49 protein-coding genes and 1 pseudogene (2 of these 50 only partly in view) are annotated in these 57,671 nt (G+C 65.5%); 19 read left to right on the top strand and 31 right to left on the bottom strand.

Annotation, left to right across the window (positions count from 1 at the left end; translation table 11 throughout):
• A protein-coding gene (locus ASC60_RS44050) for a hypothetical protein (protein WP_370592910.1) crosses the window boundary here: on the bottom strand, positions 1 to 579 show its 5' portion. 273 nt of this gene lie to the left of the window's left edge; only the first 579 of its 852 coding nucleotides appear in the window; the start codon lies at positions 577 to 579; its stop codon lies beyond the left edge, outside the window.
• Positions 471 to 950, bottom strand: a complete 480-nt coding sequence (locus ASC60_RS44045; RefSeq protein ID WP_370592917.1) for a hypothetical protein — start codon at positions 948 to 950, stop codon at positions 471 to 473. The genes ASC60_RS44050 and ASC60_RS44045 overlap by 109 nt, the downstream gene beginning before the upstream one ends.
• A gap of 322 nt (positions 951 to 1,272) precedes the next feature.
• Here ASC60_RS44045 and ASC60_RS13305 point away from each other — a divergent pair, with 322 nt between their 5' ends.
• The 6 genes from ASC60_RS13305 to ASC60_RS13280 all read left to right on the top strand — a co-directional run bounded on the left by ASC60_RS13305 (position 1,273) and on the right by ASC60_RS13280 (position 6,551).
• Positions 1,273 to 2,487: a helix-turn-helix domain-containing protein gene (locus ASC60_RS13305; protein ID WP_267892792.1), complete on the top strand. Its 1,215-nt coding sequence runs from the start codon at positions 1,273 to 1,275 to the stop codon at positions 2,485 to 2,487.
• A gap of 158 nt (positions 2,488 to 2,645) precedes the next feature.
• Positions 2,646 to 3,026, top strand: a complete 381-nt coding sequence (locus ASC60_RS13300; protein WP_234356931.1) for a hypothetical protein — start codon at positions 2,646 to 2,648, stop codon at positions 3,024 to 3,026.
• 151 nt (positions 3,027 to 3,177) lie between these two features.
• Complete coding sequence (locus ASC60_RS13295) at positions 3,178 to 3,537, top strand: hypothetical protein (protein WP_055550344.1); 360 nt, start codon at positions 3,178 to 3,180, stop codon at positions 3,535 to 3,537.
• A 5-nt stretch (positions 3,538 to 3,542) separates the two neighbouring features.
• A complete protein-coding gene (locus ASC60_RS13290) occupies positions 3,543 to 4,844 on the top strand; it encodes a radical SAM protein (RefSeq protein ID WP_055550342.1) in 1,302 nt (433 codons plus the stop codon).
• On the top strand, positions 4,841 to 5,746 hold the full coding sequence (locus ASC60_RS13285) for a radical SAM protein (protein WP_055550340.1): 906 nt from the start codon (positions 4,841 to 4,843) through the stop codon (positions 5,744 to 5,746). The genes ASC60_RS13290 and ASC60_RS13285 overlap by 4 nt, the downstream gene beginning before the upstream one ends.
• 34 nt (positions 5,747 to 5,780) lie before the next feature.
• Entirely contained in the window at positions 5,781 to 6,551 is a 771-nt protein-coding gene (locus ASC60_RS13280) for a hypothetical protein (RefSeq protein WP_055550338.1), read from the top strand.
• Between the two features lie 58 nt (positions 6,552 to 6,609).
• On the opposite strand, the gene aspS is transcribed toward ASC60_RS13280, so the two are convergent.
• Positions 6,610 to 7,920 carry an aspartate--tRNA(Asn) ligase gene (aspS, locus tag ASC60_RS13275; RefSeq protein WP_055550337.1) on the bottom strand — a complete coding sequence of 437 codons (1,311 nt, stop codon included), beginning with the start codon at positions 7,918 to 7,920 and terminating at the stop codon, positions 6,610 to 6,612.
• 341 nt (positions 7,921 to 8,261) lie between these two features.
• On the opposite strand from aspS, the gene ASC60_RS13270 reads away from it, so the two are divergent.
• From ASC60_RS13270 to ASC60_RS13260, 3 genes are read left to right on the top strand one after another with little or no spacing between them, the layout of a single operon-like run.
• A complete protein-coding gene (locus tag ASC60_RS13270) occupies positions 8,262 to 8,744 on the top strand; it encodes a GNAT family N-acetyltransferase (protein WP_199830951.1) in 483 nt (160 codons plus the stop codon).
• Positions 8,741 to 9,691 (top strand): hypothetical protein, encoded by a 951-nt coding sequence (locus tag ASC60_RS13265; RefSeq protein ID WP_234356930.1) that lies wholly within the window; start codon positions 8,741 to 8,743, stop codon positions 9,689 to 9,691. The genes ASC60_RS13270 and ASC60_RS13265 overlap by 4 nt, the downstream gene beginning before the upstream one ends.
• 38 nt (positions 9,692 to 9,729) lie before the next feature.
• Positions 9,730 to 11,256 (top strand): amino acid permease, encoded by a 1,527-nt coding sequence (locus ASC60_RS13260; RefSeq protein ID WP_055550334.1) that lies wholly within the window; start codon positions 9,730 to 9,732, stop codon positions 11,254 to 11,256.
• Positions 11,257 to 11,856: 600 nt separating this feature from the next.
• Here ASC60_RS13260 and ASC60_RS39080 read toward each other — a convergent pair.
• The 6 genes and pseudogenes from ASC60_RS39080 to queC all read right to left on the bottom strand — a co-directional run.
• Positions 11,857 to 12,051, bottom strand: a pseudogene (locus tag ASC60_RS39080) (GNAT family N-acetyltransferase); the annotation flags it as partial.
• 37 nt (positions 12,052 to 12,088) lie between these two features.
• Positions 12,089 to 12,904, bottom strand: a complete 816-nt coding sequence (locus ASC60_RS13255) for a hypothetical protein (protein ID WP_055551057.1) — start codon at positions 12,902 to 12,904, stop codon at positions 12,089 to 12,091.
• 83 nt (positions 12,905 to 12,987) lie between these two features.
• Entirely contained in the window at positions 12,988 to 13,755 is a 768-nt protein-coding gene (locus tag ASC60_RS13250) for a GTP cyclohydrolase I FolE2 (protein WP_055550332.1), read from the bottom strand.
• Positions 13,756 to 13,758: 3 nt separating this feature from the next.
• Complete coding sequence (queD, locus tag ASC60_RS13245; protein ID WP_030951629.1) at positions 13,759 to 14,115, bottom strand: 6-carboxytetrahydropterin synthase QueD; 357 nt, start codon at positions 14,113 to 14,115, stop codon at positions 13,759 to 13,761.
• Positions 14,115 to 14,750: a 7-carboxy-7-deazaguanine synthase gene (gene queE, locus ASC60_RS13240; RefSeq protein WP_031477140.1), complete on the bottom strand. Its 636-nt coding sequence runs from the start codon at positions 14,748 to 14,750 to the stop codon at positions 14,115 to 14,117. The genes queD and queE overlap by 1 nt, the downstream gene beginning before the upstream one ends.
• A gap of 2 nt (positions 14,751 to 14,752) precedes the next feature.
• Positions 14,753 to 15,463: a 7-cyano-7-deazaguanine synthase QueC gene (gene queC / locus ASC60_RS13235; protein WP_055550331.1), complete on the bottom strand. Its 711-nt coding sequence runs from the start codon at positions 15,461 to 15,463 to the stop codon at positions 14,753 to 14,755.
• Positions 15,464 to 16,031: 568 nt separating this feature from the next.
• On the opposite strand from queC, the gene ASC60_RS42830 reads away from it, so the two are divergent.
• From ASC60_RS42830 to dbpB (ASC60_RS13215), 4 genes are read left to right on the top strand one after another with little or no spacing between them, the layout of a single operon-like run.
• Positions 16,032 to 16,460, top strand: a complete 429-nt coding sequence (locus ASC60_RS42830) for a hypothetical protein (protein ID WP_234356929.1) — start codon at positions 16,032 to 16,034, stop codon at positions 16,458 to 16,460.
• Entirely contained in the window at positions 16,457 to 17,599 is a 1,143-nt protein-coding gene (gene dbpB, locus ASC60_RS13225) for a DGQHR domain-containing protein DpdB (RefSeq protein WP_030951621.1), read from the top strand. Before ASC60_RS42830 ends, dbpB (ASC60_RS13225) begins: the two co-directional genes overlap by 4 nt.
• Positions 17,596 to 18,849, top strand: a complete 1,254-nt coding sequence (dpdA, locus tag ASC60_RS13220; protein ID WP_055550327.1) for a tRNA-guanine transglycosylase DpdA — start codon at positions 17,596 to 17,598, stop codon at positions 18,847 to 18,849. The genes dbpB (ASC60_RS13225) and dpdA overlap by 4 nt, the downstream gene beginning before the upstream one ends.
• A gap of 47 nt (positions 18,850 to 18,896) precedes the next feature.
• A complete protein-coding gene (dbpB, locus tag ASC60_RS13215; protein WP_030951618.1) occupies positions 18,897 to 19,994 on the top strand; it encodes a DGQHR domain-containing protein DpdB in 1,098 nt (365 codons plus the stop codon).
• 71 nt (positions 19,995 to 20,065) lie between these two features.
• On the opposite strand, the gene dpdD is transcribed toward dbpB (ASC60_RS13215), so the two are convergent.
• The 8 genes from dpdD to dpdE are packed head-to-tail and all read right to left on the bottom strand — an operon-like array spanning position 20,066 to position 37,645.
• Positions 20,066 to 22,087, bottom strand: a complete 2,022-nt coding sequence (gene dpdD / locus ASC60_RS13210) for a protein DpdD (RefSeq protein ID WP_055550325.1) — start codon at positions 22,085 to 22,087, stop codon at positions 20,066 to 20,068.
• Complete coding sequence (dpdK, locus tag ASC60_RS13205; protein WP_234356928.1) at positions 22,084 to 22,605, bottom strand: phospholipase D-like domain-containing protein DpdK; 522 nt, start codon at positions 22,603 to 22,605, stop codon at positions 22,084 to 22,086. Before dpdK ends, dpdD begins: the two co-directional genes overlap by 4 nt.
• On the bottom strand, positions 22,602 to 27,107 hold the full coding sequence (gene dpdJ, locus ASC60_RS13200) for a protein DpdJ (RefSeq protein ID WP_234356927.1): 4,506 nt from the start codon (positions 27,105 to 27,107) through the stop codon (positions 22,602 to 22,604). Before dpdJ ends, dpdK begins: the two co-directional genes overlap by 4 nt.
• On the bottom strand, positions 27,104 to 27,784 hold the full coding sequence (locus tag ASC60_RS41625) for a hypothetical protein (protein WP_063787127.1): 681 nt from the start codon (positions 27,782 to 27,784) through the stop codon (positions 27,104 to 27,106). The genes dpdJ and ASC60_RS41625 overlap by 4 nt, the downstream gene beginning before the upstream one ends.
• A 5-nt stretch (positions 27,785 to 27,789) precedes the next feature.
• Positions 27,790 to 30,861, bottom strand: a complete 3,072-nt coding sequence (dpdH, locus tag ASC60_RS13190; RefSeq protein WP_055550321.1) for a protein DpdH — start codon at positions 30,859 to 30,861, stop codon at positions 27,790 to 27,792.
• A complete protein-coding gene (gene dpdG, locus ASC60_RS13185) occupies positions 30,854 to 31,765 on the bottom strand; it encodes a protein DpdG (protein WP_055550319.1) in 912 nt (303 codons plus the stop codon). Before dpdG ends, dpdH begins: the two co-directional genes overlap by 8 nt.
• Complete coding sequence (dpdF, locus tag ASC60_RS13180) at positions 31,765 to 34,368, bottom strand: protein DpdF (protein WP_055550317.1); 2,604 nt, start codon at positions 34,366 to 34,368, stop codon at positions 31,765 to 31,767. Before dpdF ends, dpdG begins: the two co-directional genes overlap by 1 nt.
• Positions 34,361 to 37,645, bottom strand: coding sequence for a protein DpdE (gene dpdE, locus ASC60_RS13175; RefSeq protein ID WP_199830950.1), 3,285 nt, complete (start codon positions 37,643 to 37,645; stop codon positions 34,361 to 34,363). Before dpdE ends, dpdF begins: the two co-directional genes overlap by 8 nt.
• A gap of 554 nt (positions 37,646 to 38,199) precedes the next feature.
• On the opposite strand from dpdE, the gene ASC60_RS13170 reads away from it, so the two are divergent.
• On the top strand, positions 38,200 to 38,721 hold the full coding sequence (locus ASC60_RS13170) for a VUT family protein (protein WP_055550315.1): 522 nt from the start codon (positions 38,200 to 38,202) through the stop codon (positions 38,719 to 38,721).
• A 673-nt stretch (positions 38,722 to 39,394) separates the two neighbouring features.
• On the opposite strand, the gene ASC60_RS13165 is transcribed toward ASC60_RS13170, so the two are convergent.
• From ASC60_RS13165 to ASC60_RS13145, 5 genes are all read right to left on the bottom strand, one after another.
• Positions 39,395 to 39,715 carry a hypothetical protein gene (locus ASC60_RS13165; protein WP_055550313.1) on the bottom strand — a complete coding sequence of 107 codons (321 nt, stop codon included), beginning with the start codon at positions 39,713 to 39,715 and terminating at the stop codon, positions 39,395 to 39,397.
• 68 nt (positions 39,716 to 39,783) lie between these two features.
• Positions 39,784 to 40,083, bottom strand: coding sequence for a hypothetical protein (locus ASC60_RS13160; protein WP_055550311.1), 300 nt, complete (start codon positions 40,081 to 40,083; stop codon positions 39,784 to 39,786).
• On the bottom strand, positions 40,083 to 41,132 hold the full coding sequence (locus tag ASC60_RS13155) for a major capsid protein (RefSeq protein ID WP_055550309.1): 1,050 nt from the start codon (positions 41,130 to 41,132) through the stop codon (positions 40,083 to 40,085). The genes ASC60_RS13160 and ASC60_RS13155 overlap by 1 nt, the downstream gene beginning before the upstream one ends.
• 14 nt (positions 41,133 to 41,146) lie before the next feature.
• On the bottom strand, positions 41,147 to 41,629 hold the full coding sequence (locus ASC60_RS13150) for a head decoration protein (RefSeq protein ID WP_234356926.1): 483 nt from the start codon (positions 41,627 to 41,629) through the stop codon (positions 41,147 to 41,149).
• Positions 41,630 to 41,670: 41 nt separating this feature from the next.
• Positions 41,671 to 42,378, bottom strand: a complete 708-nt coding sequence (locus tag ASC60_RS13145) for a hypothetical protein (protein WP_055550307.1) — start codon at positions 42,376 to 42,378, stop codon at positions 41,671 to 41,673.
• A gap of 119 nt (positions 42,379 to 42,497) precedes the next feature.
• Here ASC60_RS13145 and ASC60_RS13140 point away from each other — a divergent pair, with 119 nt between their 5' ends.
• Positions 42,498 to 43,550: a nitrilase-related carbon-nitrogen hydrolase gene (locus ASC60_RS13140; protein ID WP_055550305.1), complete on the top strand. Its 1,053-nt coding sequence runs from the start codon at positions 42,498 to 42,500 to the stop codon at positions 43,548 to 43,550.
• Between the two features lie 28 nt (positions 43,551 to 43,578).
• Here the strand turns inward: ASC60_RS13140 and ASC60_RS13135 are convergent, their stop codons facing one another.
• On the bottom strand, positions 43,579 to 45,330 hold the full coding sequence (locus tag ASC60_RS13135) for a hypothetical protein (RefSeq protein ID WP_055550303.1): 1,752 nt from the start codon (positions 45,328 to 45,330) through the stop codon (positions 43,579 to 43,581).
• A 155-nt stretch (positions 45,331 to 45,485) separates the two neighbouring features.
• Between ASC60_RS13135 and ASC60_RS41620 the strand changes: the two genes are divergently transcribed.
• Positions 45,486 to 46,238, top strand: coding sequence for a hypothetical protein (locus ASC60_RS41620; RefSeq protein WP_159043248.1), 753 nt, complete (start codon positions 45,486 to 45,488; stop codon positions 46,236 to 46,238).
• A 40-nt stretch (positions 46,239 to 46,278) separates the two neighbouring features.
• On the opposite strand, the gene ASC60_RS44040 is transcribed toward ASC60_RS41620, so the two are convergent.
• The 7 genes from ASC60_RS44040 to ASC60_RS13105 all read right to left on the bottom strand — a co-directional run bounded on the left by ASC60_RS44040 (position 46,279) and on the right by ASC60_RS13105 (position 52,933).
• On the bottom strand, positions 46,279 to 46,569 hold the full coding sequence (locus ASC60_RS44040; RefSeq protein WP_079038370.1) for a helix-turn-helix transcriptional regulator: 291 nt from the start codon (positions 46,567 to 46,569) through the stop codon (positions 46,279 to 46,281).
• A gap of 127 nt (positions 46,570 to 46,696) precedes the next feature.
• Positions 46,697 to 48,133 (bottom strand): terminase large subunit domain-containing protein, encoded by a 1,437-nt coding sequence (locus tag ASC60_RS13130; protein ID WP_159043247.1) that lies wholly within the window; start codon positions 48,131 to 48,133, stop codon positions 46,697 to 46,699.
• 53 nt (positions 48,134 to 48,186) lie between these two features.
• Complete coding sequence (locus tag ASC60_RS13125; protein WP_055550299.1) at positions 48,187 to 48,720, bottom strand: hypothetical protein; 534 nt, start codon at positions 48,718 to 48,720, stop codon at positions 48,187 to 48,189.
• Positions 48,721 to 48,744: 24 nt separating this feature from the next.
• On the bottom strand, positions 48,745 to 49,647 hold the full coding sequence (locus ASC60_RS43710) for a ParB N-terminal domain-containing protein (protein WP_055550297.1): 903 nt from the start codon (positions 49,645 to 49,647) through the stop codon (positions 48,745 to 48,747).
• 2 nt (positions 49,648 to 49,649) lie between these two features.
• On the bottom strand, positions 49,650 to 50,984 hold the full coding sequence (locus tag ASC60_RS13115) for a hypothetical protein (RefSeq protein ID WP_055550295.1): 1,335 nt from the start codon (positions 50,982 to 50,984) through the stop codon (positions 49,650 to 49,652).
• Positions 50,985 to 51,114: 130 nt separating this feature from the next.
• Positions 51,115 to 51,516 (bottom strand): DUF488 family protein, encoded by a 402-nt coding sequence (locus ASC60_RS13110; RefSeq protein WP_055550293.1) that lies wholly within the window; start codon positions 51,514 to 51,516, stop codon positions 51,115 to 51,117.
• A gap of 274 nt (positions 51,517 to 51,790) precedes the next feature.
• Entirely contained in the window at positions 51,791 to 52,933 is a 1,143-nt protein-coding gene (locus tag ASC60_RS13105; RefSeq protein WP_055550291.1) for a ParB/RepB/Spo0J family partition protein, read from the bottom strand.
• 844 nt (positions 52,934 to 53,777) lie between these two features.
• Here ASC60_RS13105 and ASC60_RS41615 point away from each other — a divergent pair.
• On the top strand, positions 53,778 to 54,320 hold the full coding sequence (locus tag ASC60_RS41615; protein ID WP_144383701.1) for a hypothetical protein: 543 nt from the start codon (positions 53,778 to 53,780) through the stop codon (positions 54,318 to 54,320).
• 5 nt (positions 54,321 to 54,325) lie between these two features.
• Positions 54,326 to 55,093 carry a hypothetical protein gene (locus ASC60_RS13095; RefSeq protein WP_159043246.1) on the top strand — a complete coding sequence of 256 codons (768 nt, stop codon included), beginning with the start codon at positions 54,326 to 54,328 and terminating at the stop codon, positions 55,091 to 55,093.
• Here the strand turns inward: ASC60_RS13095 and ASC60_RS13090 are convergent.
• Entirely contained in the window at positions 55,090 to 56,064 is a 975-nt protein-coding gene (locus tag ASC60_RS13090) for a recombinase family protein (protein WP_055550285.1), read from the bottom strand. The two genes, ASC60_RS13095 and ASC60_RS13090, sit on opposite strands and share 4 nt — an antisense overlap.
• Before the next feature lie 531 nt (positions 56,065 to 56,595).
• Between ASC60_RS13090 and ASC60_RS13080 the strand changes: the two genes are divergently transcribed.
• On the top strand, positions 56,596 to 57,671 hold the 5' portion of the coding sequence (locus ASC60_RS13080) for a site-specific integrase (RefSeq protein ID WP_055550283.1). Its footprint extends 814 nt past the window's final position; the window shows 1,076 of its 1,890 coding nt (coding positions 1-1,076); the start codon lies at positions 56,596 to 56,598; the stop codon falls past the right edge of the window.

The following is a 57,671-nucleotide window of genomic DNA, read 5'->3' as shown; positions in this document are numbered from 1 at the left end:
GACCACGGCCATGTACTGGAACCGCGGTCGGACGAGCCCTCGCTCGACTGCCGGAGCATCGGGTTCGAAGCGGCTCAAGGCGTTGTCCATGGTGCACGCGAGCCACAGCCACATCCACTCCCAGGACTCTCGGCTTCGGAACGTCACCCCAGACCATGCCTCATGTGCCGGCTGGTCAAGCACGCCGAGGAGAGCATCCGCGTCGGCTGCCTGCTCCTCGTTGATCTGGACGCGGACGGAGCCGTCGGCGGTCAGCGGAACCATGCACCGTGGATCATCAGCGATGCCCTGACGCAGTGGCACGAACGTGTTCAACTGGCTGCTGACACTGCGCCAGGCCCCTTCTTGTCGCTCGTACGCGATCGAGCGGCACACGCTGCCGCGCAGCCGCTGAGCTACGACCAGCCGCCCTCCAGGCGCGAGCTGGTCCATCCATGCATGGGGAATGCCGTGCGCGCCGACCGTGGCAATTATCCGGTCGTAGGGCGCGCCCTGGGAGTGTCCGAGTGCACCGTCGCCAAGCATGACGTCGACGTTCTCGACCCCGGCCGCCGAGAGGTGGGCACGGGCCCCGTCCACGAGATCTTGGTCGACGTCGATGGTGGTGACGTGGCCGGTCCGATGTGGCCCAGCAGTCCGGCGTTGTACCCGGTGCCGGCCCCCAGCTCCAGCACCGTGTGTCCGGGCTGCGCTTGGAGCTGGTCCAGCATGAGGGCGACGATGTCGGGCTGTGAGGCGCAGCTGATGGATGCCCCGTCGCTGTCGTACTTAATGTGGACTGTCGCGTTGGCGTAGGCGTCCTTGAGTGACGCTTCGGGCACGAACAGGTGGCGGGCCACGGCCCTCATCGCCGTCTCTACTGAAGGCGTGCAGGCGTACCCGGACTTGCGGACGCTGTCGACAAGGGCATGGCGAAGCCGCTCGGCTGCGGCATCGGGAGTAGCAATCATGTCGGTGCTCACCGCGCCGACGCTATCGCTCTCGACTGTGGCGTCGGCGGGTAACGCGGTGTGGTCACTCGGTCCCATGACTACCTCTCGTGCGATGTGGAAGATCATTGGTGAGCGATCACGGCTCGCAGGCCGTTGATCGAGATGTCACGGTGCCGTCCAGGGAACCGCGCGCAGCCGCACGGATGTCCTGACGCCGATCTACGGGTTCTCCGTTGGTCCGTTAACTCTTGGCGACGGGCCTTCTGGGCACCATTCGCAATACGTACTCTGGCCACAATGCTCCGATCAGCGAGGGGAAGCCGACGTGAATGAGAGCGTTATGCTGGGGGACCGACTCCGGGTGGCACGCAAGACGCGGGGACTGTCCGCCGCGCAACTTGCCCAGCGGGTCGCGGTCTCCCCCAGCCTGGTGCAGAAGCTGGAGTCCGGCGCGCGGAAGGCGACGCCGAGCCTGATTCTCGCGCTGTCGAGGGCCCTGCACTTCGGCCCCGAGGTGCTGACCGGTCAGCCGTACTACGGGGACCCCGAGGCGGAGGACGGCGTGCACGCCGTCATTCCGGAGCTGAGGCGCATCCTGCTGTGCTTCGACACCCCAGATGAGTTGGAGTCGCGCCCACGCGCTCTGCCGGTCCTGGCCTCCGAGGTGGACCAGATCGCCGCTCTCCGGCGTGATGCCCGGTACGTGCCGATGGGGCCGCTGCTCCCTCCGGTGATCACAGAACTGACCCACGTTGCTCTCAGCGCGCGTGGCGATGAACAGCAGAAGGCGTTCTGGCATCTTGCCCGCGCATACCGTGCGGTCAACAGCCTGGCCCACAAGATGGGGCACCACGACCTCGGCAATACGGCCTTGGAGAGGGTGCGGTGGGCAGCCGACCGCAGTGGCGATCCGCTCATGCAGTTCACGGCCGGGTTCCTGGTCGCGGGGTCGATGCTGCGGCAGGGAGCTACCGAGTCGGCTCGTCGCAAGCTCAAGGGTCTGCGGCACGAGTTGGAGCGAGCCCAGCCGGAGCACTCGTACACCGACGACGCGCTCGCGGTCGACGGGGCACTGCTGCTGAAGCTGGCGGTCGTGGAATCGCGGGACAACAACCCCGATGCAGCGGAAGAGTTCCTACGCGAAGCAGAGCAGGTCGCGCTGATGGCCGGCAACCGGGACAGCCTGGCCTACGAGATGAGCTTCGGCCCCACAAACATCAAGATCCACTCGGTGCATACGTTGATCGACACCGGCGACAGCGAGCAGGCCCTCGCCCGGCTCGCTGAATGGGGACAGGGCGGAGCGGCATGGGCGCCGCCTGCCTCCACGGTGGGTGAGCGATCCAGCCACCATCACATCGACGTCGCCTCCGCACGCCTGGCGGAAGGTGACCGCGGCGGAGCGTTCGCAGAGCTGAAGCGAGCCCGGAAGATCGCACCGAACCACACGCGATTCCACCCATCTGTGCGCGAAACGCTCGGCTCGCTGCTGCGCATGGACACGCACCCGTCAGCCGAGTTGTCCGCGTTCGGCACCTGGGCCGGAGTCGCGTAGCACAACTCCCTTTACCCTTGCGGCACTTGGCCTGAATTGGGTGCGGACAGTTTGTCCGCGCACACCCGCCTCCAGCGTGGAATGGTCCTCTCACACTCAGTTGTGAGGGGGCCTTTCCTATGTCGGACGCGATCCCGACCACTCGACTGCCGAGGTGGATGCCTCTCGGCAGCGAGCCGGAGTTGTGTCCCGCCGGCACGTGGTGGGACGCCATCCGTGCGCCCGAGCACGTGGGCCGCAGGGCCGTAGAGCTCATCGAGGAGCAGGGGCTGCCTGTCGGGTCCGTCGTCCTCGACGACGGCGGCCGTGAGCCGCGCATGTACTTCCTGACGCCGGTCGGCACCGCTGAACGGTGGGAGGAACAGGGCACTGTCGCGTTGGGACCGTCCTGCCACGTTCTCGTCCCCTCGGCGAAGCGGACGTCCGGCCCCGGACTCCACTGGCACCGGCTGCCCACCGGCCCCCGTGCCGTGATCTCACCTGACGGGCTTCACCGCGCCCTGATCAAGGCGCGCCTGGAGCGCGAAGGCCCCCATTAGGACTCGTTCTGCGGCCTGAACTCCTCCCCGTGGGAGCTGCCGCAGAGCGGCTAGACGCCGCCCCACCCACTCCCCGTGGGGCGGCCCCCGCCGGACCCCGGCGGATGCAAGTGATTGTTCCAGCACGTCCGACACACAGAGAGGATCAACTGTGCCTCAGCCCAGGCGAGAGAAGAAGGACCACCTGATCTACGCGGACGTCGTGGACTCCAAGTCCAAGGCGGGCGTCTGGATGGGCGAGCGGGCCTCCTTCCAGGAGAAGCAGGGCCGCATCATCGACGCGCTCAAGGAGCAGACCGACTGGGTCGAACTGAAGGACGCGATCATGGTCATCGGCACTGACCCGGCCGGCATCACGGTCATCGCCCCCAACCCGACCCTGCCCGGCGTGATCGTCCTCGCCGACGGTGGCTCGCCGGCCACCTCCGCGAAGCTCCAGGCCACCGCCGAGGACAAGGTCCGCGAGGTCATGGCCGAGCTCGGCATCGCCGAAGAGGAAACGGCGGCCTGACCAACATGGCCGTCCCCCGGATGCTGTGGGGGAAGTACTTCCAGTACGAGCGGGACGGGGAAGCAGTTCTCCTCGACCCGGTCGGGCTGGACAGTGTGTTCATCGACTCCGGCGAGGTCCACGACCTCGCCGGGGTCCCCCCGACCGCGACTCATGAAGCCCTCGCAGGGCTCGGCTTCACCTCCGACGGCCCCGTGGCCGACCGGCGAGAAGCACTCCGTAACCGTCTTCGACTCCTTGGGCTCGACGCCACACCTGACCGCATCAGTGGTCTGCGCGTAGTGCTCACCGACCGCTGCAACATGGCCTGCACTTACTGCTTCGTCGATACGAACACCGGCAAGCCGGACATGACGAAGGAGGAGCTGTCGGAGGGCCTGGAGTTCCTGTTCGAGCAGAACGCCGGCCAGGAAGAGGTGTCCATCCAGTGGTTCGGCGGCGAGCCGACGATCCGCTTCGACCTCATGCAGTACGGCGACCGGCTCGCAGATACCCTCGCCGACCGATACGACGTTGCAAGGGTCCGGCGCACGGTCGTCACCAACGGGGCCCGTCTGACCGACGAAGCCCTCGCCCACTTCGTCGCGTACGAGTACGGGGTCGGCATCTCCATCGACGGCCCCCCGGGCATCAATTCCGCCCACCGCCTTCTGCTCGGCGGACAGCCCGCAGACGACCGCATTCGCCGCAACGTCGCCCGATTCGTCGAGGCGGAGGGGCTGCACGTGGGCTGCAACCTCACCCCGACGGCCGCGAACATCGGGCGCTTGGCCGAGACTGTCCGGTGGATCATCGATGACCTCGGGCTGAAGTTCATCTACGTCAACACTCCCATCCCGACTGCTGGCCGCTGGCAGGTAAAGGGCGCCGACCTGGCTCAGGAGCTGTACGAGGCGCGCCTGGCCGCCCTGGGTCGCGGCGGAATGCTGTTCTCTGTCCTCGACCGCGCCTTCCAGGCCCTCGACACCCGTCGGCCGATGCTGTTCGACCACATGCAGGGGGACCGCAGTCTGAACGCCGCCCTGCTGCCCGGCAACCGGGTCAGCCTGTGCGACATCAACTTCACCGAGCCGTCATTCCTGCACACCCTGGACGAGTTGCGTGCCGATCCAGGACGACTGGCTGGTGTGGCGAAGAACGTCGCGCCCATCCCCGAGTGCGGGAACTGCCCGGCGCTCGCCATCTGCGGCGGCCCCTCCCGCAACGAGCAGGCCCTCGTCGGAGGCAGGAGCCCTGATCCCGAGATGTGCGCGTTCTACACGAGCACCGTGGAGATCGCCGTGTGGGACAACACGGGGGTGCAATGAGCGTCCACGTCCGTACGGCGCTGGTCTCCACGGCCGGGCACTGCAAGGTGGCCTGCGGCTTCTGCTTCCGCGCTGACCGTGCTCACGGCTTCCTCGACACCGCGACGTACACACGCACGCTGTCGCGGCTGCGGGAAGCCGGCGTGGAGGGCGTATGTCTGACGGGTGGCGAGCCCACCCATCATCCGCAGCTCAGGCAACTTGTACGGCTGGCGCACCAGTTCGGCATGTCGGTGTCGATGGTGACCTCGGCTCGCTCCGTGGCCGAGGTCATCGCCCTCTCCCACGTGACCCACCTACTGAGCAACGTGACCGTGTCCGCCGACTCACAAGGCGCGATGCTGCTGGGACGCACCACCCGCACAGCGGCCTCGGGCATCGCCACGCTACGCGCCATCAGCACCGAGACGAAGATCCTCCACGTCACCTGCTGGGGCCTGAGCGACGATGAGGGCCAGGAGCTGGCCGACCTCGTGTCCGAGGCAGGCGTGGAGGTCCAGTTCAGCCCCGTCGTCCTCGACGAACGCGCCTTGCGCCGGGACGGCAAGTCGGTCCAGGACTATCTGGTACAGCAGCATCTGGACGCCGACGTGCTGAGCCGCTACTTCAACCTGTCCGATCGGTACCGGGCCTACCTCGGCGAGCTCCGGGACCTCCAGCTGCCACCGACGGGGGGCGAGCGGTGGTCGTGCCGCTCAGCGACCGCGTACGTGTCCGCGGACGGTCACATACGGCGCTGTCCCTACGGCCAGGCATCAGTCAGCGTTCATGCACCTCGGGCCAGCATCAGACAGTTCCTGACCGATCCGGCGCAGGACCGCGTGACCCCGGACTGCGCTGCCATCTGCCGATCCTCCGCCGCATCCGACGACCGCGCGGCGTCGTGCGCCGCGCCGGCGTGAGCGGCGCTACGCACACGACTCCATGGACCGCTTTATGACGATCACGACACCGGACGACTTCACACATCGGTGGCGGCAACCGCCGAACTTCTCCTTGGAGGTCGCCTTCGACTACACGTTCCTGCCCGCCATCGACGTCCTCGACCACATCCGCCAGGACACGGAGGTGCGCTTCACGATCCTCGGGGACGACGACTGGCAGGTGCGTATGGATCGCACCGCCGCCTTCCGCACCGCCCCGCTCGAAGAGATCGTCACGTGGCCGTTCCGGCTGGTGCACTTCAACCTCAGCCGCTTCTACGACGACCTTCTGCACGGCTTCCAGGACGAGGTGATGATCCCCTGGCGCGCCCATCTGTCCACCCTGGGTTTCACCTGGCAGCGCCTGGCTCCGATCCTCTTCCTGTCCACCGAAGGGGCGTCCTCGACGTACCACAACGACAACTCGCACGGCCTGGTCTGGCAGGTGCATGGCGGCAAGACGTTCCACAGCTACCTCTTCCCCGACAAGCACCTCTCGGCCGATGCCGCGGTGATCGGCGAGACGACGGGTGAGGAGCCGCCCGAGCATGACGCGGCCGACCGCCAGTCGGTCGTCATGCAGCCCGGCGACCTGTTGTGGAGCCATGCCCTGACCCCCCACTGGGTCACCACCGAGTCGTCGCTCGCCATGAGCGTCACCCTCTCCCACGGCGGCCTGTGCCACCAGGGCCGCTTCTCCGAGAGGGAGTTGGCACTGCGGGCCTACTGGGACAAGAACCCTGCCGAGGCGTGGACGCATGACCTGCGCAGCGTCCGCTACTGAGACCGCGTCCCACGACACGAGGCATCGGCCCGTGTCGTGGGACGCGCCCATCAGCCGGTTACGGCGTGAGACGGTTCGGTCCGCGGAACAGGAAGGTGGCCTCGCGGATCGACTCCAGACCGAGGAGCACCATCAGCACCCGGCCGAGGCCCATGCCCAGGCCACCGTGCGGCGGGCAGCCGTACCGGAACGCGTTCAGGTAGTCCTGCAACGGCTCTGGGCTCATGCCCTTCTCGGCGGCCTGCTTCAGCAGCACGTCATACCGGTGCTCGCGCTGCGCGCCGGTGGTGACCTCCAGCCCCTTCCACAGCAGGTCGAAGCTCAGAGTCACACTCGGGTCGTCGGCCGGCCGCATGTGGTAGAAGGGCCGGATGCTCACCGGGTAGTGCGTGATGAACACGAACTCGTGCCCGGTGGCCTCCTGGATGTGGGCGCTGATGCTGCGCTCGCCCTCCGGGTCCAGGTCCTCCTTGATCCCTTCCGGGTCCCAGCCTCCCTTGCGCAGGATCTCGTGCGCCTCGGCCATGGTGATGCGAGGGAAGGGCGTCGTCGGGACAGTGATCTCCACACCGAAGTGCTCTCGGATGGCCTCACCATGGGAGTCGGCGACCTTCGCGATCGCGTGGGCGAGCATCTGCTCCTCGAACGCCATCACGTCCTCGACGCCGTCGATCCAGGCGAGCTCGACGTCGACGCCGGTGAACTCGGTGGCGTGCCTGGAGGTGAACGACGGCTCGGCACGGAAGACGGGGCCGATCTCGAAGACCTTCTCGATGCCGGCCGAGATCGCCATCTGCTTGTAGAACTGCGGCGACTGCGCCAGGTAGGCGCTGCGGCCGAAGTAACCGAGCTTGAAGACCTCCGCTCCGGACTCCGAGGCCGTGCCCATGAGCTTGGGGGTGTGCATCTCCGTGGCGCCCTGCGCGTAGGCGTACTCGCGCATCCCCTGTTCCAGGGTGGTCTGCACGGCGAACATCAGCTGTGTGGCGGTCCGACGGCGCACGTCCAGGAAGCGCCAGTCCAGCCGATGCTCAATGCCGGTCTGCTCGTCGATCGGCAGCGGCGTCGCGGCCAAGTTCAGGACCTCGACCGACTCAGGGACGAGCTCCAGGCCGCCGAGCTTGACCTGCTCGGCGTCGACGACACGGCCGGTGATCTTGACTGCGGATTCGGGAGTGAGAGCTTCGAGCTGGGCCTCAAGCGGCCCTTCGTCACGCTTGTGGGTCACCTGCACCATGCCGGTGCTGTCCCGCACGATGACGAACTGCATCTTGCGCTGCAGGCGCAGGGTGTTTACCCACCCGCAGACAGTGACGGTACGGCCGACGTGTTCTCGCAGGTCAGAGACGTGTACGCGGCTTTGGATCATTGCGGTCCTCCGAAGGACGTCGTCATGATCCCTTGGGAGTGCGGGCGAGAAGGGCAACTCGCGGTGCCACCGCACTTTCGCCGCCACAGCGTGGCGGCCTCATTCGGGCCCGCTGACGGGGGCCAACCGGCGGGGCATTGGACCACCGAACGGGGTCGTTCCTCCCCGCGCTCAGGAGGGTCTTCGCCTCGGGGCGCGAGGCCGCCTTTCCAGCTTCCGGCGGCTCTCTCGGCTCGCGTGATCCCGGGCTACTCGTCTCCATCAACGCGTTGCCCAGCAGGATACGGATCTCACGGGCACCGCCGCAATCAAGAACACACTTCTGAACGGGAGGAACGGCTGTGAGCGTGCCCGTGCGACGGGCGGTGGCCGCCGACGCCGGGGAGCTGGCCCGCCTGCGCCAGCTATCGCTGACCTGCCCGGCGGTGCCTTGGAGCAGGCCCCGGGATGTACCGGACGGACCGTGGGTCAAGGAGTGCCAGCAGGTGTTCGTTGCCATGCTCCATGGCACGGACACGGCCGCCGCGTTCGTGGTGGATGCGGCTCCCGGCCGCGTGGCGTCCTGTGCGGTGGGGTTTCTTCTACCCCGGCTTCCTGGCCCAGGGAGCAGCAAGCCGTTCAACGGTGACATCAGCACCGTCGCCACCGATCCAGAGTTCCGCAGGCGGGGCTACGCCCGGGCAGTGGTGACGGCCCTCATGGACTGGATGGCCGTGCGCGGCTGCAAGCGCATCAGCCTCGCGGCCAGCCCAGAGGGAGAGCCGCTGTATACGTCGCTCGGGTTCGTGTATGACGAACCTCGGATGACCTGGCAGGTCCAGTGATTGCCCGGCACCGGAGCGACCAGAGCGTCCCGCTCGACCAGCACCCGGCGCGCGACGACGTCGCGCTGCGGCCGGCGGTGGAGGACGCCGCGATGGGCCGTTGGGAGGGGGCACGAGATCTGCTGGCGGCGACCGGCACGGACTGGGACCGCCGGATCTTCCGCCTTCAGGTACTCGCCGAGGCCGGAGCCCGCCTGCGGTTCGCCGACACCTGGGCAAGGGCCGAACCGCGCTCGCCGCACGCACTCGCCCTCCTGGCCAACGTTCAGGCCCTCCGGGCCATGATCGCCGGCCCAGGCAGCAGCGGCCGGGGCCTGATGGAGGAAGCCTGGGCCACCTGCCGTACGGCCGTGGAAACGTGGCCCGAGGATGTAGCGCCGCTGGTGGTGATGCTCGCGCTGCTACGTAGCCACGCCCCAAACCGTAAGACCTTGAACGCGGTGTGGGACGAGATCGTCAAGCGGGACCGTTGGAATCGCGAGGCACACCACGAGGTCGTGACCTTCTTGCTCCCCCGCTACCACGGCCAGCAGGGCGAGGCGATGTGGTGGGCCGAGGAGCAGGCGGCCATCGCTCCGCAAGGGCTGCCGATCGCGGTTCTGCCACTCGTGGTGATCGCCGAGGCCCACCGGACCCGCCAGGAGCAGGACCGCGACGCTTACGGGCTCACGATCCATCCATGGGTCGACTGCCCGCAAATCGATCACGTGCTGGAGGGCTGGTGGCGCTACCGCGCCCCGCGACCGCACGCCTGCTTCGCTGACGACGCCAACTACCTAGCGCACGCCCTGTCGTTCGCGAACCGTCACAGCGAGGCCCTGGAGGTCTTCGACGCGATCGGCCCGTACGCCACGCAGGTCCCGTGGTCGTACTGCGGACGGGCCCGCGACCTATTCCTGCGGCACCGCGCCTGGGCCTACAGCCCACCTCGGCGCCGACGCCGCTGAACCCTCGAACTACCCCTTAAACGAAGGACGGAAATCCTGTGCCCCTCGATGTATCTCGCGTCTCTGACGAGGAACGCCTGAAGCAACTCGGCTACCAGCAGACGCTCTCCCGCTCCATGTCGGGCCGCGCCAACTTCGGCGTCAGCTTCACGATCATCTCCATCCTGTCCGGCTGCATGACGCTCTACGGCTACGGGATGAACACCGGCGGGCCAGCGGTGATCATGTGGGGCTGGCTGTTCGTCGGCTTCATGACGCTCTTCGTCGGGCTGTCCATGGCGGAGGTCTGCTCCTCCTACCCCACTAGCGCGGGCCTCTACTTCTGGGCGCACCGCATGGCGCCCGCGAGAACGGCCGCGGCGTGGGCGTGGTTCACCGGCTGGTTCAACACCCTGGGCCAGATAGCTGTCACCGCGGGCATCGACTTCGGCGCCGCCACCTTCCTCAACGCCCTACTGGACCTGCAGTTCGGCTACGCCGCCACGCCCGGCCACACCATCACGCTCTTCGGGATCATCCTCGTCCTGCACGGCGTACTGAACACCTTCGGCGTGCGCATCGTCGCCTTCCTCAACGAGGTGTCCATCTGGTGGCACATCCTCGGCGTCGTCGTCATCTGCGGCGCCCTGGTGCTCATCCCTGACCACCATCAGTCGACTAGCTTCGTCTTCGGCGAGTTCGTCAACAACACCGGCTTCTCGTCGAGCGTCTACGTGGTGCTCATCGGACTGCTCATGGCCCAGTACACGTTCACCGGCTACGACGCCTCCGCCCACATGACCGAGGAGACCATCGACGCCTCCACCGCCGGCCCCAAGGGCATCGTCCGCTCGATCCTCGTCTCCCTCGCCGCCGGCTTCGTGTTGCTGTTCGGCTTCACCTACGCCATCCACTCCTACTCGGGCGCGCTCGAGTCGACCACCGGGGTGCCACCGGCGCAGATCCTGATGGACGCCCTCGGCGCGGCGACCGGCAAGTGGCTGCTGCTGGTCATCATCGTCGCCCAGCTCTTCTGCGGCATGGCCTCGGTGACCGCCAACTCCCGGATGATCTACGCCTTCTCCCGCGACGGCGCGCTCCCCTTCTCCAGGACGTGGCACAAGCTCAACCCGGCCACTCGTACCCCCACGAACGCCGTCTGGCTCGCCACCGGTGGGGCTTTCGCTCTCGGGCTGCCCTACCTGTGGAACAGCACCGCGTACGCGGCCGTCACCTCCATCGCCACCATCGGTCTCTACATCGCCTACGTGATCCCCACCTTCCTCCGGTTGCGCCAGGGCGACAGGTTCGAGCGCGGCCCCTGGCACCTCGGCTCCTGGTCCACCATCGTCGGCACGATCGCTATCGCATGGGTCTTGGTGATCACCGTGCTGTTCATGCTGCCGCAGACGTCACCGATCACCGCGCACACGTTCAATTACGCACCCATCGCCGTCGGCGTCGTCGTCGGCTTCTGCGGCGCCTGGTGGCTCATCTCGGCCCGCCGTTGGTTCCTCAAGCCGGCGCACTCTCGCAGCTCTGGTCTCAGCCGGGAAGCTCGCGGGCAGGAGGCCCACCGCCAATAGACTCCCGTCCGACGCCCCGGGCCTCCAGCGTCACGGTCAGCTCGTACGAGTAGTTTGTGCCAGAGTGCGGGCACGAGAGACGACTTTCAAGCGGACGCACACCGCGACGCTCAGCCAACTGGTCAAGAACGACTGGCCCGCAAATGATCTGCGAATGTGAGCGGGCTGCGTTTCACAGGCGCGGCAAGCCTTCGAAGTCATGCCACCTTCGACTCACCACCGTGCCACTCCTCGTCTGCGGATCTGCCGAGGCACCGGGCCCTGTTGCTGACGCGGACCAATGGCTGGGCCTGTCCCCGCTTGCCCGCGTGCCGATGGGCCTCTCAGGGTAGCGATCGGCACGCGGGCAGCAGCGTTCCCGCCACTCACGGAGTGCCGCCACGCCGTTATCCGACCCACAAGCGTCCGCCGGCCCGAGCCAGGACATCGTCAACCACGCCCACAAGGGCTTCGGTCTGCCCATCCAATGCCGCACGGACCACGTGATACAGGCGGGCATTGGGTCCAGGTGCTGCGGCTTCGAGGCGGCGCGCCAGCCACGTGTTCGCTGCGCTGCCCGCGGCCCTCCAGACTTCTTCGACGGATCTCCGGCGCGCCACACTAAGAGTCGTACACCGCGAAGTCGGCGATCGGGCGGTACCCGATTCGCTGGTAGTGGCCGTTGCTGGTGGAGTTGGCCAGGTCCGCGAACAGCAGGACCTCCGCCGCGCCTGCGCATAGCGCGGCCCGGCTCACCGAGACTGTCGCGGCGCCCATATGACCGCGGCCGCGCAGGTGGGCCGGGGCCTCGGCTGGCCACTCGCTCAGCCGAGTACATCGCGCACCTTAGAAATCAACCACCGCATACGCCACGCCATGCCTGCGTCAACGCCTCGACAGACGGGTACCGATGAGCAGGATCGTCGGCCGTCGCATGCTGAATCACGGCCAGTTGAACAGGAGAGCCGCGCCACGCCTGCTCCTCATCACCGGCGTCCAGGAGTAGACGTAGCGCGCGGCCAAGCACGAACACGGTTGTGCGAATGTCGATGATCGAGCCGCTGACGAACTCTTCGGGCGCCATGTAGCGCCGTGACCCTGGAAGCCTTTCGTCTTCCACGATGAAGGGCCCAGGCCGGTACTCATCCAGATCACACAAGACCATGCGGTGCGCCTCGAAGTCGTATAGGAAGCACCCGTCATATAGATCGACTGCGACCAACCCTGCCTGCTCGACAGCCAGGTGTGCGTCCAGGATCTCGTCCAACGCCCGCAGAATGTCAGGGACAGGCAGCCTGCGAAACCGGGCCATCGGGCTGTCTGGGGCTGCGCGGCCCCCGTGTGCATGGGCCGTGGGGTGATATAGGACCTCGCCCTCGGCCCAGGGGTAGACCAGCGCCAGGCCATCTCGGAGTTGGAAGTGGTGCCGCAGAGGCACGATCGCCGAGTGCTGCACCGCTCGGTGCACGTCCACGGCTCGACGTAAAGAGCGTGCTGCCGGCGGAGTGGTTGCCCCCTTCACGAACCACCGTTCATCGCCGACAGCCACCCCGTAAGACTGGCAGCCGGAGTCCTGGTCGCGGAAGGCACGGAAGATGCTGCCCACGCCTTCCAGATACGGCTCCAACAGATCAACGGCTTCAACTTCCAGCAACGGATGCGAGAGCATGGGCCACATCATTCACTGCTCTGTCGTGGTCTCCACCCGATCTGAGCAGAACGGTGCGGCAGTGGCTTCTACCCGATGCTCACTCACCCGGCGACGTATGCGACGGCGTCGTGGCTATGGATGCTTTCTAGGTTGCGGACCCTCACCGAGTGACGAAGACCCCGCTCGCGGCAGACGTGGCTGACTTCGCGGGCAATGTCTTCGACGAACACAGGGTGGTCGTAGGCCTGCATCGTCAGCACACGTTCATCTGGACGCTTTACCAAGGGCACGACGGGAGCGGACGCACACCGTTCCAAGAGTCGTACGGCCTGCTGCACCCCAAACGGATAGGGAGTGTCCCCGTGCCCTGTCACGGACAGCGTGACGCGGCTGCGCTGGTTGTGGGCGCCGTAGTCAGAGATCGCTTTCGAGCACGGGCACAGACTGGTGACCTCGGTGGTAACCGACGTGACAACCGTCGTGTCTCCGTCGTCCCAGCGGCCGTCGAACCGGACATCGTGGACCTGGTACGACTCGGCGCCAGTCGCTGGCGCGACTACGGTCGTGCTCAGCGGGACGGCTACTGACACCGCGAGCGCCGGTGCATCCAGTAGGTCCGCACCGACTTTCAGCACGTGCGGCAGCCTGCGCGGATCGAACCGGCGAAGGTGCTCGTGGACGAGAGCCACCATGCGGCTCATGTGGGTGCCCCGGCGGTCATGCTGGAGCCGCACGGTCACGTCGATCTCGGCGATGCCCTCCTGGCGGAGGTGGCCGTCCTCGAAGTACAGCGGGTAGCGCAGGCCGCTGATGCCGACATCGTCGATCTCGATGCCGCGGGTGTCAGTCTCGTTCTGGATGTCGTGCATCGCTCACTCGCCCCGATAGGTGCAGCCAGACGTGCACGTCTCGCGAACGGTGAGCGCGGAGAGGTCGGGCAGGGTCGGCTTCAGCCGCTCCCAGATCCAGCGGGCGAGGACCTCGCTAGTCGGGTTCTCCAGGCCCTCAATGTCGTTGAGGTAGTAGTGGTCGAGCTGCGCTTCGAGGGGCTTGAAGGCCTTCTTGAGGTCGCCGAAGTCCATGACCCAGCCCGACTCGGGGTCGACGGGAGCCTCGACATGGACGATGACCTTGTAGGAGTGGCCGTGCAGGCGCGCGCACTTGTGGCCCTCGGGCACGTTGGGCAAGCGATGTGCAGCTTCGAAGGTGAACTCGCGGAAGATTTCCATTACTGAATTCCCAGATACTTGTGCGTCTGGAGAGAGAGGATCCAGCGCGGGTTCTTCATGCAGTAGTCGACAGTCGCCCTGGTGTTGGCTTCAACGTCCGGGCCGTCCATGGGCTGGAGCCGGAAGTACCGGAAATCCAGATGCTCGAACTGACCGGGGTCGCCGCCCAGTTGCGGGTAGACCAGCTTCAGTTCGTCTCCGCTAGTCACGACCAGTTCGGAGCCGATCTTGGGGCTGACGCAGAGCCAGTCGATGCCGTTCGGCGGTACGCGGGTGCCGTTCGTCTCTACGGCAACCTCGAAGCCGCGGGCGTGCAGCGCGTCGATCGCCGCTTCGTCGAGTTGTAGAAGCGGCTCGCCGCCGGTGCACACCACGAAGCGGTGCTCCCTGGATGACGACGGCCACGCCTGCTCGATGGCTTGAGCGAGGTCGTCCGGGGTCCGGAACCGGCCGCCGCCTTCCCCGTCGGTTCCGACGAAATCTGTGTCGCAGAACTGGCAGATCGCACGGTGACGATCCTTCTCAAGGCCCGTCCACAGATTGCACCGGGAGAAGCGGCAGAAGACGGCTGGACGGCCTGCGTGACTCCCTTCGCCTTGCAGGGTGTAGAAGATCTCCTTGACCAGGTAGGTCATTCTCACGCGCCCTGGTACTGCACGGGGTCGGTGACGCCGGCCTCGGCGAAGCCCTTGAGGCGGAGCAGGCAGGTCTCGCAATGTCCGCATGCCCGCCCCTGCTCGTCCGGGTCGTAGCAAGAGGAGGTAAGGGAGTAGTCCACGCCGAGGCGCAGGCCCTCACGGACAATGTCGGCCTTCGACATGGCGATGAGCGGCGAGTGGAGCTTGAGACGCTGCGTGCCCTCGACCCCGGCGCGGGTGGCCAAGTTGGCCATGCGCTCGTAGGCCTCCATGTACTCAGGGCGGCAGTCCGGGTAGCCGCTGTAGTCGACCGCGGTCACTCCGGTGAAGATGTCGCTCGCCCCAACCGTCTCCGCATAGGCGAGGGCGAAGGAGAGGAAGATCGTGTTGCGTGCCGGGACGTACGTAATGGGAACGCTACTGCCGGTGTCCTTGTCCCCGGCGTCGTCCAGAGACTCATGCTTCGGAACGTCGATGTCCGACGTGAGCGCGGATCCGCCGAAAACTCGCAGGTCGATGTCCGCGATGACGTGCCGAGCGACCCCCTGCGCCTCAGCCGCACGCTTCGCAGCCTCAAGCTCCACGCTGTGCCGCTGCCCGTAGCGGAAGCTCAGCGCGTACGGCGCGTAGCCCTGGTCCTTGGCGATCGCCAAAACGGTCGTTGAGTCCAGTCCACCACTCAGTAGAACGATCGCGGGACGCTCCGCCATGCCTGCTCCTAGTTAGCTCCGTGTGTACTGCGGCAGCCTACGCGAAAAGTGACAGGTAGAGTAACGACGACAGACTGGTAGTTATGAGCGTCGGGAGCCGAGCCGCGTGAGGCAACTTTCACTTGTGGTCACATGTACGGACCGTAAGGCTGTAGCGCCGGAAGCCTCACTGCACGCAAGGTCACTGCCAGTTGGGACCGTGGAGGAACGCTCGACCATCTGGAAGGGGCGCGTCGCGGACGCCTCCGCTACCCATCCACTCGACAGGCTCTACTGCGGCGACCACTGGACACAGTCGCGTCGCCTCGTCGCTACGGCCGCCAAGGCTGGTTTCGACGCACGGCTATGGGTCGCGTCCGCCGGCCTGGGCCTTCGGCCAGCATCCGAGCCGGCCCCGGCATACGCGGCGACATTCAGCACGCGACACGCTGACTCGGTAGCCACCTCTGCGGATGGAAGCGCCCAGTGGTGGAAGTACCTACAAGAGGGACAAAGTCGCATAACATTGCAGGAACTCGGAAAAAGCGGGCCCATCTTGATGGTTCTGTCCGAGGTCTACGCGAAGGCCATGGAAGCCGAACTCCGAGCTCTGGGTGCCGTTGCGAGCGAGGCGCTGCTGGTAGGCGGTGTCGAAGAGATCCCCGGCATCCGAAGAGTCGCCTCCGATGCAGGGCTGCGACTCGCGCTCGGCGGAACCCTCACGAGCCTCAATGTCCGCATGGCCGCTTCCTGGCTCCAGCACTGCGAGGACAGTCGACTGACCTCTGAGACCACCAGGTCCGCCTGGCACGAGTGGGCGTCGGCTGTACCGAGGCCGGAACAACTCAACCGTCAGCCCATGGCCGATGCAGAGGTCATCGCCTTCATTAGGCAGGAGACGGAGGCTCAACCGGGCATCTCACGGACGCGGCTGTTGCGGATCTTGCGCGACAGCGGCCGAGCATGTGAACAAAGCAGGTTTGCCACCCTGTTCAAGCGAACCATGGGGGATCAGTGACCGAGAACCTCATCACACGCAGAGCTCTGCGGATCAATCAGCACCCCGACATCCCCTTGTACCTTTTTGCCCTGGAAGCCGGAGAAGTCGACCTCGTAGCCGACGTTGCGCGGATCTCACGCGATGAGGCCGGAAAGCTCCTCGGCTACCAGCGCCCCGAGAAGAAACAGCACGTAAAGCAGATCTTGGAGTATCTGGACGGGGACGAGGTGCTGTTTCCGAACGGACTCATCCTCGCACTCCCATCCTCAGTACGCTTCAGAGGAAGCCGCGGACCGAACCCTAGCGACGGCCTTGCAACCATTGGGATGCTTGAGATCCCACTGCCAGAGTCACGGGAGGCTCCCCGTCCGGCTCTCATCGTTGATGGCCAGCAGCGGAGCCTGGCCCTTGCCCGTACTCGGAATGCCAAGTTGCCTATCACAGTGGCTGGCTTCGTTTCCGAAGATCTGCATGTCCAGCGCGAGCAGTTTTTGCGGGTCAATACAGTGTCGCCGCTCCCCAGCGACCTGGTTTCCGAACTCCTACCGGAAGTAAACACTCAACTGCCTACCAAGCTCTCGGCTCGTAAACTTCCGGCGATCTTGGTGAATGCACTAAGCCAGGATGGCGACTCACCCTTTAAGGGCCTGATCAAACAAGCGTCGACGACAGCTAGCCGGAAATCTGAGACGGTCGTTAAGGACAACAGTCTGCTTCAGGCGATCACCGCGTCATTGTCGCCTTCTGGGGTGCTCTTCCCTTACAAAGACTTGTCCAGCGGAACCATTGATACGAGCACCATTCGCAAGATCCTTGTCGTCTACTGGACGGCCGTGCGAGACACCTTTCCTGACGCCTGGGGAATCTCCCCCAATAAGAGCCGACTAATGCACGGCGTCGGCATTCGGTCAATGGGACAGCTCATGGACCGCGTCATGGAGAGAGTGATGTTTGAAGTAGACATCAACTCGGATGAGGCGTACAGCAAGGTCATGGCCGAATTGGCCTTGGTCGAACCCTACTGCCGCTGGACCAAGGGGCGCTGGCCCGAGATTAACTACAACTGGAACGAATTGGAGAACATCACAAAGCACATCAACATCCTGTCAAATTACCTGATTCGCGTTTACCAGAAGGCAAGGATGGGCGCAGCGTGAGGTTCTACTTTCCGGACAGTCAGGACCAGGTCAGTCCGAGTTATGACTTCCTCAATGACGAGTATTCTCCTTTTCGCGTCCGACAACGGGACGATTTCTACGCCCATCAGGCTGTGAAGCCGGCACCTTACGACGGCATCCTGGTCAGCAAGGCCATTGTCGACGGGTCCGTCAAGGGGGCGGGTAAGTACAGCGCACCGCAGCGTGAACGTCTCTACCGGCTTGGCGTGCGGAATTTCTTCAGGCTCCCCAAGACGATGAGCAGTCTGGGAGACTGCGGAGCCTTCAACTATATCAACGAAGAGCGCCCACCCTATACGGTTGATCAGGTACTCGACTTCTATATCGGCTGCAAGTTCAACTCCGGAATCAGCATCGACCACGTAATCTTCGGATATGAGCCCGAACTCACCGAAGAGGACGCAAACCCTGCATGGGTAAAGCGACGCGAGATCTCGCTGGAGTTGGCTGAAGAATTCATCGCTGCTGTCCGATCACGCAATTCCAAGATCCTGGAAGAAGACGACAAGCTCGAACCGGTCGGCGCAGCACAGGGCTGGAGCCCGGACAGCTACGCCGACAGCGTTGCCCGACTTCAGAAAATGGGCTACAAGCGGATTGCCCTAGGTGGCATGGTTCCACTAAAGACGCCCGAGATCGTGGCGTGCCTGAAGAGGATTGCACAAGTTCGCGCAGAAGGAGTTGACTTCCATCTCCTCGGAATCACTCGCGTAGACAGCATGGAAGAATTCGCGAAATTTCACGTAGAAAGCTTCGATAGCACCTCTGCTTTCCGTCAGGCCTTTATGGATGAGCGCAACAACTATCACACCGCAGATAAGGCCTATACGGCGATTCGCGTTCCACAGGTCGACGGAAATCCAGCTCTCAAGCGATTGATCCTGGCCGGCGTCGTATCCCAATCCGAAGCAATCAAGGCCGAGCGAGAGTGCCTTCAACTGCTGCGTGATTACGACAAGGATTTGGTGGATGCCTCAGAGGTCTTGGATGCCTTGCGCCGCTACCAGGTGCTCCTCGGCGATGCCAAGAAGCTGAAGCAGTTGGACAACCAACTGAAGCGATACGGCGCCACGCTGGCTGACAGGCCATGGAAGCACTGCACATGTGACCTCTGCCGGGAACACAAGATCGAGATGGTCATATTCCGTGGGTCCGAGCGTAACAAGCGCCGCGGATTCCATAACATGACGGTACTCGAAGCAAAGATGCGCAAGCTGTCGTTCACATAATCACCCAGAACGCGCATAACACCCAAAGTAACCCAACAGGAGATGATGTGGCCGACCGCTACGAGCTGAAGCTACCCGCCCTCAAGATCCTCCAAGGCACCAAGGAGATCTACTGCTTCGCCGTCGACGGCAAGAAACTGCACGACTTCGCCGCCGTGTCGCGCATCCGCCGTGATGACCAGAAGCGGTTGCAGGGGTACCAGCGGCCCGAGGTCCTCAGCCACATCCGCTCAATCCGCCGCTACCTCGAGTCCGAGGGAGCGATGCTCCCTAACGCCGTGGTCCTCGCGTTCGACGAGCGGGTGAGGTTCGAACCAGCGGTCCGCGGCGGCGATGTGAAGTACTCCATCCCGGGCGAGCTGATCATCCCGGTCGACGAGTCACTGGCCGACGACGAGAAGCCTGCCTGGCTCGTGGACGGACAGCAGCGCAGCGCCGCCATCAGGGACGCTGACCTCGCTGAGTTCCCTGTCGCCGCCGTGGGCTTCATCGCATCCGGGCAGGAAGAGCAGCGGTCGCAGTTCATCCTGGTCAACTCCACCAAGCCGCTCCCCAAGGGACTCGTGTACGAGCTCCTGCCCGAGACCACCGGCCAGCTGCCGCGCTCTCTCGCGCGCAGGGCACTCGCCGCGAGGCTCATGGTCCACCTGAATATGGGGGACGGTCCCTTCAGCGGAAGGATCAGCAGTCCCACATCCCCCACCGGAGACATCAAGGACAACAGCGTTCTGAAGATGCTGGAGCACAGCATCTACGAGGGCGCCTTGTACCAGTACCGCAACGCCACCGACGGCACCGGGGACGAGGAGCGGATGCTGGCCCACCTGCTGGCCTTCTGGACGCCAGTGGCAAGCATCTTCCGCGAGGCGTGGGGGAAGCCCCCGAAGGAGTCCAGGCTGACCCATGGGGTGGGCATCCAGGCGATGGGCTTCGTCATGGACCGGCTCACTGCGGATGTCCCGGTCGACAAGGTCGACTGGGATGACGTCCGTGCCATTCTGCGTGGGCTGGAAGAGCACGTGGCCTGGACCTCGGGGAAATGGAACTTCGGAGATGACCATCAGCCCAACTGGAACAGCCTGCAGAATACGTCCAAGGACGTACGGCTGCTCAGCAGCTATCTGCAAGCCCGAGTCAGCGCCTAGCCCATAGCTCGCCTGGCGCTGCCCGAGGCCTTGCTGCGGCGGCCGCCCGGTCCTGGGCGGCCGCCGTTCTGTTAGGACTCTGCTGCTGCGAGGCGGAGCGCATCGACCGCAGCGCGGAGGAGTGATGCGGAGCCACTCCCGTTCGCATATCCGACGTGCTTTGTCGTCTTGTTCTGATCAATGAAGCCGGTGGCCGCGTGCTTGGCGCAGCGCGTGGCCAAAACGATCACATTCGCAGTACGGGCCTTCTGCCGCAGTTGCGGCGTGCCTACATGGTCGTAAGCCGTCAAGACCTTCACAGCGGGAGCGAGCCGCTTCAGTTCCTCCTGGCATCGGGTGAGCACTGCCTCGTCCAGTGAGTAGAGCAGCAGTGTCGCCGAGGGGAACTCGACGGGCGTGCTCTCCTTGCCGTCTTCGCCAGCAGAAGCATCCCAGGAGAAGCTGATGCCGAGGTCTTCAGAGAGCCGGCGCGCGAAGGCAAGGTCTGCCTCAGTGAGGCGGCGGCTGTGTGCAGACAGAGGCCCGAGCAGCTGCGAGCACAGGCTCGTGCGGGCCTCAGGATCAGGGCACGCTGCAAGGAACAAGCGGTCGACGAAGTCCAAGACGGCCGAGGCCCGTTCGGGAGCAACCCACCGATCCGTGTCCGAACCGATGTCCTTAAGGATCTCCGCGTACTGATCGGCAGAGGGAGCAGCGCGAAGTGCGATCTCCATCAGCGCCTGCAAGGCCGCCAAGTCGCCAGGGCTGTAGCGGTTGAAAAGCACTGCGTTGCGGATGAATGCGTGGGCGCATTCGGGTGCGGGGTCGTCGTAGCCCACGGCATCGATGAACGAGCCCACTGCCCGCCATAGTTCTCGCGCGGCGCCGTCGCTCAACCCGTCCAGGAATTCGGCGAGGGTCCCATCGTGCTCTGCAGGAGTGGGCCACAGGGTCCACTGTTCCTCATCCAGTGCGTCCTTCGCCGCGCTGTCGCCCTCGGCGAGCGCGAAGAACAGGGCTGGCCAATCGTTGATCGGAGTGGCCGTGTCTGCCGACTCCTCGGGTTGCGCGACCGTGGAGGCACCGAGGTCGCCCGAAGCCTGGGCAATGAGCGCATTGGCCTCGTTCAACACGAGCATGGGGATCTCGGGTGTTTGGTCGAGGTCCTCAGCAGCCGTCACGAACCGGCCTGCGGCCTCTGCGTTCTTGAGGATCACGCAAGCCAGAAGGAGCACCGTCATGGCCTGCGGTCCATACGACCGCGGGTCGCCTGCGAGCAGCTCGGGGACGGCCCTGCCGTGAGTGATGAGGTTGGACTTGGCCGCCTCCAGATTCCGAGCCGCGAGTGGCTCCTCCAGAGCAACGGTGTACACGGCGTTCAGGATTGCTGCTTTCACCGGCGCAGGAGGATCTTGCCTGGCTACGTCCTGAAGTGCCGGGAACTCCAGCACCTTGGTACTCGCTCCGAGACGGTCAAGTCTCTTGAGCTTGAGATGTGCGAGATTCGTCGCGGTAAGCCCGCCCGCGGCGGCGAGTTGCTCAAGGAGGTCAAGCGACGCAGCTTCGCCGCCGGCCGCGAGAGCCGCGTCGAACTCGGCGATGAGACGCCCGACCGGCTTCACTATGCGCCATAGCCTTGGCGGACGCCTCAGGTAGGTCTGCTGCATCAGTAGCAGAGCATCAGTCAGACCCTGCCGGTACTTGTCGCTTTCCCCGGTTGTCAGCCGGAAAGTGGAACGTTCGCCAGCCAGGTCGATGACGGCGCGTTCTACGGGATCGTCCCGGTTGAGGAGAGTTGGACGAAGGCCACCGCGCTCCATGTTGCAGTAAATGTACGTAGGCCCGGCAAATGCCTCAATGAGTTCAGCTGTCTTGCCGGCATCTGCTGGGTCGCGTGCGATGGCGTACATCGAGTACGACTGATTTGCGGCGACCCAACGAGGGAGAACGATGGGCGCGTCGTTATCGCCCAGCGCGATCTTGACGAAGGGCTCGGTGCGCGCTGTCCACGAGTGCTTGGGGTCCATCTTGGGCCACGCGTCGTTGCCCTCGCCGAAGAACCTGTGCAGGAACGCCTGGATACGATCAATGGTCCAGGACGTGGTCTGGTTCATTCTCCGTTCCCCCACCGCTCGGCCAGGTCAATGCGTGCTTGAGCGGCAGCGTCGCTGCCTGCCCGGTAAGTGATCTTTTCGTCGTTCCGGACCATGCCTCGGATCGTGAAGTTCATCGATCCACTCAGCATCCAGTCATTCCCGCACAGCGTCTTCTCGTGGATATCCGGGTCGCGGACGATGTGAAGCTTCGTTCCTGATGCCGCCTTCATCAGGCGGCGCAGGAAGTCCTCGTTGTGGGGATCATCGCGGGTCACGACGTGTACCTGTGCGCCACCATGGGCAATGCGGGCCACTGCGTCTGAGAGTCGGCACCCCACGGGAGGGGTGTCTCCAAAGAGTGCGTCGTAGGCGCCGTGGCTGTTGTCGAGGACCTGGACGTCGGTGATCCATGCGGACACCAACCACAGGTGGTCGCTGGGTGCGATGAACTCCGCAATCAGCGCGGCGGACAGCATGGTGTCAACGCGAATCGCGGTGTGCTGCCCAGTGCGGAGGGTTCGTTCCTGGGATTTCACTGGGCTGCCTCCCTCAATTCGACCCTGACTCGAATCTCGTTCTGGTGGCGGACCACGCCGCAGACTTCTCCGTAGACGCGCAGCACATCCCTGTCGATGGGCGTGACCGGAACCTGCTTCAAGGCTTGAGCCATCAGAGTTGCGTCTCCCGCTGGACAGACCAGCTCGACAGCCGAAGTCGCGGTCAATTGCTGCCGGTAGGCGTTATCCCATGTGGGCTTGGTGACGTCGATCACCGGTATACGGTCATCGTGTGCGGCTTGGACCAGCAGACGCTCGAGGACGGGGTCGTCAGCGTATGGCTGGTAGTGCTTCAGGTCTTGAGTGCGGGCCTGGTGGCCACGGGGCCACAGAAGACTGAAGACCTGGTCTGCGGTCAGGGACCTGGCGCCTTCCAACTGGAGCTTGCCGGATCCTACGGCGTATGCGATTACGCGAGCGTCGACCTCGACCCGGAGACGTTGCTCCAACTCCGTCCATGTGTCAACAAGGACGAGAGCGGTGACGTCAGTATCGGGTCCGGACCCCGGGCGCAGAAGGCGCGTGGACAGGGCAGCAACGGCTGCATGCCGAGGCGGGCCGTCGAGCCGTGCCCAGGCCTCGCGAAGGACGTCCAGAGCGTCCTCGGCTTCTTTGGCGGAACTGCCGGCCCGGAGTGTCGCCATTGCCTGGGCAGCTGTTCCGCTGGGTTCGTCGATGACGTGCCGGAGGAACCGGGTCAGCGTGGCGTCGACGTACTCGTATTCGCTTGGCGCGAGGCTGCTCGTCACAAGCCCCCAGAATTGCCGGGGGTCCTTCGAGTAGAAGTCGACCAACTGCTCGACGATCCCCAACCCACCCACGGACGTTTCGCTGAGCCACACCTCGGTGAGCGAGTCCTCTCCCTCACCGGGAAGTGTGTCAACGATGAGGTCGCCGTCCTGTGCGTTCGGGCACGCGCGTTGAGCAGCAGCAAGAATCGCAGCTGCCATCGTGTCGCGGTATGTGCGCCGGGCGAGCGGGCTGGTCTCGGCTGAAATGTCCTCTGCTACCAGCAGCTCTGCTGCCCTGTCCAGAGCTGTGATGACCGTGCTGTTGGCGACGAGTTTGATCAACTCTGACACGAGTCGATCACCGTCGACCTCCTGCTCAGTCACGTCGGAGTCACGGTAGAGCACCTGGAAGATCTTGGAGAGATCCTGAGTCCAGGAACCGTTCTTCAGCAGCGCACGGACGTCAGCGTTCGTGCGGTTCCCGTCGAGTCCGGCCAGAGCGAACGCGGTCAGATAGATCTGGGCCAGGCGCTCCCTCTGGAAACTGTCGGAGATCTCGGCCAAGGCCTGATCATCCTGAACCGTGTGCAAGAAGGCCAGCGAGCGCCACTGAGGGGTAGTGAGGTACTCCCTGACAGCCGGATCGTCGAGGTTGAGTGGCTTGAGTTCGAAGCGGATGGCATCGACGCCCAAGGCGAATCCGAGTGCGGCCGGTCGTCCCCGGAGTTCGTACCGAACAGTGCGGGCTTGACTGTTCTGGCGTTCCCGGCGGACGTTGCACTCAGCGCCGAACGTCATGCGGCGCACTTGTACAGGGTTGCCGGCCGCGTGAGTCGCAAAGCTGACCGTGTCAATGCGACGTTGCCAGGGGGACGGCTTCGGCACGGTGCCCTCACTGAGGGGCGCGTCGTCCTCCACGACGATCTGGGTGCCCCATTGCGGCTGGCCGTGGGACTGGTCCACGATGTCGGGATCGGGTTGGGAAAGCGCCAGGCTCAAGGGGCGGACGACTTCGAGGCTGGCGTCATTATGTCCATGAGGCTGCCAGGTGCCCTCCAGCCTGCCCTCGGTGACGATTTCTCTCAGGTTGAGCACATTGCCGTCGTCGTCGGGGATGGGGAGCCACGTGCGGTGAGTGTCGTCCAGGTACCCGAAGCGCCGGCTGACCCGTCCCGGCACGGCTTCAGTCAGTGCCTTACCGATGGGCATGTGCTCGATGGATCCATCCCCATTATCGAAGGGGAGTTCCAGATCGACCTCAGGAAGGTTCAGCGGCTCGAAGAGGGTGCGGGTGATGAACTCGGGCAGCATGGCCTTCTTGCCCATGCCGGGGTCGTTTACAAGAGGTTCCCAACGGGAGCGAAGCCGGCGAAGAGCCGTGGGCACGACGGCCATGAGGAGGGAACGAGGCTGTTCCCACAACACGGCCTGTGCATCGTCGACGCTGATCTTCAACGCCTTGACGAGGTGCCGTGCAAACTCGTCCTGGACACGCTCCTCGGTCAGCAGTTGATGCAGGATCTTGATCAGTCCGAGGCGCTCGTTCTCGTACTCGGACAAGATCCTCGGGTCATCCGGGGTCGTCAGGAGCTTGCGCACGTCGCCGCGCCCGACCTGGACACGCATCCTGCGCCCGGCCCAGTCAAGAAGAGCCTGGGCTCCCTGGATCTTGAGGACGTACCGGTTCTTGAGCGGCAGGGTCGTGGCAGCGACTTCCGGAGCAAAGAGCGTTTCGTAGCCCTGGTAGGCCAGGCGATCGCGACCGTAGTCCGACAAGGTCACGATGGTCAGCGGCCGAGTCCCGCGCTCTCGGCCGGCGCGGCCGCGGCGCTGGATGAACGAAGCGGCATTCCGTGGTGCCTTGTGTTGAAGGACGAGACCAACCCGGGGATCGTTGAAGCCCACTTCCAACGACGCTGTAGCGATCGTGAGGTTCGCATTGCGGTTCACCCCCGCGTCCTGGGATGAGGTTCGCCCGATGATCAAGGGGTGCATGCGGAGATCGGGGTCGAGTTCATGACCGACCCGCTCGACGAGTTCCCAGTTCTGTCCCTCGAGGTAGCGAGGCCCGGGCTCAGGGCGCGCACGTGACCGCAACCCGGCCAGCACGTCACCCCGGCGACTCGTGCGCCCGCGATGGTCCTGGTCGCCCTCGGCGTCGCGGAGGTACTTGTAGAAACGGTTGGTGACGTCCAGGGCATCCGTGAATAGGAACCCAGTCGAGCCGTAGAGGAAGGCGTCGTCACCGTTGTCGAGTACGCGGCCCCAGAGCATCGCAGTCTGGATCGACGTGGACAGGAGACTGGCTCCCGAGACTGGGTCGCCTCGCAGCGCGAGCGCGTACTCGCGGCCTTCCCGCACCATGGTGGCATCGTCGGGTGCAATGGGGTCCACGTCACTCTCGCGCAGGCCGACCAACTGTGCGAAGAACTGGTTCGCGTCGCGCAGTGTGGCGCTGAGGCCCACGAAAGTTACGGGTTTGCCTACTGCGTCCCTCCATCTGCGTAGGAGGTAGGCGACCTGCGCCCCGTGCACTCCCGAGTAGGTGTGCACTTCATCGAGGAGCATCAGGGACGGCACGCTTCCCCCGCGCCATCCCAGGAGGCTATCGAGGTAGCCGTCGGCGCTGCAGTTGTTCAGCATCTCCGTAGTTGTGAACAACAGGTGCGGCGGGTTCTTCTTCAAGGACTCGCGAGTGAGGGCGAGTTGGCCGTCCGGGATTTCGTCCCCGCAGCGTCGGCATATGAGGCGTTCAACGCGTTCAGCGCGGTCCCTGTCAGACCAAATCAACTCGCCGTCTTCACACTCAGGGCTGGGACAGGGAAGGAAGGGACACACGGCGCCGTCCCCTACACGTGCCCAACGGCCGGAACCTCGTCCGGGCTGAAGTCGCCAGTCATCATCGTGATTCGGGGTGCCTCCGTAGAGTGCGCCGAGACGCAGAGGCCTCTTCCCCTGGCTGACGAGCGCGCTCTGAACGCTTCGAGCATTGACGATCGCATCGCGCAACTGATCCCGCAGCAACTCAGTTCGCGGATACAGAGCCAGAGTGTGGATCCTGTTCTGGACCCTGTTGGTCGCGTGCTCCGCTATGGCTGCGAAGGCGGGCAGGTAGAAGGACAGCGTCTTGCCGCTACCGGTGCCGGCGCTGACGATAATGCCCTTGGAACGGTTTTGGCCCTGGAGTGAGGAGAAGACAGCTTGCGTTGCCTCCAACTGAAAACGAGCGAGGTTCTTGCCGCCCAGTTGGTCCTGGGCAACGCGGTCTTGGAGATCGCCCCAACCTGGAAGGGTGCGCAACTCCTTGAGTGCTTGGGAGCCCGGAATATCTCGATCAGGGTAACGACGATAGCGAACGTGTAGGCGGTAGTCAGCAACGAGTCGCTTCCCTTGCCGCCACCATCCGTTGGGTGTGTCGTCTGCCCAGTCTCCGCGGGGGCGGAAGAGTTGACGCAGTCCGGCGGTCAAGCGCAGGGCTTCGGCAAAACGAGTGCGGTAGCGGATCGATCCGTCGCTAGGCCAGGGCACCTTGAAGAGCAGCGCGCGGCCCTGCATCTCGCGGAGGATCTCGACGGCCGATAGTGCCGGCGGATTGTCGCATTCGTCGAGGAACTGCTCGATGCAGTTGAGGACGTCATCCTCTGAGAGCGCGCCTTCCGTCACGCCCCACATGAGGAGGGGCATCTCAAGGTCTTCAAGTTGGTTCAGGAGTTCGTTGGCGAACTTCCGGCCTACTGTGCTCTGGTTCACGAACCCTTCCTCTTCAGGGTGATGTGGGCGTCCATCCGGCATTCGCGAAGGAGTGCGATCTCTTCGTCTGTGACGTCGCTTAGCGTCAGGCCAGGTTGCTCGCGTAGCCGATTTAGCAGATCGACGAGTGCTTCCGGCGGATCTTGAGTGTCTTGAAGGAGCTCCGCTAGGCCGGCGTACGTGGTCGCGAATGTGGTGATGGCTTCTTGAGAAGCCTTACCCCTGGCGATTCGCTCCAGTTCGATTTGTCGCTTGGAAGCCTGCTTCTCCGCTTCGAGTTCGACGAGCATCGAGATTCGCGCAAGGGGCAGTTCCGCGAGAAGTTGCTCAGTCCAGGCTGACCAAGCGGCTTGATTTTCTTCCGCGAGACGATCGGTTACTGCCTGTGTCTTCTTCTTCGCCGTGTTGAACACCTGGTTGGAAGGGAGTCCGCTGGGCCCCAGACTGCGTTCGAATCCAGCTCTGCCGTCATCGATGCCGGACAAGTCAATGTCGAGTCCGGCGCCACGGGACTGTAGGGCCTGCGTGACGGCCAGTTGCGAGCGAAGCTGGTTGAGCTGAGAGCGGAGTTCCAGCAGCCGGCTTGATACACGAGTGGCTTGTCGCTGAGAGTCCTCGCCATCTGCGATGCGGGAAGCGTGATCCTCAAGCAGCTTTGCCTTCTCGTACACAGACATCGGAGTCACGACTGATCAGCCCCTTCAACTGCCAGGGAACGCCATTCGGCAATGAGTTCTTGCACGCCCTCGGCTGCGCTCTTCGCAGCCGACGAACTCGCCCGCAGCTCGGCACCCTTCAGTGCCTCATCAAGCCATTCGTCAGCGACACAAAGCAGGTTCCGGATAACTTCGATGGAGGCTCCGCGGTCCTGGGCGGCCGTGCGGATGCGCGCAGTCAGACGCGCCGCCTCGGGGCGATCGTCGTCGAAGCACCGACCCAGGTCATCCTCTAGAGCGGAGATCGTGGACCACTCCACAGCACCTGCCTGCTCGAGGAGAGCATCGAGTTCACGTGCTCGTTGGGCGGACAGCGACAGACTGACCTCTCTTGCCCTGTCGACGGCAGTTCTGATGCTGGCCAGGGTGTGATTCCCCGGGGTGCTGCGGGGTTGCCGCATTCGGATTTCGCTCAGCCAGCCCTTGAGCATCGTGACTTGCCCGTCGATCAGCGCGGACCATGACGCGAATGGTTTGACTGCGGGCTTCACCCACTCGGGGATGCTGCCCGCCGGCGTTTCCCACGCCCAGGTGGCTGTTGCCTCTTCCAGCAGAGGGACTGCCCGGGCTGCATCGATCAGGCCCACGGCTCCCCTGCTTCCCTGCGAGATGCCGATACCAGCACGGATACGCTTCACCAGGGCGCTTCGGGCCGCCAGGTGCTGGTTGAGGGCGGCGGTCCACCGGTCCGGCCTCGACATTACGCCGGTACCTTCCCAAGCATCGCCGTCGTCCACCGCTGCCGCCAGGAGCTCTTCGATACTCATGCCAGGCCAGCACCGGCCAGCAAGAACCGCTCCTAGTACGGATGCCCGTAGGCCGAGGACAAGGTCGTCGTCAGTGACCTCCAAGTTGCGTTGAACTCGCGACGCCAGCGAACCCGCGTGCCGCTCGGCCAGGGTCGCGAGCCTGCGGATGTCCTCACCGCGTACTTGGTCCAACCCGTACTGCGCACGGATCAAGCTCTGGAAGAACCTGCTGTTCGTCGCACTCCGCTTGAACTGGATCGGCGCGCTATCGGCACCTGTGATGCCTGCGACAGCAGAGCCTTCGATGCTGACGACGGTGGCGTTGTTGGGCCAGCCCTTCTCCTTCACGTTGCTCTGCGCCTGCATGAGCGGCGCGTTCCAGCGGTACCGCTCGGCTACCGCCGTGGCGATGACAGTGCGGATGGCTCGGGCATGATCCTGCTTAAGGTCGTCGCCGCGGGTCACCCACTCCTCGATGTTCTGAAGGCTCCGCTGAACGGACGGCGGATAAGTCTTGTCTTCCGTCTTGGCAGTGCCAGGCGAGGCGCCGGATTGGGGGGAAGGCTCAGCTTCGCGCCGTGGCTGCTTCAGAGGGGTTTGGGCTCCGGCAGCCATCGGGCTGAGAGCAAAGGCCTCCATCACCGTGGGATCGATTTCGATGCCCTGTGCAGCGGCATCGCCCCAGAATTCAAGGATCAGCTTCCGGCGTGTACCGGCCACCTGATCGTTGGTATCAATGAACGATCGCACGGTTGTGTCAAGCGTCGTGTCGATGTCAGCGGTAGGGAAGCTAGCGGAGAAGGCCTCATCGGGAAACTCCCCACGCCGCAGCGATCCAGCGTGCTCAATGAGAATGGGCCGCACCACACTTCCGAGCACCGTTCGGGGGACGAACCCCCACGGTTCATCTTTCGAAGCGGTGGAGTGGACCATGCGAGTCAGGGCTGAGCGGTTGAAGGGGTAGAGCCCGAATCCATCCGCTGATGCTCCAAACGCGTCGTGGCAACGCGGCTGCAGCGGGCAGGCATCACACGCGTTCGGCGGCTCGGCGCCGCCTACCTGCTCCAATCGATCCTTGCCGATGCGCGCGGCGTTGAGGTAGCGGCCAACGAATGAAGCGATGGCTTCTTCGCCGGTGTCTTCTTCGCTGAAGGGCACATCGAGGTCATACGCGTAGCCCAGGTTTGCTTGTACACGGGTGAGGGCGGTCTCTGGCAGGTCACGGAAGTAGCCAGTCGTTACCGCCATAAGGGTGCGGATGGGGGCTAGCCGTGTCGCCCCCTCACGGTGAGCGGCTTCGACAAGAGCATCCAGCAGGTCCTTCTGTACGCCCTGAATGAGAGCAAAGTCTTCGATGAGGAGAATGATCTCTTTGCCCTGTCGGTGATACTCCTCGCGGACAAGGGTCATCGCTTCCAGCAAGCGGCCCATGCCGAGGTTGAAGCTGCGATTGATCGCAGTCTCCAAGTGCTCGTTCAGGAGGTCGATCGCGATCTCCTGGAGTTCGGCCTTGGCGCTGAGAACCTGTACCCACTTCTTGGCCAGTGCGGAAGCCTTACTGACATCTGTGATGTCTAGCGGCAGATCATCAACTGTGAACTTCGGCGGGCGATCTTTGTCACCCTTGGTGCGGTCTCGTAGGAGGTACGTGGCCAGTTGTGGAACAAACTTCTCGGGCTGGAGCATGAATTCGCTGACGTGTGGATCGTCAAGGAGTGCTCCGAGACCATGAGGGCCGAAGAGTTGCCGCGCCGGCCCCGAGACGCCGCGGCCGGTCTCGGCTACGAGAGTCTCGTTGAGGGAGTGGATCAGCCGCCGAGCCAGCACTGATGCGTCTATGTCAGCGGTAAATTTGTCGATCTCCGCTTTGAGTTGCTTCAGTTCGTCACTGTCTGCCTTGGCGATCAGGCTTTGCACCACTGCCTTGAGGCTTGTTCTGTGCTTCTCAAGGTAGATGATCTCGCGATCACGGCGCCCATCGTCGACCAGTTCGAGGTGCTCGCGGACCCATCGGACGAGGTGAGACTTTCCCGACCCGGACTCGCCCACGATGGGCATAAGGAGTGCGCCGCTGTTGGACTCATGATTCAGGAAGTCGTGAAGAACCGTCCGCTCGTCGACCGGCTGGCCCTCAAGCACGAGTTGCCGGCCGTCGAGCCGCGCGCGCTGGATCCGCAACGGCGCATGAGTGGCCCGAAACACGGCCGCAGATGGGGAGATGGCTTCAACGCTGATGGTGTTGGCGGCCGTTGCGGGGTCCCAGCAGACCTTTCCGCGGAAGTCAGGCACTGGGGGCCTCCTGGATCGTGATGTCGCTTACGTAGCGCGGACTGGAGGGCTGCTCTGGATCGCTCACCTGCAGCACCATTGCGGCATCGGAATCGAGTTCTAGGCGCAGCCAGCCCTCGTCGTTACCGCGGAGCAGCGCAAAGGAGAGAGCAGGGCCCGCTACACGGTCACCGGGGTTGGGGAGGTGGAGAGCCAGCGAGTATTGGCCGCTGGAGAGTACCGGCAAATGCTCCCGGACGCTTCGTACGGCTGTTACGGCATTCACCTGGCGGCCCGGCTCCCACAGGCACTGCATGACGTATCTGACTGCGGCCGTGCAGTCGGGTACCAGTCGACTGCCACCTCCGCCGGCAAGGAGTGGTCGTGCTGCGAGCCCTAGCGCCGGGGCCCAGTCGCAGAACTGCCGCCATCGCTCGGCGTTCACGACAGCCGGTCCCGCCTCGGGCCTGAGAGGGGTCTCCTTCATGAGGTCCTGCGCCTGGTCCCAGTCCACAGCAGGGCCCATGGGATCTAGCGTGAGGAACCATGCCAGGGCACGCGTGAGGTCTCGGGATTCCCTCTGTTCATCGTTGTCCCCCAGACCACTGTTGCGCTCAGGTGCGAAGACGGCGCTGCGCAGCGCAGCCGCAAATGCGTCCCAGTCTTGGCCGTCGAGATGTTCAGCGGGTCCCGTGAGCGTCAGCTCACCGGTGGATTCGGCGACGTGGAGCAGCCCGAGCTCCCGCAGCGTCTTGACGGCCTTGTTGAACATCTCCGACGCGTCTTTGTCACCGGATGCGAGGGTCGGTGGGCTCAGCAGAGCGCGCGCGCCGTTGAGTGGTACCGGCTTCTTCGAGTGGGCCAGTAGACGGACGACTGCCCACATGGGGTCGGGGCGCGAGGCGTCCACGTTGATCAGGGCCATCAGAAGGACTCCAACGCGGTCTGGACGGAGAAACTTTGAGCATGAAGAGCACCGAAGGCCAGGCCTGGGCGACTCGGATCCGGCGTACTTCGCGGGTGGATCAAGTAGGTCACATCTGGTGAGTCAAGCCGCGATCTGAGCACGCGGTCCATCGGTGAGGGATCATCGTCCAGAACCCAGACGATGGGGCCTTCGTAGAAGCGGAGCAGATCCGCGTCGGTGTCGCAGATGATCGGCCGCGGTGCCACATCCTCCTGAAGAGCTTCAGCTAGAGATGGGGTGATCCCTGGCCCACCAATCACGTTCATGCCACGAAGGGCCAGCATCTCCAGCAGCCGAGGCACCTTGACCTGGCGGTCCGTCTCGGTCCCCCACCACAAACTGAGGCAGGACGCGGTGCCACGCATGCGTCGGAGTGGATCGTGGCTGGTCCGACTAGGGGCTGGAACCAGTGGATGAGGGTCCCCGGCCAGCTTGTAGAAGCCGTTCTCCTGCGGAAGGCCTGTCGTTCTGCAACTGGGGCAGCCTCGGCAATTCACCCCCGTCAGCAGTGGGGCACCGCCTTGCTGGACCCGGTAGTAGGTGCTGAGAACCTCGCCTGTGCATCGATCGCCGCGTAGCAGGGTGCGGAGATCGGCTAGGGCCTGTCGCTGCGCGGTGATTGAGCGCCGGCGCTCCGCTTCGAACCGACTCCGGAAGTGCTCCTCGTCGTTGGTCTGAGTGTCTTCGAGCGTGACGTCCACATGCGTGGATGCCACCTCGTAGAACCGGTCGAGGCGTTCCTGGAAGGCTGCGCGTGGTTCGTCGTCGTGTCGCTGGGGCGGCTCAGGAACGTGGAGACCGATGAGCCCGGCGCGCAGCATGAGGTTCAAGGTGCGGATGTTCCAGTCGCGGTTTGCCTCCGAGGTGTCGTGGACGTTGTCCGGGATGGAGTCGAGGTTGACGAGGTAGTGACGCTGACGTGGGTATGTCTTGTCCCTGAGCGTCCACATCCACCGCCACCTCGACCACGCTTTGTCTGCGCCGATGATTGCTTGCCGATTGATGCCTTCGGCGACGGGCTCGTCCCTGGGGGCGGACGCCAGGTAGGCCACGGACGGACGTCCGTCCCGGCCTGTGCGCCCTACCTCCTGGTAGTAGCGGTCGACGGTTTCGGGCAGGCAGGCGTGCACCACACTGCGGACGTCGGGTAGGTCTACGCCCAGGCCGAAGGCTGAAGTTCCTACGACGATGTCGTATCGGGTGGGCATAGGGCCCGAAGCGGAACGGCCGCTCCAGCCTTCCACTGCGCTTCGGCGTTCGTCGGGGCTGGAATAGCCGGCGACGTCGGCTACTCGTGCGAAGCCGGCTGTGCGCAGGCGGTCGAGCCACGCCTTGGCGTCTTTCCGCTCTGTCACGTACAGAGCTAGTGGTTTCGGTAGAAGGTCGATGGCACGAAGGATTGCCTCGGTGCGCTGCTCTTCGTCGGTGAAGGCATCGATGTAGTAGCTGGGTTCATGGCGCACCTGGGCACCCCAAACGATCTCGGCTGGCTTGGGGTCTGCGAAGAGTTTCTCGAGGGTGGTTACCTGCTGCTCGGTGAGTGTGGCGCTCATGCAGACCGTCACGGGTGCACGTCCGGGTGGTGCTGCGCTCAGCCAGGTCCGACGGTGGACGGACATGGTTTGGAACTCAGGCCGAAAGCCTTCGCCCCATTGCTCGACGAGGTGGGCCTCGTCAATGACGAAGTAGTGAAGGTGACCTGCCTCGGCAGCATCTTCCAGTGCAGACTTGAGTCCAGAAACGAGCGATTCAGGGTTTGTGAAGACTATCCGCTGTTTGCCTGTCCGGATATCTTCTCGTATTTGTTGCTTGAGGTTCTCGTCGAGGCCGCCGATGTAAGCGTAGCGGCCGGAGGGACTTCGTCGTCCGCGGCTGTTCAGCAACTCCTGGGCGCGACGTTCCATGTCCAACGCGAGCACGACAGTCGGCACTACGACCAACGTGACACCGGTACGGTTACTTGCGAGCAGAGCCGGAGCCTGTACGAGGGCGGTCTTGCCGTGGCCGGTCGGCAAACAAGCGATGACAGTGCTGCCAGGCTCTGCGAGTGCCACAGCGCGCGCGGCTTGCCGCTGCCCGATTGACTTGTACTGGGCGTAACCGCTGCCAAGAGCACGGATCCAGAAGGGGTCAGCTGGACACGGCTCCAACTCAAGGTGTGTTTGGAGGCTCTCCCCGAGGTGGACTTTCTCCAAGTCGTACGTGGCTGCTTCGTCAGCTTTCTGATCTTCCCCGCCAGGGTGCCACGGCCGGGCTGTGACCAAGACACGACGGCCGTCCGGGAGCGCATGGCAGTGCATCTGTTCCCACTGTTGTCGCGTGGGCAGCGGTGCGCCAGGTGGTACTGAAAGGCCAAAGGTGTTTCCGCTGGCCTGAGCTTCGAGAAGGATCTGCCGTGTCAGTGCTGCCACGTCACGCCACGAGGCCCTCTGTTCAGCGAGGCCGTCAAGGGCATGCTTGAGCCGTCGCAATGTGCCGCCGTATTCCGGCTCCTCCGGCGTCGGGACAACGAACGGCCAGGCGTCGAAGAGTTGCTGTGCCGCAGCCCAACTGTCACGCACTTGCCTGGGCCCCCTTTCGCCCAGCGCGGAGAACGCAGGTTGCAGCCATGAGCCGTACGCTGGGCTGCATGAGGCCGTCGATGAGTAGACCGGCGGTCTTCACGTCTGCCAGTTGGCTTTCGTCCTCACGCAGGAGGCGACCGGCAGCCCTGCGGGCCTCGGCCTGCGCCCGAGTCACGGCGAGTCGCCGGCGACCGCGTTCCTGGGCCTCGGCGCAGAGTGCCTTCAGGTCAGTGACGCGGAAGAGTTCGTCGCGTGCGACCTTCTCGGCGGTCTCAGCAGCATGACGGAACTCCGACCAGCCACCGAAGACGTCGATGAGAACACGAATTCGCTGGCCACTCAGGTTTTGGCACTCTCGGTTGTCGTAGGACTCGTTCAGCCATTCGAGCGCCGAGGCCAGCGTCAGCGCCTCGGTGCTTCCAGCCCGCACCCACACTCTGCGCGTGAACGGCGGAAGGAGGAGATCGGCCTGGCGCTGCAACGCCCTTTTCACCTCTTTCCGGTTGGCCATCGCCTCTGCCGCCACGGAGGCGTCGGCCTCAACCAGGAAGTCGAAGCCGAAGTAGGGCTCCGGGTCACCCATGTGGCTGGGGTCCACGCGCTGGTAGGCAGTGGCCTGGCCACGTTCGTCGATGTCGCTCAACGCGGCGAGCGCGTCGATGAAGGGGTTGCCTATGCGGAACAGCCTTGTGCCAGGATCACGCAGGGCCCTGGACCGGTTGAACGTGCCCTGGGCCATGGCAGGTTCCAGCGCCGCGGTCTGCGCCACGTAGAGCCGCGGCGGCACCTGCGGCCGTGACCCTACGAGGTCGAAGACGGTCTTGCCGGCTGTGCGCTCGTAGTGGCGGATGTTGATACCGCCAGATCCTGCGCTCGTGTACCGGAAGACACCGCGCTGGATCTCCTTCCACTCAAGTTCTAGCCCCCTGAGGTTCTTGACCATGCTGTCTCGGTCATCGACATCGAGGTAGATGGCTTCGAGCATGTCCATCTTCTCGATCTGTTGGCGGGCTTCGCGGAGCTGGTCTTGAACTCGTTGCTGGGCGGAGGCGAGCCCGGACGGGCCATCTCGTAGGGCGTCGCTCCAGACAGCGTCGCGGCCTTCTGCGATGGCGTCCTGCAGTGTCGACACTGACCTCGAGAAGACCTCGTAGCCGTCGCGCAACAGGTTCAGCCACGCCGTGCCAAGGGCTTCGTCCTCGGTGCTTGCGCTGAGCACGTACTGGCTGGCTTTATCGAGTTGGCTGACGGACTCGCCACTGGGATAACGGTCAACCCGTCCGATCCGTTGTTCGAGCTGGTTGGGGTTCCACGGCAGGCGCATATGAACGACGGCACTCGCGGCCTGAAGGTTCAGCCCGTCCTCGGCGGTGTGGTCGGCGACAAGGACGGACGTCCCCGGCGCTGTGCGCCACTTCGTGACCGCGTCCTCGGAAGCTGCCGCTCCGGCTTGTGCGGTGTGCTCCACGACACAGGCTGTACGAGACAGCCGCCGCAGGTGCGCCGCGAGTTGGTGTGCCAGCACGCCCGCACCGCAGAAGACAACGATGCGTCCACCGCGATTCAGAGTGGGGACGAGGGCGTTGACTGTCGCCTTGAGCGGCTGGTTGCCCTCTGCTTCGTCGAGGTGCCTCTCTAGCTCGTCGAGTGCTTCTACCTCTGCAGGGATGAGAGGGGGCGCGGCGAGCATGGCCTGCTCCTGGGCACTGAGACCGGCTCGTTGCGCCGCCTCGCCATCTCCGCGGACTCGCCAGCGCAGGGCGTCGACGAAGTCGTCGAAGGGCCCGCCCGTCCTGGACATGAGGACGCCGAGGATGCGGGCGTACGCGGTGGTCTGATCTTCAAGCCCGGCATCGAGCAAGGAACTTGAGACGCCGATGCGCCACTCCGTAAGGGCGGTTTCGACCGCGTCGAAGGTGGACTGCAGGGTGATGACGTCCGAGAGTTTCCGCCCGCGGACAGCGTAGGGTTCGCCTTCTTCGGAATCGTCTTCTGGCCTCTCCACCTGGTCGCGCCGGTGTCGGATCACCCGGCGGTGGAGGCGGTACGTCTCGCTGATGTGCCCACGCAGCTCCTCTACGCGCAGGGAGAGTTCATCCGGTTCTACTTCATCGCGGAGGTCATCGTCCTCGGTGAGACATGCGACGATCCGATCTGCAAGGTGCTCAAATCGGGGGTCATCGGGGAGGATCCGCCGGATGTCGTCGAGCGTGGACCTCAGCAGGAAGGTGAAGGTGGCATCCAGGGCGTAGACGCTGTCGGCCAACTCGGCTCGTAGGGCATAGCGGTGCTCGAAAGCTTCGCGGTCGTCCCAGCTGTAGAGGTCGCGGTCGAGCAGGTGCAGCAGGCCGAGGTGAGTGGTGTAGTGCGAAGTCACGGGGGTCGCGGACAGGAGCAGGAGCTTCGGTGCGGAGTGAGCCAGGGCGGCTAGCTCCCTGTAGGGCGAGAGGCCCTCGTCGGCGTTCTGCACCAGTGCATGGGCTTCGTCCACGACGACAAGTGCACTGTCGTGGTACGCGGACCACTTCTCCGGCGTCTCGTGAGACGTGATCACAATCCGGGCTGATGGAAAGTCGTCGACGAAGAACTTGTTGCGGAGCTCCTTGTCCCACTGGCGCCGCAGTGGCTCGGGGGCAACGACCGTTATTCGTGCCTGCGGATCGTCCAGGAGGGTCTGCCGGATGACGAACCCAGCCTCGATGGTCTTCCCGAGGCCTACTTCGTCTGCGATGAGGTATCGCTGCACTGGGTCAGCGAGCACCGTCATTGCCGCGCGGATCTGGTGTGGGAAGACCTCGGCAGCCGAGGACAGCAGCGCAGCCATGTTCGCGCAAGCAGCCCGTTGGGCAACGAGATCACGCAGGAAGGGAAGCCGAGCGTCGCGGAAGAACCCCGACTCGCCACCACCACTCGTGAGGACTTGGAGGGGATCGTGAACGGGGCGGTCCCAACGCACTCGGAGATCGCACTCGTTCGCGCGCTCGTTCCACTTCTTGTTGGGGACCTGGATGAAGTATTCCGGGAGGTGCTCCCCCGTGACCCGGCCAGCGAGCCAATCTCCGGTGCTCGGTTCGCGCCAGTAGACCCGCGTTTCTGCTTCGAGTTTGGCACGCCAGCAGCTCCTCGCCGGCACACGCTGAGAGTGGACGACCTCCTCGGCTACTGATTCGAAGAAGTCGACGCGCAGCATCTCGCCGTCGACGGCGCCAACCCGGCCGATGCCCGGAGCCCCCGTGAACTCGACGAGGTGTCCAACCGCGAAGCCCGAAGACATCCTTCTGCTCGCCCCCCACCTGCTGATTTAACAACTGGCACGAGCTTAAGCGCATCCACTGACAACGCAGTCGACGGAGTAGATCGCGAATTCGTATGCATTTTCGATACTGGATAGTAGGTGCCCCTGCGGCATCCGTCTGCGGTCGCCGCACACCCACCCATTAGGGACTAAATGGACCTATCGGGTTGGTTCGCTAAATGCGTCGCGCCACCAAATACGGCCGAAACAACGTCTTGCTCAGATGTGACACCGTCATCCCAGCGAGCCGGGCACAGCAACGACCACCGCGAGACCGCTGGGGAACGACCTCCGCCTGACCTGCGAGTGCATGGTCGAGATGCGCTTTCTGGTGCGCCCGGATGTAGCCGACTCATGGTGCCCTGATCTGCATATGCCGTCGGCAGTGCACTCAATCCCAGACAGAGTCTCCAAGGCCGCGAGCCGTGCCGATGTCAGTGGCCTGGGTTGTACTGTCTGGGCGTTCGCCTCGCTGTCCGTCCACGGCGTGGTATCGGCGCAAACCGCCACATCACCGAAACAGAAAGAAGACCGTGAACGTCCCCGCCCCTGCCGGTATCGCGACCCTCGTCGCCTACGTCGCCACCATCCCTGCCGCGAACCTTGCTGTCACCCACTTCGGAGCCGTCCCCGTCGGCTTCGGCTACGTCGCCCCTGCCGGGGTCTACATGGTGGGTCTCGCCTTGGTACTTCGGGACCTCGCCCGTGAGTCCGCTGGCCGTGGTGCTGTTCTCGCGGCCATAGCCGTCGGCACCATCCTGTCGTACTTCCTTGCTGACCCGGCGCTGGCTGGCGCCTCAGCTGCCGCCTTCGCGGTGGCCGAGACAATGGACTTCGTCGTCTACGAGCCCCTCCGGAAGCGCGGCCTGCTGATCGCGATGCTCGCCTCGAACGCCGTCGGCCTGCTCGCGGACAGCCTCCTCTTCCTCAAGTTGGCCTTCGGTTCCTTCGAGTACCTGCCCGGCCAGATTCTCGGCAAGGCGTGGATGACCTTCGCTGCAATCGCCGTGCTGGCCCTCCTTCGACGCCGCAAGCAGGCGAGCGCGAGCGCCTGATCACCCTCAACACCGTTGGCGACGTTATCGGGGGTGCTGGTGTGGGCACCGCGTGGCACTGACCTGTGCATGCGCAGTACCAGCACAACTCCCCCGTGGACATCTGGCCATTGACGCCAGGGCACGAGTCGCAGGGTCAACTTGCCTCGCTCCTGGCCCCTCCGATACGGTCGCGTCATCAATGAGGGCCCCACCATGCCTAGGTCTGGTGGGGCCCTTTTGTGTCCTCTCGAACCCGGGGGGACCGAGTGTCGCGTGCCACCGTCTTCTTCAGGTTTGGCGGCCAGGGAGACGGCGGCCTTGCTCATGCGAAAGGACAACTGGTGAGTACACACCATGGCACAGGCTCCAGCCAGCAGTCACCCGGGGATGGCCCCGCGGATGACGCCTGGGGCCCGGAGCCTCCATCGTCGACGTCCGCCCATGTACGGCGCGCCAACGTACAACTGCTGATCGGCGGCCGCACCGTCTTCGCGGTGTACATCTCGCCCGCGATTGTGACGGGTGCAGCAGTTGCGTCCCTGGTACTCGGGGCGGCGAGTTGGGGCCACTGGCCTTGGCCGTAGAACCGTGAGACACGCCGCGGGGGCACCTGCCCCCGCGGCCTTCGGGCGGTCTCAAGGCACAGACGAAGTGCTGCAGTGTCTCGCCGGCGTGGCCCCAGAGCCGCGCGCTATCTGTAGCAGCGGGTCGGCACGAGCCTAGCCACTGCCAGAGTTTCGCTCGCTTCGTCTTCGTCCTCTGGCGCAGGCACCTGCCGTACAACTTCGATATGCCGCTCGATCCCTCGCAAGTTCTCCTGGAGGTCCATGGTCACCACCCCGTCCACGGTGACCTTCAGCGGGTCCGCGAGGAGCTTCGCTCGCCGCTCGCCCAGCACCTCCAGCGCAACTGCGCGCACCGAGCGCAGTCGGAAGAACCGGCGCTCCAGGTCGGCCGGGTCGGTGTCCGGCCCGATCTGCGCCAGCAGCCATGACCGCTGGAACTCGTCCACCCGCTACTCCCTCCACGCGGTGCGGCCCGCCGCCGGGCTGTTCCCGGTGGCGGGCCGCCTCCAGATGGTCACGACGACGAGGACGCGGAACGACCCGCGCCCCGCCTTGACGGGGACTTCCTCGCCCCGCCCGTGCCAGCCGTCTCCTCCTGGCCGCCGTCCTTGTTCCCGGACGGCCCGAACTTCTCCACCACGACAGTCTCTTCCGGCTCGTCGCAGTCGTCCGGCGGTTCCTCCCACGCGTCCGGGTTGGTGATCAGCGCGGCCACCCCCGGCTCCGGGTAGTCTCCCGGCAGCAGGATCAACTCCTCCCGCGTGGTCGGGTCCTGTACGTAGACCGCGGCCTTCAGCCGCCCCCGGCCCGCCATCACAGGACCTTCGCCACGATGTGCGCGTCCGGGGTGTGCATGACGGGCATCCCGACCGCGGCGCCCTTGGTCCAGATCTGCACGGGGTCATCCTGGACACCGCGCGTGATGATCAGGCCGGGGGCGTCCTCCCGGATGATCTCCGGATTTGTTCCACGCGATAGCACCAGGGCCTCCGCGGTCACCCCGTACATGGTCTGCGCCCACTTCTCCCGCTCCGGCGGCACCAGAATCCACAGGTCCTCCGGCAGCACCTTGCGGGGCTTGCCGTCCACCCGCACCTGGGCCTTGTAGAACTGGATCGGCGGCAGGCTGTAGTTGCCGCGCACCACGTTGATCTGCTGCGGCGTGAGCGTGGCCGTCGGCGTGGTCGACGGGTTCACGCTGCCGTAGTAGGCCGCCCGGTAGGCGTTGTTCGCCGCCAGGTAGCTGAACGCCTTCCGGCTGGTGATCACCAGCTCAGGCTCCGGGGCGCCGATGTCGTCCAGGTGCTGGATCCATCGCAGCTCGTCCGCGATCGGGTCGGAGGCCGGGTCCGACCACGGGATACGGGCGACCGGCATGTTCTCGGCGGGGACGTTCCAGTCCACCTCCAGCGTTAGGCCGTTCTCCTGTTCCAGCGTGAACCGGCCGTCCGCGAGTACGTCGCCGGCGGCCAGCTCCAGCCGGGACCGGATCGCTTCGACGTGCCGTTCCACGTCGTCGTACAGCAGCTCGATCAGCCGGTCCTGATCCGAGCCGTGCGACGCCTCCAGCAGGATCTGTTCCTGCTCGGAGACGACGAGCTTCTGGCCCAGCGCGGGCAGCGCACCCTCTCGGGACGTCTGCCACGCCTCACGGGTCGCGAACGGCACCGAGGCGTTGAACGCCCGGTACTTGGCGACGTTGACGTACCGGCCGGAGTCCTTCGTACGCCACTTCACCTCACGCATCTCCACGGTCGGGAAGATCGTCTGGGTGAGCAGGAAGTCCTTCGGGGACGGGATCGCCCTGGCGAACGCCGTCAGGTCCATGACCGAGACGTCCTTGAGCAGGTCCTGAATCGTCATAGCTCAGCCCCCGCTCACACGAAGCGGATCTGCGCGGCACGCGGGTGCCACACGAGCTGGGACACGTCGATACCGCCCGGCACCTTCGACGCCTTCACCGCGCCATGCCACAGCAGCGCGGCCGGAACACGGGTCTGCCCCGGCGCGAACGGGGCCTCGGCGATCACGAAGCCGCGCAGGATCTGGCGGCCACAGTGCGCCTCCGGATCGTACGGGCCATACAGGCCGGACTCAGCGACCCTGCCAACCGGCACACCGGACAGCACCCGGCCATACGGGTCGCAACCGTCGCCGCACACGTAGTGCGTGCCCTCGCAGAACAGGTTCAGGTCGAGGGTGATCGTGTCGACGGAGTCGGTGCCGTGCAGGGACGCCAGCCACTCGCGGTTGGCGGTCGTGTACTCGGACGTCGATACGGGCTGGATGGTCATGTGCTTGGTCTCCATGGACGCTGCGGTCAGATTCCGCACACCGCCCACGGAGGCGATGCCGTCCACGAAGTTCAGGGGGCGTGGTCCCCCAAGGTCTGAGGCCCGGACTATCGGGCGGCGGAGTCGCTGAACTCCGGGATCAGGCCACGGCGCTTGGCCATCTCCAGCCCGGCCGAACCGGGCTTGGACACCGGGGCCGTACGGGTCGGGCCTCGCCCTGCCGGCGCTCCCGCGGGGGCGGCCGGCACCGGAGTGCGGACCTCACCGAACAGCTCCGGACGCCTGGCTCGCAGGGCCTCGGCCGCCGACTGGATCTGCGCCTCGTCCGCGTCCTCGTCGTCCACGGCCAGCAGACGCTCCGCGTCCACCAGATCGTCACCCTCCGCGCCGAGCGCCACCAGCGCGGCCCGGCGAAGCGCCGCCCTCTCCCGCTCGGCGGCCAGCTCCTCCCGACGCGCGGCCTGCAACTCCCGCTCAGCAGCCGCCTGTTCCCGACGCTCCACCTCCGACAGCGCGGCCTGCTCGGCCTCCCGCTGCGCGGTCACGAACTCAGTGAGCGCCTTCGGGGAGTCGAACCCGAGCGTGGCCAACAGCCGCTTGATCGCAGCCCGTTCACCCTGCGCCTTCTCCCGGGTGAGCATCTTGCCCAACCGATCCTGAGTGACCGTGACCTGCTGCTCCTGGCCGCCGCCGTCCGGGGCGTCGTCGAGCTGGTCGTTCGTCTCGTCCTCCGACGAGGCACCGAGAATCGGGTAGATCGGCCGCCCGTCACGGCGGTAGCCGACAGGACGGCGAGGCGGCAGGGGCCGGACCATACATCTCCTCCAGAGCGCGCCCCCGCGCTGACGGCCAGTGTAGCCACCTGCACCGACACGGCCACGAACCCTTGTCCGACCGCCCCCACAGGATGGCCTCGAACAAGGAGGCACCACCCATGACACTCGACCCCTACACCGCTGTCGGGCTCATCCCGGAGATCACCGAGATCCAGCAGCGCGACGACATCGCCACCAACCTCGACCACCTCTACGCCCTCACCCGCACCGCCGTCTCCCTCGGCGGCCTCGACCACCCCGTCCGACTGGTCGCCCTGCCCGAAGGCGCGCTCCAGGGCTTCACCGACGAGATCCACGACCTCGACCACGCCACCTACGCCCGCACCTGCGCCATCAGCCTTCCCGGCGCGGAAACACAAGAACTCGGCCGCTGGGCCCGCGAGTTCAACATCCACGTCATGGCCCAGGCCAAGGCCCTCCACCCGGCCTTCCCCGACCGGTACTTCAACGTCGGATTCGTCATCGACCCCGACGGCGAGATCGTCCTGCGGCACTACAAGCTCGCCCCGCTGCCACCCATGGAACACAGCCTCAGCCCACACGATGTCCTCGACCAGTGGACCCGCCTCTACGGCCGGACCCCCGAGGCGTACTGGCCCGTTGCCGACACCGCCATCGGCCGCCTCGGCGTCATGATGGCCAACGAGGCGTCCTACCCGGAGAACGCCCGCGGCCTCGCCCTCGGCGGATGCGAGATCGCCTACCGCACCAGCTACCCGCTGCCCGGCGTCGCTTCCGGCGCCTTCGATATCCAGAACCGCGCCCGCGCCCTCGATAACACCATGTACGTCCTCGCCCCCAACCCGGCCTCCTACACCGGAGCCGACGTGCAGCGCGTCGACTTCTTCGGCGGCCACTCCACCATCACCGACTACACCGGCCGCACCGTCGGCCACCTCGACCACGGCGGCGTCGCCACCTTCGTCACCGCCACCATCGACCTGCCCGCCCTCCGCCGCCAGCGCACCACCGCCGCCTGGACCAACTGGGCCAAGGACCTGCGCACCGAGCTGTTCGCCACCCTCTACGAACAGCCCATCTACCCGGCCAACCTCTACGCCGACCGCCCGCCGTACAACCACGCCGAATACCGCGAGCACGTCACCGAACCCCAGATCGACCTGATGCGCGCCCGCGGCATCTGGCGCTGACCTCCGCTCAACGCACCCCGAGGCCGCGTCACCGGCCCGCCTCCACCGGCTCCCGCTCGCTTACCTTCCCCACCCCGGCCGACGCCGACCCGTCATCCTCCTCCTGGTCCTCGCCCTCCTCGCGCCCGCGCCGAGCAGCGGCCTCCGCCATCCGTACCGCTGCCTCCTGCTCTGCCTTCGCCCTGATCCGCTCAACCTCCTGCGAGGCGTCTTTGATCGGGTACCCGGCCTCCAGCAGCATCGCCACCGCCGTCTCCAGCGACAGCACCCCCGCCCCGTACGCCTTGACGACCTCCTCCAGCACCGCGCCCCGGTCCGTCGGCGTGTGCGGCGCCCACGCCAACCTCGCCGGCAGCGTCTCCCCGGCCGCCCAGCCCTCCGCCCGCCCGGCCTGGTACAGCCGCTGCACCATCTTGAACAGCAGCCGGTACTTGTGCTCACGGGCGAGCCGCATCATCCCGATCAGCGCATCCAGCGGCCCCAGGGCCAGCTTCAGCGCGTACCCCGACGGCACCTCCGTGGCCTCAAGCGTCCCGAGCCCGGCCGCCGTCACCCGCGAGTTGGCCGCGATCCGCTCCAGCAGGTGATCCACCCGCGCCCGCAGTTCGGCCAACTGCGGCGACGTGTCCAGGGCATCCATCCGCCCCGTTTCACCGAGCTGCCACACTGCACCGGCCTTCACCTGAAGCTCCTGCGGCTTGCCCGTCGCCCGGTCCACCGGCAGCCGCGCACCCGCGAGCCCGATGATCGGCGTGCCCGTCGTCGCCGACGCGGCCGAGCTGTCCGAGTCGGTGGCCGCGAGCTCGTCGAGTGCCTGCAGAACCCGCGCGAGAATCGAGCGCCCCCAGTGCTCCCCGCCGTCCGGGATCGTGTTCGCGATGTGGATCACGGGCACGAAGTCGATCAACAGATCCAGGCGGTTCAGCTCCGTGCCGTCCGGCCGCACCCGGTACGCGGCCTTGTCCATCGGCAGCCGGTCCAGGGTCTCGCCGTTCTTCAGGTCCTCCAGCAGCCACTCCGCGTCGGTGAGGTAGCACGTCATATTGGACGTCCGGCCCGGCTCCCACGGGTACCGCCGCCCAGCAGCCGCCGCACCGTCCTCGCCGGACTCTCCGTCCTCAGAGATCGGACCCAGCTCGTACGTCACCCGACGCACCCTGGCCGTCAGCCCGGCGTCGTCGTCCGCCGGCAGCTCCCACGCCAGATGCACCCGGCTGGGAAAGTCCTCGTCCTCGTCACCCCACTGCGGGAAGAAGAACCCCGGATCGTAGACCCGCAGCGTCGGCCGCTGCTTCTCCGGGTTCCACGCAAGCACCATCACGCTGTCCCCGAGCAGCACCGCCGCCCGCTCCGCCTGCTGCACCCGGAACGTCAGCAGCTCCTTGTCCGCCCACTTCCGCAACCGGTCCTGCACCGCGGCGGCCTCCACCGCACCGGGCCTTGGCGTCACCTCATCAGCGTGCTCCGCACCCTCGACCGCGACCTTCTGTTCTGAACCGAGGAGGTAGCCGAGCGCAGTGTCCACGAGGTTCGCCGCGTCGCCCAGCTCCCGCCGCTCCAACGCGCTCGCATCGCCACCGGCCGCCGCAAGCTGTCCGGCCTGGTTGTTGTCATATGACGCCAGCACCTTGTACGCGGCCAGCCGCCGCAACTCGTGTGGTGGCACCCACGTCTTGGCCAGCTCCGGGAACGCGCGGCTGCCCGGACGGCCAGCGTCGGCCATCACCGGCTTGTAGTTCAGCCACGACCAGGCGTCGATCACCAATTGGCGCAGGCTCATCGGGGGCAGTCCTCCGGTGATTGGCCCCGCGCCGCATGCCAGCTTAGTGGGCCGTCCCATCGGCGTCGGCGTCGCCGATCACAGGGCCTACAACAGGAAGAAAGCTGCCCTTGCGCGTAGAAAGGTAGTAGCGCCTGCGGATCAAGGTGGTTGTCGTGGCAACTACGGCATGGCAGATGCTCGACGAGTCCTTGGCGATTCCCGTCGTCGGCGAGCAGTCCACATGGGCGAGGGCCTTGGTCGCCTTCATCGTCGCTTTGCCTAGCGGCTGGGCATGGCTCTGGGCTCGCGGCCAAGGGAAGGGTCTACGGCCCTTCACCCGAGCCAGCATCGTCACTTCTCTTCAGGTCATCCTGTTGACAGCTGGGCTGGCTGCGCTGCTGGGCGCCCTCATAGCGTCACCATACGCAGCCGTGCTCGCAGGAGGCGTAGGTCCCAGCATTCTGGACGCAGAGCGACTCACTGGCGCGGTCAAGAGCAGGAGAAACGAGAGTGAGGGTGGAACGAGCAAGAGCACTCCAGGATGGTTCCGCGCGCTACAAAAGGCGGCACTCGTTTACGGATTGCAGCGTCTGGACACCCGAATGTTTCAACATCGGAACGACTGGTGCCGCCTGCGCTGGGACCTGACCTGGACACCCGACGAGGTGGAGACCAAGGCTCGTGACCTTGCGAAAGAGTTGCGCGAGCAAGACCTCGCGAAGACCAGGGAGGAGCAAGTTTGGATGCAGGGCATCCGGCAGCACTGCGCCGATGCACGCCATTGGGAAAACACCGGCCAGGCGTTCGAATATCGGCGGTCGCTGGACGAAGCATGGGACCAGTATCGGATCATGCTCGTACGGGCATATGTGAATGGCAGAGATTCACTAGTCCCGAGAGTGCAGAACCCGCGGCCTCCTCTGTAACCTCAATTGGCATGAGCCCATGGTCCACAACAGGAGGCCCTTATTCGTCGGCCTTGGGAGGGTTCGGCTCAAGCCGAATAACAAAGTGTGCGTCGAGCGCCGCCGCTGCTGATGCCAGCGTGCGGAGTGTGGCGTTCGCATCACCGGAGAGGACCTGACTGACGCGACCCTGCGTTACGCCCATACGGGCAGCTAGGGCTGACTGAGTCAGTCCGGATGCGCGCTGGAGTCGGCTGATCTCAACTGTGACGTCGCGAGGCAGTCGGGCCAGCTCCGCAGTCAGCCGCTCCTCGTAGCCGTCCTCGGGTAGAGCTCGGACGCCCGGCTCCATGTCTCCACCTCCCACACCGGCATGATTGATTCAAGAGAAGATATTAGCCATACCTAATTCCATTAGTCAAGGCTAATGACCTCAAACCCCCGAGCATGACGTTATGCCACCCCGGGGAGACCGTCGGTTACCGCCGACCGCTCAACCGCTGGTCCTCCCCGCCACGCGGAGGAGGCATCGTGGGATCGAGGAACAGATCCCATAGCGCCCACACGGCCGAGTCCAACAGGTCCGGTGAGTCCTCCGTCTCCCCCTGGCCAACAAACGTGGTCATCTGCTCCTCCAGCTCCGCGAACCGCCGAGCCGGGCCGACATGCGACACCCGAGCCTGCTCGTACAGCTGCGCTGCTGGGGCCGCCCGCGCCCGCTTCCCGCGCGTGGCGTGAACGATGCGCCAGTTCACCGTCGGATCCACCTGCTCCAGGAGAGCGGGCAGGTAGTCGCCGCCGTTGTTCGCCTCGATGACCACGCAGTCCGCCCGGTGCTCGTGGTACAGCGTGGCGGCCCGCTTCATCGCCTGCGTCGGCGTGTACCGGTCCTGCTCGCAGTGCAGCAGATACCCGCGGGGCCGGTCGTCCCCGAACATCGTCTCCACCGGGAACCCGCGCCCCGCCACGACGAACGCCGTCATGTCTGCGTTCTCGTGGCTCTTGGTCGCCGGGTCCACGGACACCACCACGCGCTGGAGGTCCGGCAGATGCTCGGGCCTGGGCCGGAAGCCCTCGACCTCCAGCATCCAGCCCTTCCACAGCGCGCCCTCAACGTCCTCGAGTAGCTCGCCGGACAGCTCCTGACGGCCCAGCCGGGTGCCGGCGTACTCCTCCTCCAGCTCCTCACGGGCCGCCGCCGACAGGTTCGCGTCGTTCTCCCGCATGTGCCCGCGGGTCAACACCACCCGCGGCGGCGCCCCACCCCCCTGATGCGCCTTCTCCTGCTCCCGACCGCGCTCGACGAGCCGCTTGACGTGTGGGAGCGGCTTGGGCGTCGTGGAGATGACGACCTGCGGGGTGTCCGCCTCACGCAGGCAGAACCACAGCATGTCGTAGACCTCTTGCGCGGTGTGCCGCGACCAGGCCGCGTACTCGTCGCACCACGCCTTGTCGAACGCCCAGCCACGCAGGTTGTCCGGCGTCTCCGCACCGAACCCGCGAATCAGCGTGCCATTCGTCAGCCGGAGTGTCGTCTCACCGAGCGACGAGTTGTACTTGGCCACCTCTTCCGGCGGGAACACCGACAGCAGACCGGACTTCGGCGACTCGAAGCAGATGTCCCGCACGAGCGTCGCGTTCTTCGCCACCACTGCGATCTGAAGACCTGGCGTCTGCGCCCACTCCCGAACCGTCTCCGCCGCCGTCCGCGACTTGCCCCAGCCACGGCCGGTGAGCAGCATCCACACCGTCCACAGCCACAGCGGCTGACGCTGCGCCGCACGGGCATGGTGGTGAAGCCACCCCTCATGCGGCAGCCCGTCACAGTTCGGGACCTCGCACGCCCACCTGCGCGCCGACAGCTCATCGGCCCGTACCAGTGCCGCGACTTCGGCCTTCAACTGCTCGTCGCTCATCACCGACGGGTCTGCGAACCCCTCAACCATGCGGCGCTTGGCCCGGCCGCGGCTCACTGCGTGCCCTCCGACAGCCGGCGCTCCAGCTCACGGCGGAGCTGATCCATCCGGGCCCGGCGCTCCTCGTCCGACAGGGACGCCACGTCCACGCCCTGGTCCCGGTCCTCGACCGTCCCGGCCGCCGGGGCCTCACCCACGGCCCGTCGCTCGATCTCCGCCGCGACCTGGATGTAGCGCAGCAGCTCCGACGGCGACAGCTCCCGCGGGTCGAGCGTCTGGAGCCGCGCGACCGCCTTGCTCTGCACGGCCTGCGCCAACTTCGCGTGCCTGCGGGCGATCTCCCGCCGCGCCTGCGCCTGCTCCGCGAGGAACAGCCGGTCCTGCTCCCGGTCGTAGGCCGCCGCCCGCATCACCCATGCGAACTGCCGCGACCAACGTCCCAGCAGGGAGCGAGACTTATTCAACTCCCGTGCCGCCTTCGTGACACTCCGCGCCGGGCCGAGATCGCGGTACGCGGCGAACGCCTCGAACGCCTGGACCGACTCCCCGCTCTGCCGCTCCCAGGACTCCACGGTGTCCTCGGCCACCGCTCACCTCCTGGCCGAGGCCGTCTAGTTGCTCTGTGCGGCCAGGACTTCCAGCGCCCGCCACGGCTCCTCGGCCGGCACGGTGCCGTCCTGCACCATCCGGTCGATGGCCGCCCGCACCAGGGCAGCCGTCTCCACCGGCACGTCCCGAACGCCGAACACCGTCTCCAGCGGCGCCGTCCCCGCCCGGGTCGCCTCCCCGGTAGCGGAGTCGAACCAGCCCTCGGCCAGCTCGCCCAGGTGCCGCTCGAACACAGCGAGGATCACGCCGAGCGCCGTCGCGCTGTTGCCGATCTTGTACGCGGCTCGGGAGGTCTCCAGCGCATCGAGCACAGGCTCGTACTGCTCCAGCCCGGCCACCCACCGCTGGTCCGCCGTCGCCGCGGACCGGGCGGCGTCGAACGCGGCCTCGGCTTGCTCCAGCTCATCGGGCAGGAACATGAACTGCACGCTGGCGAAGTCGAGGTTCGCCTCACCCAGGGAGGCGACGTCCACCTTCTCCAGCAGGTCCAGGGCCTTGTCGTCCAGGCCCGTGTACTGCCGCCACTCCACCGACTCCAGCTCGTCGTATAGCTCCTTGAGGATCGCCGGATCGTCCTGCCCTGCGATGGCGTTGTGCGAGAGCTGGAGCGCGATCTGCCGCTGGCGGGGCAGCGGCTCGTCTATCTGCATCCACCAGATCTGCGACAGGCCGGCCTCGATCGCGGCGAGCGTGCGGTGGTTGCCGGACAGGACGACCAGTCGTCCCGTGTCGCGGTCGTTCCACACCAGCGGCGTCGAGGTCAGGCAGCCGTCACGTTCGATGTTCGCCACGAGCTGGCGGAACTGCTCGTGCGGCAGGAACCGCGCGTTGACGTCGAGCAGCGTCAGCGTGCGCGGGTCGCCCTGCACCATCTGCGGCGGGGCGAGGCGCGTGGTCTCCTCCATGGTCAGACTCCCGTCTTCGTCGTCGGGGCGCCCCACCGCTTCGCCCACATCTCAAGGGCCTCGGCCAGCGTGTGCTGGCCCATAGCCCCCTGGTACTGGAGCTGGAACTTCCAGCCGTCCTCGTTCGATGGGCTGCGCTTGTGCAGCCGCAGCAGCCCGCGGTACTTCATCGACACCGGGTTGTTGCTGAACGCTGTCGTCGCCACCCGCCGGATCCGCCGCGAAAACGCCCGCTGGCATAGCAACTGCGCTTCGGCACTGGTGGCCGCGAGCACGATCAGCTTCGACAGCCGCAGGTAGTCGGTCGGCGCGACCGCGAAGTCCGAGAGCACGTACGCCTCGTCCTGCGTGAACGTGCTCGGAGCCATCGCGAAAACGCCCAGGAGCCGTCCGCCGCCGTCCTGCACCGCGACGGCCAGGTTCGCCGCGCCCGGCGCGATCTTCGGGTTGAGGTACCGGGAGCGCAGCGCGTTGAACTGTCCGGGCTTCAGCAACGACAGCCGCAGCGGACCGACCAGTTCGTCACCCTCCCGCAGGCGGGGGACCTTCACCGGTTCGATCGGCTGGCGTGGGGCGACGATCCTCGTGCGGGCCTCGCTGGCGTACACGTAGAAGGGAGCGGCGCGCGGCGTCGCCTTGATCACGCCGCGCAGGTAGGGGTGCAGCTCGGGCACGCTGTGGTTGGAGGCCGTCAGCCAGTACGGCCGGTCCGTGATCGCGCCGAGCACGCTGACCACGTCGTCATCGGACAGCGGCTCGTACTCGGGCGCGTCCCAGGTGAAGTGCGCCTCCAGCGGCTCGTACAGCTTCTCGTAGCCGCCGCCGTAGAAGGGAGGGAAGGAGCACACCGGGGCGTCACGGGGAACCTTCTGGAGCCAGGAGCGCACGTCTTCCACCTCGTAGGAGGCGAGTTCGATGTCCGAGCCGGACAGCCGCTCGACCGTCTCCGCGTGCTTGGCCTTCCACTGCTCCCGGTAGGAGCGGACGACCCGTTCGTGCCACAGCCCCTCGCGGCCGACGCTGGCGAGGAACCGCGTGCCGAGCATGAGCGTGGCGACGGTGCCGACACCGTCGTCCAAGGAGCCCGCGAGCCAGCCGAGTTCGTCTCGGCTCTCCTCGCGGAGTTGGATGCCGACCGGTTGCCAGGTGAGCCACCGGCCGACCGCGCTGGTGTAGATGGACACGTCGGAGGAGTGGAGGGCGAACCCCATGCCGGCCACGCTGCGCTCGATGGTGAAGTTGCCGCAGCACGGGACGTACACCGGGCCGCTCGGCCAGCCGCTGGCGGTCTCGCGCACGATGGAGCGCATGGGGCCCGGGATGGTGCCCTGGAACATCTCTCGCCTCCCGACGAACGACAGCGCCCGGCCTCGGGGTGCCGGGCCGGGCGCTGCGCTGGAACCTTACACAAGGAGCAGGCAGCTCCTTGGAATCATGTCACCTATCTTTAGGGCGCGCTTCCGACGCTCAGATCAAGGTGCCCTGCTGATCCATCGGGGACAGCTCCCGCACCTCGTCTCCCGTGACGTCCTTCCACCAGGCGGCGAACACGCGGCGGTGGCACCACAGACCCGGCTTGGCCAGGTCCTCGAAGCAGAGCAGCACCAGTCGGTGATCACCCTCGGCCTGCGTGATCTGCCGCAGCCGCGCGGCGATCCGGTCGGGCCCGAGCTGGTCGAGGTCGGCCCGGTAGGCCGCCGTGAACTCGGGCTCAGGCTGGGAGAGGTAGTCCCGACGCGGCGCAAGCTCCCGCACCGAGTGGGTGAGGGAGTAGGGGAGTTTGAAGCGGGGAGCGCCCAGGGTGATGCGTACCGGCACCCCTTGCGGGCGTTGAAACGCCTGGAACCGGTTGGTGAACAGAGTGAGCACGTAGCCATTCCTTTCATGGTGCTCAGATGCCGGGGTGCGTCGGCGTCGCCGCCGGCGGCCCCGGTGACCGATGATGCCGCCCGCTCGGATCTTGGGGGTCTGAGCGGCACCGGGCGCGTAGGGAGAGTCCCCCCGCGCGCCCGGCTCGGGCAGAAACGGGTTGCAATTTGGACAGGGACTCAAGTGGAAAGAGGCGCGGCCGGAATTCCGGCCGCGCCCACTCACCCAAACCCACAGGAGAACAGGGGCGCGGCCGCCGCCGCGCCCCTCCGGTCTACTTTCCTGCCGCTTCCGCCTTCTTGGTGGGCGTCCGGCGCGCCGGGGCCTTCGCGCCCGCGGCCGTGCGCGCCGCGGGCTTCGGGCCGGGCTTGGCCGCCGCCTTCTTCGCTGTGGACTGCGGCTCGTCCGCCGCCTTCGCCTCCGGCTTCTCGGCCTTCGCCTCGGGCTTGGCCGCCACCTCGGCCTTCTTCGCAGCCGTGGCCTCCTGCTGGACCTCAACGGCCGCCTTGTTGAACTCCTCGGCCATGGCCCGCTGGATGCCCTGCGCCTTGCTCAGCAGGTTCCGCACCATCTGCACCTTGGCGTACAGGCGGCCGACGACCCGCAGGTGGCGGGCGAGGTCGTCACCGAGGATGACGGCCAGGTCCTCCGGCTTCTTCTCCGCCAACTCTTCCAGCAGCGGGATCAGGACCTCCTCCGCCTTGCCGAGTCCGTCCTTCGCCTTGGCCTTGGCCTTCTTCTGCTTCTCCTGCTCCTCGGCCGTCGGCGCCTTCTCGTTGGTGAGGGAGGTCTGCTGCTCCATCATCTTGAGGCCGTTGGCGAAGTGCTGCGCCTCGGCCTCGCTGTCGAAGTCGCCGCGCACGTACCGCATGGCGGCCACCATCTGGTTCGCCGGGTTGAGCTGGGCGATGTGCCAGGCGAGGTTGTTCTTTATCTGCCCCTGGTCGACCATCTCGGCCACCTCGGGGCGCAGGGTGAGCAGGCCCAGCCGCCAAGTGATGTGCGTCTCCGTCTTGCCGAACTGCTTGGCGATCTTCGCCGGGGTCCATCCGGCAGCCTTGAGGTCGGCGTACGCACCAGCCTCCTCCATGATGGTCATGTCCGCCCGGTTGACGTTCTCAGCGATGCTGAGGACGTACGCCTCCTCCTCGGTGGCACCCTCGACGACCTTCGCCGGGATGACCTCCAGGCCGGCCGCCTGGCAGGACCGCCAGCGCCGCTCGCCCGCGATCAGCATGTAAGGGACCTTGGCGCCCTCGACCGGCCGGACGACGACCGGCTGGAGGAGGCCGTTCTCCCTGATGCTGTTGGTCAGCTCATCCTGCGCCTCCTCCGAGAAGAACTTCCTCGGCTGCTCCGGGTTGGGAGCAATCTCGCTGACCTTGATGTTGATGAACTCGACCTTGTTGTCAGCCATTTCCCCGCGCCTTTCGTGAATTCCGTTTGGGTTTTCCCCTTTGTTCTTACACTTATATCTTAATGGCGAATACCGCCAAAGCAAGTTCAGAACTCTTTTATTTCAGAGGAATTCGAAAAGGGAATTCACTGCATTTCTGAATTCCCTTTTCTGGCTGCGGACATGAGAGAGCCCGCCACGACCAAGCGGTCACGGCGGGCTGACTCCCGTCACGCACCCCGACGGCCGCACCGGACGGCCGACTCCTCGCCGGGCGGGGCGCGGGGGGGGTCGGCCGCCCGGCGAGGAGTAGGGAAGGACGCCGCTCGCGCGACGCTGCCGTACGGGCTCCTGCGGCTGCTGTACCCGCCCGGCACGTCAAAACGTACAGCAGCATCTCAAAAATGTCACCTATCTGGCCCCTGCCTGGGCGCTGGTCACCCTGTGACTCAACAGCACCCATCCTCTTGCAGGCCGTCGTCTGGCTCCCGGCCGCGCATGCCAGCCTGCCACTCCAGCAGCTTTCGGGCCTCCTGGCGGGTCGAGACGCCCGTCCCACCTCGAAGCAAACACGGGGGCTGCTTGGCCAGTTCAGCGATCCGCCGCTCGTCGATTTCGGACATGCGATTCCTCCCGTGAACGGCAAGCGCGCCGCCTTCGCCCGCCCAGATGCGACTTCCTCGACAGCCCACCAAGAGGCAGGCAACGGAGCGCGTGACGCCCGCAGTTCGCCCGCCGGCACCCCCGGGGAAACTGTCCAACAAACCCTATAACCCCTCCGAGCTGCGAGGTATCGTAGAGGCAGGGACGATTGTTACCGGCCAGTCACCTGCGGCAGCATACGGCACGGCCAGAGAAGGCGGACATGACAGACACCACTGACCGGCGTCAACTCATGAGCCTGGCCTCAAAGTTGCTCGCCCTGCTGCGACTACGCCGCGATCCGGACGGGTTCACGCCCAGCGCCAGGGACGTCTCAGATGCAACGACCCCCGTGGGACAGCGCAAGCCCCTGCTGTCGCACGGCACCGTCAACAGCCTGATGAACGGCACCAGTAGCAACCCCAGATCGTCTACACTCATCGCGCTTGCACAGGCACTCGACGCCCCGGCCGCGTTCCTGCTCCCAGGACCTGAGTGGGACGACCTCGCAGCCCTGTCCGTGTACCAGGAGCGCCCAGAAGCCCGCGAAGTCCTGCGTTTAATGCAGGGTCTTGAGGTGCAGGACATTCTTGAAATCAGTTCGAAGCTCCGGGAGATCCGTGGTCGCAGGGGACTACCCGAAGAGGTCCCCACGATCCCCCCACCTCCCCCCGGCGTCGACCAGCCCCGTGAGGGCCGGCCGCGCCGCCTGCTGAGCCTGCACGAAGCCGCTGAGAGGGCAGCGGATGATCTGGAAGGACGTTGAACCTCTTGGACGGCCTCATCTACGGCGTCTGTGCCCTTGTCACAGCCGTAAGCGCGGCGATACGCCTGCACTACACCCGTAAGCGTCGCAATCAAGCGGTCTATCAAATCGCCCATAGGGCCCGAATGTCGGCGTTCGCAGCCTGCTTCATCGGCTCACTCCTGGCGATCCCCACAGTCGCCGAAGCCATTGACCGACTCATGGACCTCAACGAGGTCTCCTCCCTCGCCTCGGACCTCGCCGCAGTGATCTTCTGGGCATGCCTCCAAGTCATGATCGTGGACTGGACGCACTCAAGAAGCCACGTACAGGCGGGAGTCGCGGTGCGCATCATCGCCGTGTGCTGTGTTGTCGCGGCGATGATCTGGGAGTTCCACATGGCCGACACCGCGCACACTGAGCTGTCCGCGACCTACGCGCGTAGATCCGACGTCTGGCTGTACCTGCTCACCTACCTCGGCTTCACAGCCGTGGCCGGGCTGGAAATCGGCGCCTTTTCTACCGGGCTGGCCATTGCGGCCTGGCAGCAACGACGCGCAGCCGCAACCGGACTGTCCATCGCTGCAGCCGGGGGCATCTTCGGCGTAGCCCATGCGCTCAGCCGTTGCGCGTACATCATCGCTGACCGGACCGGGCACGCGTGGCCGCTGTCTGTCGAAAACGCCGTCAGCCCCGCCTTGGCGGGGCTCTCCATCATCTGTGTGGCCACCGGTCTCGCGCTGGCCACCATCGGCTACAACATCAGCCCCAAAGGCGCCGGCAGCGCAGTTTAGGCGGACAACTCCTCAGCCTCCGCGCCCCACTGCCGCCAATGCAGTGCCACCCGGTCCGCGTCCACCGTGCGAGAGCCTCTGGACGCGGCCGGGTACACAGCCACCTTCTCCAGCATGAGAACCAAGACACCCTTCTTCGCCCTCATCGGCGCGTGCTTCCACCAGCGCACGAGGTCAGGGATGTCACCCACCGGCACATGCTTGACCTGCTCCAGGAGACGAGCCTTCGTCTCGCTCTCGCGGATCAGCTGCGTGAGTTCCTTGTCGGCTGCCCTGAACGCCTTGAGCGACATGTCCGGCGAACGCCCGTAGTCCACGCCCAGCTTCTTCTGCCGACGGCGCGCGGCTGCCGCCTCCTTACGCAAGAGGGCAGCCTGGGCCAGCAGTTCATCTCGCGCCTGACCAATCAGCGCGCTGACGTCCGGCTTGGCCAACTCTGCCAGCACGTGCTCAGCAACGTACGTCTCCAACAGGTCAGCATTGATGCGGACCTTGCCGCACCCGCCCGGATGCTGAGCTGTGCTGGGCGCACACCGGTAACCGCGGCTGCCGCGGTTCGAGGGAGAGGAGCCCAGCGAGGTCGTGCACAGCCCGCAGGTACCCATCAGACCCGGAATCAGGTACTCGCGCTGTGGCGCCCGCTGCTTGTCGGGGTCGTGGACGGGGCGCATGGCGCGGATGGCCTCGAAGTCCTCCCGAGGGATGATCGCGGGGCCGCCCGTTTCGACGAGGTTGCGGTTCTCGTCTTCCTCCAGGCCGGCAATGGCCGGGTGATCGAGCACGTTTGCCAGGACGTCTGGCTTCCACAGGCCACCGCGCGTCGTGCGGTACCCCTCGGCGTTCATCCACTCCGTGATGGCGGGATAGGGCTGCTTGAGCAACCGCCGCGAGGCGGCAGCACGAATGCCCTCCGCCTCGCTCTCGCGCACCCGCCGGTACGCCATGTCTTCAAAGCCGTACAGCCTCGGCATCTCCTCGCCCCTCCTACCGACCCCCTTTAGTGAACTAGTTTACCGAAGATAGGTCACATTGTTGGAAACCCAACAAACACCCCAAGATCACGCGCCACCTCCGTCGATCACGTACTCACCCCCGCGTCCCGGCGCTGCTCGATGCCGAGGACCTTCCACAGCTCCACCGTTGGTACCCGGACTGTGCCGCCTAGCGGGAGCGTCCGAACAGGGAACTTCCCATTGCGGATCAGCTCGTACGCCTTGTCTCGGCCGATTCCCAGAGCACGCCCGGCAGTTGTCACGTTGACCGTGGCCGGAAGAGCCAGCAGCTCCTCCAGACCCATCGCTCCGGCCGAAGCCTGTCCGCCCGCTTCCTGAGCAGTCATCTCGTTGGTCGCAATCTCCCCCGCGCCAACTTGTCAGCAACTTTACAACGCTGTCCGACAGCCCCAGCAAGATCGAGAGAGATCACGCCAGACACGTACGGACACGTACGCACACGAACGGCTGGCTGTGATCCAAGCGACAGTCAACAGGGAGCAGTGTCGGATGTTCGAGCCGAGCTACTACAGGCGGTGCCAGTGCAAGGGACCACTCAAGGACAAGAAGGGCAACCCCGTCCTCGACGCCGACGGCAACCCCAAGATCGGCTCCATCGGCACGACGTGCCCCAAGCTAGGCAAGGGGCACGGCACCTGGAACTTCTACTTCGAGCTCGAACCAGCCGAGGGCGGCACCCGCCAGCGGGTACGCCGCGGCGGCTTCGCCAAGTTGGAAGACGCCAAGAAGAAGGCCAGGGAGATCTACGACGCCGCCATGGCCGGCGGCGACGTGCTGTCCGATGAGAAGTGCGGCGACTTCTTCCTCCGGTGGATCAAGGCGAAGAAGTCCCTGGCCCGTACGACCCGCCACGGCTACGAGGAGCACATCAACAACTACCTCCTCCCGCACCTCGGGCACATCAAGTGTCGTGACCTCAAGGTTCGGCACCTCGACAAGATGTACGACGCGATCGAGAAAGAGAACGCCCAGCGGATCCTCCACCGGCTGCATGTCGACGAGCTCCAGAAGAAGCGCGACGCCGCGCACCGGGCCTGGGTGAAGACGGCGGGCTATGCCAAGAAGGAGGAGCGCCGCGCCGCGCGCCGGGCCTTTCTCGACGCCAACGCAGAGCTGCGCGAGGGAAAGAAGGGGCTGCGGAAGGTCACCTCCGCAGCCACCATGCACCGCATCAACGACACCCTCAGCTCGGCGCTGTCCTGGGGCATCAAGCGCGAACAGCTCTTCCAGAGGAACTGGGCTCAGCTCGTGGAGCTGCCGCCGGTCGCTCGACCCAAGCCGCTCGTCTGGACTCCCGAGCGCATCGAGCACTGGAAGCGCACCGGCGAGAAGCCCGGCCCGGTCATGGTCTGGACACCGGAGCTGACCGGCCAATTCCTCGACTTCGTCAAGGACGATTGGCTCTACGAGCTGTGGCACAGCTTCATCTTCCTCGGCCCCCGCCGCGGCGAGATGGCCGCCCTACCCTGGACGGAGGTCAGCCTCGATGCCCTGTGGCTACGGATCTCCCAGCAGATCGTCGAGGTGGCGTACGAGCTCTACGGAGAAGCGCCAAAGGCCGACAG

The sequence above is a fragment of the Streptomyces sp. NBRC 110028 genome, from assembly GCF_001417735.1.
Taxonomy (GTDB): Bacteria; Actinomycetota; Actinomycetes; order Streptomycetales; family Streptomycetaceae; genus Streptomyces.
This window is presented reverse-complemented; position numbering and strand designations above follow the sequence as displayed.

Bases quoted from the DNA above. Each gene is read 5' to 3' on its own strand.
- aspS (WP_055550337.1), bottom strand. From the start codon at position 7,920: ATGATCCAAAGCCGCGTACACGTCTCTGACCTGCGAGAACACGTCGGC.
- ASC60_RS13105 (WP_055550291.1), bottom strand. From the start codon at position 52,933: ATGGCTGACAACAAGGTCGAGTTCATCAACATCAAGGTCAGCGAGATT.
- queE (WP_031477140.1), bottom strand. From the start codon at position 14,750: ATGACCTACCTGGTCAAGGAGATCTTCTACACCCTGCAAGGCGAAGGG.
- dpdD (WP_055550325.1), bottom strand. From the start codon at position 22,087: ATGAACCAGACCACGTCCTGGACCATTGATCGTATCCAGGCGTTCCTG.
- ASC60_RS13135 (WP_055550303.1), bottom strand. From the start codon at position 45,330: ATGAGCCTGCGCCAATTGGTGATCGACGCCTGGTCGTGGCTGAACTAC.
- ASC60_RS13255 (WP_055551057.1), bottom strand. From the start codon at position 12,904: ATGCTCTCGCATCCGTTGCTGGAAGTTGAAGCCGTTGATCTGTTGGAG.
- ASC60_RS41625 (WP_063787127.1), bottom strand. From the start codon at position 27,784: ATGTCTGTGTACGAGAAGGCAAAGCTGCTTGAGGATCACGCTTCCCGC.
- ASC60_RS42830 (WP_234356929.1), top strand. From the start codon at position 16,032: ATGGAAGCCGAACTCCGAGCTCTGGGTGCCGTTGCGAGCGAGGCGCTG.
- ASC60_RS13145 (WP_055550307.1), bottom strand. From the start codon at position 42,378: ATGGTCCGGCCCCTGCCGCCTCGCCGTCCTGTCGGCTACCGCCGTGAC.
- ASC60_RS13140 (WP_055550305.1), top strand. From the start codon at position 42,498: ATGACACTCGACCCCTACACCGCTGTCGGGCTCATCCCGGAGATCACC.
- ASC60_RS13305 (WP_267892792.1), top strand. From the start codon at position 1,273: ATGCTGGGGGACCGACTCCGGGTGGCACGCAAGACGCGGGGACTGTCC.
- ASC60_RS44045 (WP_370592917.1), bottom strand. From the start codon at position 950: ATGATTGCTACTCCCGATGCCGCAGCCGAGCGGCTTCGCCATGCCCTT.
- queD (WP_030951629.1), bottom strand. From the start codon at position 14,115: ATGGAAATCTTCCGCGAGTTCACCTTCGAAGCTGCACATCGCTTGCCC.
- ASC60_RS13250 (WP_055550332.1), bottom strand. From the start codon at position 13,755: ATGCACGACATCCAGAACGAGACTGACACCCGCGGCATCGAGATCGAC.
- ASC60_RS41615 (WP_144383701.1), top strand. From the start codon at position 53,778: ATGACAGACACCACTGACCGGCGTCAACTCATGAGCCTGGCCTCAAAG.
- dpdG (WP_055550319.1), bottom strand. From the start codon at position 31,765: ATGGCCCTGATCAACGTGGACGCCTCGCGCCCCGACCCCATGTGGGCA.
- ASC60_RS44040 (WP_079038370.1), bottom strand. From the start codon at position 46,569: ATGGAGCCGGGCGTCCGAGCTCTACCCGAGGACGGCTACGAGGAGCGG.
- ASC60_RS13300 (WP_234356931.1), top strand. From the start codon at position 2,646: ATGCCTCTCGGCAGCGAGCCGGAGTTGTGTCCCGCCGGCACGTGGTGG.
- ASC60_RS13155 (WP_055550309.1), bottom strand. From the start codon at position 41,132: ATGACGATTCAGGACCTGCTCAAGGACGTCTCGGTCATGGACCTGACG.
- dpdE (WP_199830950.1), bottom strand. From the start codon at position 37,645: ATGTCTTCGGGCTTCGCGGTTGGACACCTCGTCGAGTTCACGGGGGCT.
- ASC60_RS13160 (WP_055550311.1), bottom strand. From the start codon at position 40,083: ATGGCGGGCCGGGGGCGGCTGAAGGCCGCGGTCTACGTACAGGACCCG.
- ASC60_RS13285 (WP_055550340.1), top strand. From the start codon at position 4,841: ATGAGCGTCCACGTCCGTACGGCGCTGGTCTCCACGGCCGGGCACTGC.
- queC (WP_055550331.1), bottom strand. From the start codon at position 15,463: ATGGCGGAGCGTCCCGCGATCGTTCTACTGAGTGGTGGACTGGACTCA.
- ASC60_RS13090 (WP_055550285.1), bottom strand. From the start codon at position 56,064: ATGCCGAGGCTGTACGGCTTTGAAGACATGGCGTACCGGCGGGTGCGC.
- ASC60_RS13290 (WP_055550342.1), top strand. From the start codon at position 3,543: ATGGCCGTCCCCCGGATGCTGTGGGGGAAGTACTTCCAGTACGAGCGG.
- ASC60_RS13130 (WP_159043247.1), bottom strand. From the start codon at position 48,133: ATGAGCGACGAGCAGTTGAAGGCCGAAGTCGCGGCACTGGTACGGGCC.
- ASC60_RS13280 (WP_055550338.1), top strand. From the start codon at position 5,781: ATGACGATCACGACACCGGACGACTTCACACATCGGTGGCGGCAACCG.
- ASC60_RS13115 (WP_055550295.1), bottom strand. From the start codon at position 50,984: ATGTTCCAGGGCACCATCCCGGGCCCCATGCGCTCCATCGTGCGCGAG.
- ASC60_RS43710 (WP_055550297.1), bottom strand. From the start codon at position 49,647: ATGGAGGAGACCACGCGCCTCGCCCCGCCGCAGATGGTGCAGGGCGAC.